The sequence below is a fragment of the Streptomyces pseudoechinosporeus genome, from assembly GCF_054783935.1.
This window is the reverse complement of sequence record NZ_BAAGPS010000001.1, coordinates 63391-121061: the sequence shown is the minus strand read 5'-3', so window position 1 is coordinate 121061 and position 57671 is coordinate 63391. Positions and strand designations below refer to the sequence as shown.

50 protein-coding genes, 2 pseudogenes and 1 riboswitch (1 of these 53 running past the window's edge) are annotated in these 57671 nt (G+C 70.2%); of the genes and pseudogenes, 43 read left to right on the top strand and 9 right to left on the bottom strand.

Features of this window, described 5'->3' with window-relative positions; translation table 11 throughout:
* The 11 genes from ACYVO6_RS00500 to ACYVO6_RS00450 all read left to right on the top strand — a co-directional run.
* Positions 1–472, top strand: the 3' portion of a protein-coding gene (locus tag ACYVO6_RS00500; RefSeq protein WP_461056381.1) for a PH-like domain-containing protein. It extends 107 nt beyond the left edge of the window; the window shows 472 of its 579 coding nt (coding positions 108–579); the start codon falls outside the window, past its left edge; its stop codon occupies positions 470–472.
* Entirely contained in the window at positions 469–1620 is a 1152-nt protein-coding gene (gene carA / locus ACYVO6_RS00495) for a glutamine-hydrolyzing carbamoyl-phosphate synthase small subunit (RefSeq protein WP_461056380.1), read from the top strand. Before ACYVO6_RS00500 ends, carA begins: the two co-directional genes overlap by 4 nt.
* Positions 1613–4921, top strand: coding sequence for a carbamoyl-phosphate synthase large subunit (gene carB, locus ACYVO6_RS00490; protein WP_461056379.1), 3309 nt, complete (start codon positions 1613–1615; stop codon positions 4919–4921). Before carA ends, carB begins: the two co-directional genes overlap by 8 nt.
* A gap of 4 nt (positions 4922–4925) precedes the next feature.
* Complete coding sequence (locus ACYVO6_RS00485; protein WP_461056378.1) at positions 4926–6032, top strand: quinone-dependent dihydroorotate dehydrogenase; 1107 nt, start codon at positions 4926–4928, stop codon at positions 6030–6032.
* 17 nt (positions 6033–6049) lie between these two features.
* Entirely contained in the window at positions 6050–6880 is an 831-nt protein-coding gene (pyrF, locus tag ACYVO6_RS00480) for an orotidine-5'-phosphate decarboxylase (protein WP_461056707.1), read from the top strand.
* A gap of 289 nt (positions 6881–7169) precedes the next feature.
* Positions 7170–7493, top strand: a complete 324-nt coding sequence (locus tag ACYVO6_RS00475) for an integration host factor (RefSeq protein WP_005319887.1) — start codon at positions 7170–7172, stop codon at positions 7491–7493.
* A 38-nt stretch (positions 7494–7531) separates the two neighbouring features.
* Positions 7532–8125, top strand: a complete 594-nt coding sequence (gene gmk, locus ACYVO6_RS00470) for a guanylate kinase (protein ID WP_461056377.1) — start codon at positions 7532–7534, stop codon at positions 8123–8125.
* Between the two features lie 38 nt (positions 8126–8163).
* The gene (gene rpoZ / locus ACYVO6_RS00465; RefSeq protein WP_033321800.1) at positions 8164–8436 is read left to right on the top strand and encodes a DNA-directed RNA polymerase subunit omega; all 273 of its coding nucleotides are present in this window, start codon (positions 8164–8166) and stop codon (positions 8434–8436) included.
* Positions 8437–8558: 122 nt separating this feature from the next.
* Positions 8559–9761 carry a bifunctional phosphopantothenoylcysteine decarboxylase/phosphopantothenate--cysteine ligase CoaBC gene (coaBC, locus tag ACYVO6_RS00460; protein WP_461056376.1) on the top strand — a complete coding sequence of 401 codons (1203 nt, stop codon included), beginning with the start codon at positions 8559–8561 and terminating at the stop codon, positions 9759–9761.
* 318 nt (positions 9762–10079) lie between these two features.
* Positions 10080–11288, top strand: a complete 1209-nt coding sequence (gene metK / locus ACYVO6_RS00455; RefSeq protein WP_461056375.1) for a methionine adenosyltransferase — start codon at positions 10080–10082, stop codon at positions 11286–11288.
* Between the two features lie 120 nt (positions 11289–11408).
* Positions 11409–13553, top strand: a complete 2145-nt coding sequence (locus ACYVO6_RS00450) for a primosomal protein N' (protein ID WP_461056374.1) — start codon at positions 11409–11411, stop codon at positions 13551–13553.
* 115 nt (positions 13554–13668) lie between these two features.
* Here ACYVO6_RS00450 and ACYVO6_RS00445 read toward each other — a convergent pair whose 3' ends face one another.
* Positions 13669–14208, bottom strand: coding sequence for a hypothetical protein (locus ACYVO6_RS00445; RefSeq protein WP_461056373.1), 540 nt, complete (start codon positions 14206–14208; stop codon positions 13669–13671).
* 249 nt (positions 14209–14457) lie between these two features.
* Here ACYVO6_RS00445 and ACYVO6_RS00440 point away from each other — a divergent pair, with 249 nt between their 5' ends.
* The 5 genes from ACYVO6_RS00440 to ACYVO6_RS00420 all read left to right on the top strand — a co-directional run bounded on the left by ACYVO6_RS00440 (position 14458) and on the right by ACYVO6_RS00420 (position 19382).
* Positions 14458–15180: a VOC family protein gene (locus ACYVO6_RS00440; RefSeq protein ID WP_461056372.1), complete on the top strand. Its 723-nt coding sequence runs from the start codon at positions 14458–14460 to the stop codon at positions 15178–15180.
* Between the two features lie 23 nt (positions 15181–15203).
* Positions 15204–15746 carry a TOPRIM nucleotidyl transferase/hydrolase domain-containing protein gene (locus ACYVO6_RS00435; protein WP_461056371.1) on the top strand — a complete coding sequence of 181 codons (543 nt, stop codon included), beginning with the start codon at positions 15204–15206 and terminating at the stop codon, positions 15744–15746.
* Positions 15747–15881: 135 nt separating this feature from the next.
* The gene (fmt, locus tag ACYVO6_RS00430; RefSeq protein ID WP_461056370.1) at positions 15882–16814 is read left to right on the top strand and encodes a methionyl-tRNA formyltransferase; all 933 of its coding nucleotides are present in this window, start codon (positions 15882–15884) and stop codon (positions 16812–16814) included.
* Positions 16815–17044: 230 nt separating this feature from the next.
* On the top strand, positions 17045–18475 hold the full coding sequence (locus tag ACYVO6_RS00425) for an RsmB/NOP family class I SAM-dependent RNA methyltransferase (protein WP_461056369.1): 1431 nt from the start codon (positions 17045–17047) through the stop codon (positions 18473–18475).
* A gap of 73 nt (positions 18476–18548) precedes the next feature.
* On the top strand, positions 18549–19382 hold the full coding sequence (locus ACYVO6_RS00420; RefSeq protein WP_461056368.1) for a TylF/MycF/NovP-related O-methyltransferase: 834 nt from the start codon (positions 18549–18551) through the stop codon (positions 19380–19382).
* A gap of 31 nt (positions 19383–19413) precedes the next feature.
* Here the strand turns inward: ACYVO6_RS00420 and ACYVO6_RS00415 are convergent, their stop codons facing one another.
* Complete coding sequence (locus tag ACYVO6_RS00415; protein WP_461056367.1) at positions 19414–21618, bottom strand: MMPL family transporter; 2205 nt, start codon at positions 21616–21618, stop codon at positions 19414–19416.
* Positions 21619–21752: 134 nt separating this feature from the next.
* Here ACYVO6_RS00415 and rpe point away from each other — a divergent pair, with 134 nt between their 5' ends.
* The 8 genes and pseudogenes from rpe to ACYVO6_RS00375 all read left to right on the top strand — a co-directional run.
* Positions 21753–22439, top strand: a complete 687-nt coding sequence (gene rpe / locus ACYVO6_RS00410) for a ribulose-phosphate 3-epimerase (protein WP_461056366.1) — start codon at positions 21753–21755, stop codon at positions 22437–22439.
* Between the two features lie 89 nt (positions 22440–22528).
* Positions 22529–23572 carry a sugar-binding transcriptional regulator gene (locus tag ACYVO6_RS00405; RefSeq protein WP_461056365.1) on the top strand — a complete coding sequence of 348 codons (1044 nt, stop codon included), beginning with the start codon at positions 22529–22531 and terminating at the stop codon, positions 23570–23572.
* Positions 23573–23675: 103 nt separating this feature from the next.
* Positions 23676–24029 (top strand): barstar family protein, encoded by a 354-nt coding sequence (locus tag ACYVO6_RS00400; protein ID WP_461056364.1) that lies wholly within the window; start codon positions 23676–23678, stop codon positions 24027–24029.
* Between the two features lie 107 nt (positions 24030–24136).
* Positions 24137–25579, top strand: coding sequence for a GuaB1 family IMP dehydrogenase-related protein (locus ACYVO6_RS00395; RefSeq protein ID WP_461056363.1), 1443 nt, complete (start codon positions 24137–24139; stop codon positions 25577–25579).
* Positions 25580–25799: 220 nt separating this feature from the next.
* Positions 25800–26120 (top strand): annotated as a pseudogene (locus tag ACYVO6_RS00390) (Lrp/AsnC ligand binding domain-containing protein); the annotation flags it as partial.
* 196 nt (positions 26121–26316) lie between these two features.
* Complete coding sequence (locus tag ACYVO6_RS00385; RefSeq protein ID WP_461056362.1) at positions 26317–27519, top strand: MFS transporter; 1203 nt, start codon at positions 26317–26319, stop codon at positions 27517–27519.
* A 158-nt stretch (positions 27520–27677) separates the two neighbouring features.
* Positions 27678–28529 carry a carbon-nitrogen hydrolase family protein gene (locus ACYVO6_RS00380; RefSeq protein ID WP_461056361.1) on the top strand — a complete coding sequence of 284 codons (852 nt, stop codon included), beginning with the start codon at positions 27678–27680 and terminating at the stop codon, positions 28527–28529.
* A gap of 338 nt (positions 28530–28867) precedes the next feature.
* A pseudogene (locus tag ACYVO6_RS00375) lies at positions 28868–30175 on the top strand (flavin monoamine oxidase family protein); the annotation flags it as partial.
* Between the two features lie 30 nt (positions 30176–30205).
* On the opposite strand, the gene ACYVO6_RS00370 reads toward ACYVO6_RS00375, so the two are convergent.
* On the bottom strand, positions 30206–31138 hold the full coding sequence (locus tag ACYVO6_RS00370; RefSeq protein WP_461056360.1) for an LLM class F420-dependent oxidoreductase: 933 nt from the start codon (positions 31136–31138) through the stop codon (positions 30206–30208).
* 97 nt (positions 31139–31235) lie between these two features.
* A complete protein-coding gene (locus ACYVO6_RS00365; RefSeq protein WP_461056359.1) occupies positions 31236–31922 on the bottom strand; it encodes a DUF5995 family protein in 687 nt (228 codons plus the stop codon).
* A gap of 172 nt (positions 31923–32094) precedes the next feature.
* Here ACYVO6_RS00365 and ACYVO6_RS00360 point away from each other — a divergent pair, with 172 nt between their 5' ends.
* A complete protein-coding gene (locus ACYVO6_RS00360) occupies positions 32095–33222 on the top strand; it encodes a glycoside hydrolase family 6 protein (protein WP_461056706.1) in 1128 nt (375 codons plus the stop codon).
* On the opposite strand, the gene ACYVO6_RS00355 is transcribed toward ACYVO6_RS00360, so the two are convergent.
* Positions 33204–34424, bottom strand: a complete 1221-nt coding sequence (locus ACYVO6_RS00355) for an MFS transporter (RefSeq protein ID WP_461056358.1) — start codon at positions 34422–34424, stop codon at positions 33204–33206. The two genes, ACYVO6_RS00360 and ACYVO6_RS00355, sit on opposite strands and share 19 nt — an antisense overlap.
* A gap of 139 nt (positions 34425–34563) precedes the next feature.
* Between ACYVO6_RS00355 and ACYVO6_RS00350 the strand changes: the two genes are divergently transcribed.
* The 10 genes from ACYVO6_RS00350 to ACYVO6_RS00305 all read left to right on the top strand — a co-directional run bounded on the left by ACYVO6_RS00350 (position 34564) and on the right by ACYVO6_RS00305 (position 43675).
* A complete protein-coding gene (locus tag ACYVO6_RS00350) occupies positions 34564–35730 on the top strand; it encodes an ROK family transcriptional regulator (protein WP_461056357.1) in 1167 nt (388 codons plus the stop codon).
* Between the two features lie 278 nt (positions 35731–36008).
* Positions 36009–36139, top strand: a riboswitch (FMN riboswitch).
* A gap of 151 nt (positions 36140–36290) precedes the next feature.
* Positions 36291–36893, top strand: coding sequence for a riboflavin synthase (locus ACYVO6_RS00345; protein ID WP_461056356.1), 603 nt, complete (start codon positions 36291–36293; stop codon positions 36891–36893).
* Entirely contained in the window at positions 36890–37534 is a 645-nt protein-coding gene (locus ACYVO6_RS00340) for a nicotinamide mononucleotide transporter family protein (RefSeq protein WP_461056355.1), read from the top strand. The genes ACYVO6_RS00345 and ACYVO6_RS00340 overlap by 4 nt, the downstream gene beginning before the upstream one ends.
* A complete protein-coding gene (locus tag ACYVO6_RS00335) occupies positions 37531–38820 on the top strand; it encodes a bifunctional 3,4-dihydroxy-2-butanone-4-phosphate synthase/GTP cyclohydrolase II (protein ID WP_461056354.1) in 1290 nt (429 codons plus the stop codon). The genes ACYVO6_RS00340 and ACYVO6_RS00335 overlap by 4 nt, the downstream gene beginning before the upstream one ends.
* 28 nt (positions 38821–38848) lie before the next feature.
* Complete coding sequence (ribH, locus tag ACYVO6_RS00330) at positions 38849–39334, top strand: 6,7-dimethyl-8-ribityllumazine synthase (RefSeq protein WP_033321827.1); 486 nt, start codon at positions 38849–38851, stop codon at positions 39332–39334.
* 34 nt (positions 39335–39368) lie between these two features.
* A complete protein-coding gene (locus tag ACYVO6_RS00325) occupies positions 39369–39641 on the top strand; it encodes a phosphoribosyl-ATP diphosphatase (protein ID WP_031486114.1) in 273 nt (90 codons plus the stop codon).
* Between the two features lie 55 nt (positions 39642–39696).
* The gene (hisG, locus tag ACYVO6_RS00320) at positions 39697–40545 is read left to right on the top strand and encodes an ATP phosphoribosyltransferase (RefSeq protein ID WP_461056353.1); all 849 of its coding nucleotides are present in this window, start codon (positions 39697–39699) and stop codon (positions 40543–40545) included.
* A gap of 20 nt (positions 40546–40565) precedes the next feature.
* On the top strand, positions 40566–41045 hold the full coding sequence (locus tag ACYVO6_RS00315) for a PH domain-containing protein (RefSeq protein WP_461056352.1): 480 nt from the start codon (positions 40566–40568) through the stop codon (positions 41043–41045).
* A gap of 198 nt (positions 41046–41243) precedes the next feature.
* Positions 41244–42572 (top strand): hemolysin family protein, encoded by a 1329-nt coding sequence (locus ACYVO6_RS00310; RefSeq protein ID WP_461056350.1) that lies wholly within the window; start codon positions 41244–41246, stop codon positions 42570–42572.
* A complete protein-coding gene (locus ACYVO6_RS00305; RefSeq protein WP_461056348.1) occupies positions 42569–43675 on the top strand; it encodes a hemolysin family protein in 1107 nt (368 codons plus the stop codon). The genes ACYVO6_RS00310 and ACYVO6_RS00305 overlap by 4 nt, the downstream gene beginning before the upstream one ends.
* A gap of 88 nt (positions 43676–43763) precedes the next feature.
* Here the strand turns inward: ACYVO6_RS00305 and ACYVO6_RS00300 are convergent, their stop codons facing one another.
* Both ACYVO6_RS00300 and ACYVO6_RS00295 read right to left on the bottom strand, forming a co-directional pair.
* Complete coding sequence (locus ACYVO6_RS00300; protein ID WP_461056346.1) at positions 43764–45629, bottom strand: AAA family ATPase; 1866 nt, start codon at positions 45627–45629, stop codon at positions 43764–43766.
* A gap of 437 nt (positions 45630–46066) precedes the next feature.
* Entirely contained in the window at positions 46067–46699 is a 633-nt protein-coding gene (locus ACYVO6_RS00295; protein WP_461056344.1) for a uridine kinase family protein, read from the bottom strand.
* A gap of 161 nt (positions 46700–46860) precedes the next feature.
* On the opposite strand from ACYVO6_RS00295, the gene ACYVO6_RS00290 reads away from it, so the two are divergent.
* The 3 genes from ACYVO6_RS00290 to ACYVO6_RS00280 all read left to right on the top strand — a co-directional run bounded on the left by ACYVO6_RS00290 (position 46861) and on the right by ACYVO6_RS00280 (position 49287).
* Positions 46861–48228: a peptidase C39 family protein gene (locus ACYVO6_RS00290; RefSeq protein WP_461056342.1), complete on the top strand. Its 1368-nt coding sequence runs from the start codon at positions 46861–46863 to the stop codon at positions 48226–48228.
* A 145-nt stretch (positions 48229–48373) separates the two neighbouring features.
* Positions 48374–48520: an SCO1431 family membrane protein gene (locus tag ACYVO6_RS00285; RefSeq protein ID WP_461056340.1), complete on the top strand. Its 147-nt coding sequence runs from the start codon at positions 48374–48376 to the stop codon at positions 48518–48520.
* Between the two features lie 113 nt (positions 48521–48633).
* Positions 48634–49287 (top strand): TetR/AcrR family transcriptional regulator, encoded by a 654-nt coding sequence (locus ACYVO6_RS00280; RefSeq protein ID WP_461056338.1) that lies wholly within the window; start codon positions 48634–48636, stop codon positions 49285–49287.
* A 51-nt stretch (positions 49288–49338) separates the two neighbouring features.
* Here ACYVO6_RS00280 and ACYVO6_RS00275 read toward each other — a convergent pair whose 3' ends face one another.
* Positions 49339–50592: a glycoside hydrolase family 18 protein gene (locus ACYVO6_RS00275; RefSeq protein ID WP_461056336.1), complete on the bottom strand. Its 1254-nt coding sequence runs from the start codon at positions 50590–50592 to the stop codon at positions 49339–49341.
* A gap of 349 nt (positions 50593–50941) precedes the next feature.
* Between ACYVO6_RS00275 and ACYVO6_RS00270 the strand changes: the two genes are divergently transcribed.
* Complete coding sequence (locus tag ACYVO6_RS00270) at positions 50942–52114, top strand: acyl-CoA dehydrogenase family protein (protein WP_461056334.1); 1173 nt, start codon at positions 50942–50944, stop codon at positions 52112–52114.
* A 574-nt stretch (positions 52115–52688) separates the two neighbouring features.
* On the opposite strand, the gene ACYVO6_RS00265 is transcribed toward ACYVO6_RS00270, so the two are convergent.
* Positions 52689–53117, bottom strand: a complete 429-nt coding sequence (locus tag ACYVO6_RS00265; protein ID WP_461056332.1) for a hypothetical protein — start codon at positions 53115–53117, stop codon at positions 52689–52691.
* A gap of 265 nt (positions 53118–53382) precedes the next feature.
* Between ACYVO6_RS00265 and ACYVO6_RS00260 the strand changes: the two genes are divergently transcribed.
* The 4 genes from ACYVO6_RS00260 to fxsA all read left to right on the top strand — a co-directional run bounded on the left by ACYVO6_RS00260 (position 53383) and on the right by fxsA (position 57424).
* Entirely contained in the window at positions 53383–53823 is a 441-nt protein-coding gene (locus ACYVO6_RS00260) for an Lrp/AsnC family transcriptional regulator (RefSeq protein WP_033321839.1), read from the top strand.
* 57 nt (positions 53824–53880) lie between these two features.
* Entirely contained in the window at positions 53881–55497 is a 1617-nt protein-coding gene (locus tag ACYVO6_RS00255) for an amidohydrolase (protein ID WP_461056329.1), read from the top strand.
* Between the two features lie 505 nt (positions 55498–56002).
* Complete coding sequence (locus tag ACYVO6_RS00250; protein ID WP_461056327.1) at positions 56003–56770, top strand: polyprenol monophosphomannose synthase; 768 nt, start codon at positions 56003–56005, stop codon at positions 56768–56770.
* 72 nt (positions 56771–56842) lie between these two features.
* The gene (gene fxsA, locus ACYVO6_RS00245; RefSeq protein ID WP_461056325.1) at positions 56843–57424 is read left to right on the top strand and encodes an FxsA family membrane protein; all 582 of its coding nucleotides are present in this window, start codon (positions 56843–56845) and stop codon (positions 57422–57424) included.
* Positions 57425–57671: the final 247 nt, after the last annotated feature.

The window sequence follows — 57671 nt, the reverse complement described above, 5'->3', positions numbered from 1 at the left end:
CCTCGTCTACTGGCTGATGCGCGAGGGCTGGAAGTGGCGCGGCACGCTCCAGGGTGATCTGCCCGAGCTGCCCGAAGCGCCGGACGAGCCCGGGCCGGTGAAGCTGACGATGAGCGGCCGCTATCACGGCTCGACGACCGCCGGTCAGTGGCTCGACCGCATCGTGGCGCACGGTCTGGGCACCCGCAGCCGGGTCGAACTCACGCTGACGGACGCGGGCCTCGATGTCGTACGCCCCGGAGCGGCCGACTTCTTCGTACCTCTTGAGGCCTTGCGGGAGGCCCGGCTCGACAAGGGCATCGCGGGCAAGGTCCTCACCGAGGGCGGTCTGCTGGTCCTCACCTGGGAGCACGGCGACAGGCTGCTCGACTCCGGGTTCCGCTCCGACCACGCGGCCGAGCACAACGAGTGGGTCGAGACCCTGAACCAGATGATCAACAAGGACAGCAACAAGACGGAAGGCGCACGATGACCACCTCCACCCGGGGAGCCTCCAGAACTCCCGCCGTACTCGTCCTGGAGGACGGCCGGATCTTCCGCGGCCGCGCCTACGGGGCCGTGGGGGTGACCTTCGGAGAGGCCGTCTTCTCCACCGGGATGACCGGCTACCAGGAGACCCTCACCGACCCCTCGTACCACCGCCAGGTCGTCGTGATGACAGCTCCGCACGTCGGCAACACCGGCGTCAACGACGAGGACCCCGAGTCGAAGCAGATCTGGGTCGCCGGCTATGTCGTACGCGACCCCGCGCGCGTGCCCTCCAACTGGCGCTCCCGCCGCTCGCTCGACGAGGAGCTCGCCCGGCAGGACGTCGTCGGGATCTCCGGCGTCGACACCCGGGCGCTCACCCGCCACCTGCGCGAGCGCGGCGCCATGCGCGTCGGGATCTTCTCCGGGAACGCGCTGCCCGACGAGGGCACGATGCTCGCCGAGGTGCGCCAGGCCCCCGAGATGAAGGGCGCCAGCCTCTACGAGGAGGTCGCCACGACTGAGGCGTACGTCGTCCCCGCCATCGGCGAGAAGAAGTTCACCGTCGCCGCCGTGGACCTCGGCATCAAGGGCATGACCCCGCACCGCATGGCCGAGCGCGGCATCGAGGTGCATGTGCTGCCCGCCACCGCGACCGCCGAGGACATCTACGCGGTCGGACCCGACGGCGTGTTCTTCTCCAACGGACCCGGCGACCCGGAGAAGGCCGAGCACCCGGTCTCCGTGATGCGCTCCGTTCTCGAGCGCAAGACCCCGCTCTTCGGCATCTGCTTCGGCAACCAGATCCTGGGCCGCGCCCTCGGCTTCGGCACGTACAAGCTGAAGTACGGCCACCGGGGCATCAACCAGCCCGTACAGGACCGTACGACCGGCAAGGTCGAGGTCACCGCGCACAACCACGGTTTCGCCGTCGACGCGCCGCTCGACCGCGTCAGCGACACCCCCTACGGGCGTGCCGAGGTCTCGCACGTCTGCCTGAACGACCAGGTCGTCGAAGGGCTCCAGCTGCTCGACCAGCCGGCGTTCAGCGTCCAGTACCACCCCGAGGCGGCAGCGGGCCCGCACGACGCGGCCTACCTGTTCGACCGCTTCGTAGAGCTCATGGCAGAAAAGGGAGCCCAGCGTGCCTAAGCGCACCGATATCCAGTCCGTCCTGGTCATCGGCTCCGGCCCGATCGTCATCGGCCAGGCCGCCGAGTTCGACTACTCCGGCACCCAGGCCTGCCGTGTCCTCAAGGCCGAGGGCCTCAGGGTCATCCTCGTCAACTCCAACCCCGCGACGATCATGACCGACCCGGAGATCGCCGACGCGACGTACGTCGAGCCGATCACCCCGGAGTTCGTCGAGAAGATCATCGCCAAAGAGCGGCCGGACGCGCTGCTGCCCACCCTGGGCGGTCAGACGGCCCTCAACACGGCCATCTCGCTGCACGAGGCGGGAACGCTCGACGAGTACGGCGTCGAGCTGATCGGCGCCAATGTCGAGGCGATCAACAAGGGCGAGGACCGCGATCTCTTCAAGGAGGTCGTGGACGCGGTGAAGGGGAAGATCGGGCACGGCGAGTCCGCACGGTCGGTGATCTGCCACTCCATGGACGACGTCCTCAAGGGCGTCGAGACGCTCGGCGGTTACCCCGTCGTGGTCAGGCCCTCCTTCACCATGGGCGGCGCCGGTTCGGGCTTCGCGCACAACGAGGACGAGCTGCGCCGCATCGCCGGCCAGGGGCTCACCCTCTCACCGACCACCGAGGTGCTCCTGGAGGAGTCGATCCTCGGCTGGAAGGAGTACGAGCTGGAGCTGATGCGCGACAAGCACGACAACGTCGTGGTCGTCTGCTCCATCGAGAACTTCGACCCGATGGGCGTGCACACCGGCGACTCGATCACCGTCGCCCCGGCGATGACGCTCACCGACCGCGAATACCAGATCCTGCGCGACATCGGCATCGCCGTCATCCGCGAGGTCGGCGTCGACACCGGCGGCTGCAACATCCAGTTCGCGGTGAACCCCGAGGACGGCCGGGTCATCGTCATCGAGATGAATCCGCGCGTGTCCCGGTCCTCGGCGCTCGCCTCCAAGGCGACCGGCTTCCCGATCGCCAAGATCGCCGCGAAGCTCGCCGTCGGCTACACCCTGGACGAGATCCCGAACGACATCACCGAGCAGACCCCGGCGTCCTTCGAGCCGACGCTCGACTACGTCGTCGTGAAGGCGCCTCGCTTCGCCTTCGAGAAGTTCCCGCAGGCCGACTCGACCCTGACGACGACCATGAAGTCGGTCGGCGAGGCCATGGCCATCGGCCGCAACTTCACCGAGGCGCTGCAGAAGGCGTTGCGGTCGCTGGAGAAGAAGGGCTCGCAGTTCACGTTCGTCGGGGAGCCCGGCGACAAGAAGGCCCTCCTGGAGGAGGCGATCCGGCCGACCGACGGGCGGATCAACTGCGTCATGCAGGCCATCCGCGCGGGCGCGACCCAGGAGGAGGTCTTCGAGTCGACGAAGATCGACCCGTGGTTCGTCGACCAGCTGTTCCTCATCAAGGAGCTCGCGGACGAGCTGGCGGCCGCCGACAAGCTGGACCCGTCGCTGCTGGCGGAGGCCAAGCGCCACGGCTTCTCCGACGCCCAGATCGCCGAGATCCGCGGTCTGCGCGAGGACGTCGTGCGCGAGGTCCGGCACGCGCTCGGCGTGCGCCCGGTCTACAAGACGGTCGACACCTGCGCCGCCGAGTTCGCGGCGAAGACGCCGTACTTCTACTCCTCGTACGACGAGGAGAACGAGGTCGCACCCCGTGAGAAGCCCGCCGTCATCATCCTGGGCTCCGGGCCCAACCGCATCGGCCAGGGCATCGAGTTCGACTACTCCTGCGTCCACGCCTCCTTCGCGCTCAGCGACGCGGGCTACGAAACCGTGATGGTCAACTGCAACCCGGAGACCGTCTCCACGGACTACGACACCTCCGACCGGCTGTACTTCGAGCCGCTCACGCTGGAAGACGTGCTGGAGATCGTCCACGCGGAGTCCCTGGCCGGGCCGATCGCTGGTGTGATCGTGCAGCTCGGCGGCCAGACTCCGCTCGGTCTGTCGCAGGCGCTGAAGGACAACGGCGTCCCGGTGGTGGGCACACCGCCCGAGGCGATTCACGCCGCCGAGGACCGTGGCGCCTTCGGCCAGGTGCTCGCCGAGGCCGGACTCCCGGCGCCGAAGCACGGCACCGCGACGACCTTCGCGGGCGCCAAGGCCATCGCGGACGAGATCGGCTACCCCGTCCTCGTACGGCCCTCGTACGTGCTCGGCGGGCGCGGCATGGAGATCGTGTACGACGAGACGCGACTGGAGGCGTACATCGCCGAGTCGACCGAGATCTCCCCGTCGCGCCCGGTCCTGGTCGACCGCTTCCTCGACGACGCGATCGAGATCGACGTGGACGCGCTGTACGACGGCCACGAGCTGTACCTCGGCGGCGTCATGGAGCACATCGAGGAGGCCGGGATCCACTCCGGCGACTCGGCGTGCGCGCTGCCGCCGATCACGCTGGGCGGCTTCGACATCAAGCGGCTGCGGGCCTCAACCGAGGCCATCGCGAAGGGGGTTGGCGTCCGCGGACTGATCAACATCCAGTTCGCGATGGCGGGGGACATCCTGTACGTCCTCGAAGCCAACCCGCGTGCCTCGCGCACCGTCCCCTTCACCTCCAAGGCGACCGCGGTGCCGCTCGCCAAGGCCGCCGCCCGGATCTCGCTGGGCGCGACCATCGCCGAACTGCGAGCCGAGGGAATGCTCCCGGCGAGCGGTGACGGCGGCACGCTGCCGCTCGACGCGCCGATCTCCGTCAAGGAGGCCGTCATGCCGTGGTCGCGCTTCCGCGACATCCACGGGCGCGGCGTCGACACCATCCTCGGCCCGGAGATGCGCTCCACCGGTGAGGTCATGGGCATCGACTCGGTGTTCGGCACGGCGTACGCCAAGTCGCAGGCGGGCGCGTACGGTCCGCTGCCGACCAAGGGCCGCGCCTTCATCTCCGTCGCCAACCGCGACAAGCGCTCGATGATCTTCCCGGCGCGTGAACTGGTCGCCCACGGCTTCGAGTTGCTCGCCACGTCCGGCACGGCCGAGGTGCTCAAGCGCAACGGCATCAACGCCACCGTCGTACGCAAGCAGAGCGAGGGCACCGGCCCGAACGGCGAGCGGACGATCGTCCAGCTCATCCACGAGGGCGAGGTCGACCTGATCGTCAACACGCCGTACGGCACCGGTGGCCGCCTCGACGGCTACGACATCCGTACGGCCGCCGTGGCCCGCTCCGTGCCCTGCCTGACGACCGTGCAGGCGCTTGCCGCCGCCGTGCAGGGCATCGACGCGCTCAACCACGGGGACGTGGGTGTCCGTTCGCTCCAGGAACACGCGGAGCATCTGACGGCGGCGCGGGACTGACGCCATGTACCGGCTGTTCTTCAGTTTGCTTTTCAAACGCATGGATCCGGAGCGGGCCCACCACCTGGCCGTCGGCTGGATCCGACTCGCCGCCCGTGTCCCCGTGCTGCGTACGTTCATCGCGGCGGCTCTCGCCCCGCGCCACAAGGAGCTGCGCTCCGAGGCTTTCGGGCTGCGGATGCACGGGCCGTTCGGGCTCGCGGCCGGCTTCGACAAGAACGCCATCGCGGTCGACGGGATGTCGATGCTCGGCTTCGACCACGTCGAGATCGGCACGGTCACGGGGGAGCCGCAGCCGGGCAATCCCCGCAAGCGGTTGTTCCGGCTGGTGCCCGACCGGGCGCTGATCAACCGCATGGGGTTCAACAACGAGGGCTCGGCGGCCGTGGCGGAGCGTCTGGCGGGTCGCGAGGCGGTCTTCAGGACCGTCGTGGGCGTCAACATCGGCAAGACCAAGGTCGTGCCGGAGGCCGAGGCCGTCGGCGACTACGTGAAGTCCACGGAGCGGCTTGCCCCGTACGCCGACTACCTGGTGGTCAATGTCTCTTCACCGAACACGCCCGGCCTGCGGAATCTGCAGGCGGTGGATCATCTGCGACCGCTGCTGAGCGCCGTCCGCGAGGCCGCCGACCAGGCCGTGCCCGAGCGCCGCGTCCCACTCCTGGTGAAGATCGCGCCCGATCTCGCCGACGAGGACATCGACGCCGTCGCCGACCTCGCCGTGGAGCTCGGCCTGGACGGGATCATCGCCACGAACACGACCATCGCGCGCGAGGGGCTCGGTTTGACATCCGAACCTTCCCTCGTGAAGGAGACCGGCGGCCTCTCCGGTGCGCCGCTGAAATCGCGCTCCCTGGAGGTGCTGCGTCGCCTCTACGCGCGCGTGGGCGACGACGTCACGCTTGTGGGCGTCGGCGGCATCGAGAACGCCGAGGACGTCTGGCAGCGCATCCTGGCCGGTGCCACCCTGGTCCAGGGCTACAGCGCCTTCATCTACGAGGGCCCCTTCTGGAGCCGCGCGATCCACAAGGGACTCGCCGCCCGCCTCCGTACGAGTCCGTACGCCACCCTCGCCGACGCGGTCGGCGCCGACGTGAAGGAGACCGCGTGAGCCTGGAACCATTCGGTATGCGCCTTCGCCGGGCCATGGACGAGCGCGGCCCGCTCTGCGTCGGCATCGACCCGCATGCCTCGCTGCTCACCGACTGGGGCCTGAACGACGACATCGCGGGCCTGGAGCGCTTCAGCCGCACCGTCGTCGAGGCGCTGGCCGACCGGGTCGCCGTACTGAAGCCGCAGAGCGCGTTCTTCGAGCGCTTCGGGTCGCGCGGCATCGCCGTACTGGAGAAGTCGGTCGAGGAGGCACGGGCCGCCAGGGCGCTCGTCGTCATGGACGCCAAGCGCGGCGACATCGGCTCGACCATGGCCGCGTACGCCTCCGCCTTCCTGGAGAAGGGTTCGCCGCTGTTCTCGGACGCGCTGACCGTTTCCCCGTACCTCGGCTACGGATCGCTGAAGCCGGCCGTCGAGCTCGCGCGGGAGAGCGGTGCCGGGCTGTTCGTGCTCGCGCTCACCTCCAACCCGGAGGGCGGCGAGGTGCAGCACGCGGTACGGCCCGACGACGCGGCCCGCCGGAACGTCGGCGCCACGATGCTCGCGCACCTCGCCGAGGAGAACGCGGGCCAGACGCCCATGGGCTCCTTCGGCGCGGTCGTGGGCGCCACGCTGGGCGATCTGTCCTCGTACGACCTCGAGATCAATGGGCCGCTCCTCGCGCCCGGCATCGGCGCCCAGGGCGCGACCCCGGCCGATCTTCCGGGCGTCTTCGGGGCGGCGGTGCGCCGTGTGGTGCCGAACGTCAGCCGGGGTGTTCTGCGTCACGGACCCGATGTCGGCGCGCTACGCGCGTCCGCGGACCGGTTCGCGGAGGACATCAGGGCGGCCGTGGCGGCGGCCTAGCGTCTTCGGCGAGGTCCTCGTGGACGTCCCACGTCTGAATACATCCTCAAATCCGGAGGATTATGTCCCGAATGTCGGGTTCAATGGAGGCTGACCAGGACTTTTCCGCTGTTCTCGCTGACTCCGGCGGACTTGGCCGCTAGTCTCCGACGAGTGGGGGCACCTCCCACACTTTTAAGGCAGTGGGGGAGGACGGGCAAGAAGCGTTGCTCGTTGCTCCCCAGGTGTGGGGCGACTAGGTTCCTCACCGGTCCGTATCCGACAGTTCGACATCCGAGGTGACGTAGGCGTGGCTCTTCCGCCCCTTACCCCTGAACAGCGCGCAGCCGCGCTCGAAAAGGCCGCCGCGGCTCGCCGGGAGCGGGCCGAGGTCAAGAATCGACTCAAGCACTCCGGCGCCTCCCTCCACGAGGTCATCAAGCAGGGCCAGGAGAACGACGTCATCGGCAAGATGAAGGTCTCCGCTCTCCTGGAGTCCCTGCCTGGCGTGGGCAAGGTCCGCGCCAAGCAGATCATGGAGCGACTCGGGATCTCCGAGAGCCGTCGCGTGCGTGGCCTCGGCTCCAACCAGATCGCGTCTCTTGAGCGCGAGTTCGGCGGCGGTGCCGCCTGACGTTCTCGGGCACTCCTGAGAACCTGGATAATCGCTGCATGGCTGCAACATCCCGGGGGACGACCCCCGTACCCCCGGAATCACGTCCGCGGCTGACCGTGCTCTCCGGCCCCTCCGGGGTCGGCAAGAGCACGGTCGTCGCTCATATGCGCAAGGAACACCCCGAGGTCTGGCTCTCGGTGTCGGCGACGACCCGGGGGCCGCGCCCCGGTGAGCAGCACGGTGTCCAGTACTTCTTCGTCAGCGACGAGGAAATGGACAAGCTGATCGCCAACGGCGAGCTGCTCGAGTGGGCTGAGTTCGCCGGCAACCGCTACGGCACCCCGCGGGGCGCCGTGATGGAACGGCTGGAGGCCGGCGAGCCCGTCCTGCTGGAGATCGACCTCCAGGGCGCGCGTCTGGTCCGCGAGTCGATGCCCGAGGCCCAGCTGGTGTTCCTGGCTCCTCCCTCCTGGGAGGAGCTGGTGCGCAGACTCACCGGGCGGGGCACCGAGCCGCCCGAGGTGATCGAGCGCCGACTGGCCGCTGCGAAGATCGAGCTGGTGGCCGAGTCGGAGTTCGACGTCACCCTGGTCAACACCTCCGTCGAGGACGTGGCGCGTGAGCTGCTAGCCTTGATGGACGTAGTGTGATCGTTTTCGATCTCATCCCATCTTTCGGAAGGTAGAGCGTGTCCTCTTCCATTGCCGCGCCCGAGGGCATCATCAACCCGCCGATCGACGAGCTCCTCGAGGCCACCGACTCGAAGTACAGCCTCGTGATCTACGCGGCCAAGCGGGCCCGTCAGATCAACGCGTACTACTCGCAGCTCGGCGAAGGTCTCCTCGAGTACGTCGGTCCGCTCGTGGACACGCATGTCCACGAGAAGCCGCTCTCGATCGCCCTGCGCGAGATCAACGCGGGTCTGCTGACGTCCGAGGCCGTTGAGGGCCCGGCGCAGTAAGTAATATCTGCAGATTGCAGCAGGCTTTTCCACAGGCCCGGCAGCCCGGCTGTCGGGCCTGTGGTGTGTCATGAGTACGTACACGTTCGCAGGTGCAGGTGAGACGAGCCCGGGGAGAGACGGTGGACAAGCCGAAGGTCGTGCTGGGAGTCAGCGGCGGCATCGCCGCGTACAAGGCGTGCGAGCTGCTGCGCCGGCTGACCGAATCGGGGCATGACGTACGTGTCGTACCGACCGAGTCGGCGCTCCACTTCGTCGGCGCCGCGACCTGGTCCGCGCTCTCCGGCCACCCCGTCTCGACCGAGGTCTGGTCCGATGTGCATGAGGTCCCGCACGTCCGTATCGGCCAGGAAGCCGATCTGGTGGTCGTGGCGCCCGCCACCGCGGACATGCTGGCGAAGGCGGCCCACGGCCTGGCCGACGATCTGCTGACCAACACCCTGCTCACCGCCCGCTGCCCCGTCGTCTTCGCCCCCGCCATGCACACCGAGATGTGGGAGCACCCGGCCACGCAGGAGAACGTGGCGACGCTGCGCCGCCGCGGTGTCGTTGTCATCGAGCCCGCCGTCGGCCGTCTGACGGGCGTCGACACGGGCAAGGGCCGGCTGCCGGAGCCCGGCGAGATCTTCGAGATCTGTCGCCGGGTGCTGGCGCGCGGGGCCGTCGTTCCCGATCTGGCGGGCCGCCATGTCGTGGTCAGCGCCGGCGGTACGCGCGAGCCGCTCGACCCGGTCCGCTTCCTCGGCAACCGCTCCTCCGGCAAGCAGGGGTACGCCCTCGCGCGTACCGCCGCGGCCCGGGGTGCCCGGGTCACGCTGATCGCCGCGAACACCGGGATGCCGGACCCGGCGGGCGTGGACGTCGTGCCGGTCGAGACGGCCGTCCAGCTGCGCGAAGCGGTGCTGAAGGCCGCTGCGGACGCCGACGCGGTGGTGATGGCGGCGGCCGTCGCGGACTTCCGGCCGGCGGCGTACGCGGCCGGAAAGATCAAGAAGAAGGACGGCCAGGACCCGGATCCGATCACCCTGGTCCGTAATCCCGACATCCTCGCCGAGATATCCGCCGAGCGCGCCCGCTCCGGCCAGGTGATCGTCGGCTTCGCCGCCGAGACGGACGACGTCCTGGCCAATGGGCGGACGAAGCTGGAGCGCAAGGGGTGCGATCTCCTCGTCGTGAACGAGGTGGGGGAGCGCAAGACCTTCGGCTCCGAGGAGAACGAAGCGGTCGTGCTCGGCGCCGACGGCAGCGAGACCCCCGTGCCGTACGGGCCCAAGGAAGCTCTGGCCGAGACGGTGTGGGATCTTGTGGCGCGACGCCTGGAGTGAATGCCCCGTCTTCCCGGAGTGCGTTCCGGAGCCCTCGAGCGTTCCGGAACGCGTTCCGGAACGAATGCCTGATTCGTTCCGTCGAAAGTGGTCCATCGGGCTTCCAAAACCGGCGAATTCGGGCCTGGGAGCCTGGCGGAGACCTGGTGTCGTTGGGCAGAATGCCCGTGCCGCAGGTCACAGGTCTTCCGAGTCGCGAGACGGGGTGGACCCGCGGTCGAGCGTGACCGATAAACTGACCCCCGGACGACAGCGGGCGCAGCCCCCGATCCGTCCACCAATGATCAGCCAGCAGCCGCTGCAACCCCAGGGAGCGTTGTGTCCCGTCGTCTGTTCACCTCGGAGTCTGTGACCGAGGGTCACCCCGACAAGATCGCTGACCAGATCAGCGACACCATTCTCGACGCGCTTCTGCGCGAGGACCCGAAGTCCCGGGTCGCCGTCGAGACGCTGATCACGACCGGCCTCGTGCACGTGGCGGGCGAGGTCACGACCAAGGCGTACGCGCCGATCGCGCAGCTGGTGCGCGACAAGATCCTCGAGATCGGTTACGACTCCTCGAAGAAGGGCTTCGACGGCGCCTCCTGCGGCGTGTCGGTGTCGATCGGCGCGCAGTCCCCGGACATCGCGCAGGGCGTCGACACGGCGTACGAGACGCGTGTCGAGGGCGACGAGGACGAGCTGGACAAGCAGGGCGCGGGCGACCAGGGCCTGATGTTCGGTTACGCGACCGACGAGACGCCCGAATTGATGCCGCTGCCGATCCACCTGGCGCACCGCCTGTCGAAGCGACTCTCCGAGGTCCGCAAGAACGGGACGATCCCCTACCTGCGCCCCGACGGCAAGACCCAGGTCACCATCGAGTACGACGGCGACAAGGCCGTCCGCCTCGACACGGTGGTCGTCTCCTCGCAGCACGCCCAGGACATCGACCTGGACTCGCTCCTGGCCCCCGACATCCGCGAGTTCGTGGTCGAGCCGGAGCTCAAGGCCCTCCTGGACGACGGCATCAAGCTGGACACCGAGGGCTACCGCCTGCTGGTGAACCCCACCGGCCGCTTCGAGATCGGCGGCCCGATGGGCGACGCCGGCCTCACCGGCCGCAAGATCATCATCGACACGTACGGCGGCATGGCCCGCCACGGCGGCGGTGCCTTCTCCGGCAAGGACCCGTCCAAGGTGGACCGCTCGGCGGCGTACGCGATGCGCTGGGTCGCCAAGAACGTCGTGGCGGCAGGCCTCGCCACCCGCTGCGAGGTCCAGGTCGCCTACGCCATCGGCAAGGCCGAGCCCGTCGGCCTCTTCGTCGAGACCTTCGGCACCGCCAAGATCGACGCCGAGAAGATCGAAAAGGCGATCAGCGAGGTCTTCGACCTGCGCCCCGCCGCGATCATCCGCGACCTCGACCTGCTGCGCCCGATCTACTCCCAGACCGCGGCGTACGGCCACTTCGGGCGTGCACTGGACGACTTCACGTGGGAGAAGACGGACCGAGTGGAGGCGCTGCGGAGGGCGGCTGGGCTGTAGTTCCCGGCTCCTGCTGTAGTTTCCGGCTCTTTCCGAGGCCCGGTGTCCCTGAGGGGCGCCGGGCCTCGGTGCGTCGGCCGGCTCGTCTCGCTGTCAGTGGCGTCTGGTACCAATGCTGGTGTGAGCAGCGAGAACGGGCAGGGCGACGGGGCGGGGGGTGTGCCGCCCGAACAGCTTGCGCTTATTCGGGAGAGCGTGCGGAAGGCCAAGGCGCCGCGAGCCAAGCCGCGAACGTGGCGGGGGGCCGCAGTCGCCAAAGAGTTGCCCGTTGCTCGTGTGCTCGTCGACAAGGGTGTGCTGCATCTTGATCGGTACTTCGACTATGCGGTTCCGGAGGAGTTGGACGCCGATGCCCAGCCCGGGGTGCGGGTGCGGGTGCGGTTCGGGGCCGGGCGGCATCGGGTGCGGGAAGGGCGGCGTGAGGGTGGGGGGCTGATCGACGGGTTTCTCATCGAGCGGCTTGCCGAGTCCGATTACTCGGGGCCACTTGCCGCGCTGGCCCAAGTCGTCTCGCCCGAGCCCGTGTTGAGTGAGGAGCTGCTGGGGCTCGCGCGGGCCGTGGCCGATCGGTACGTGGGGAGTGTGGCCGATGTGCTGCAACTGGCCGTGCCGCCGCGGAACGCGCGTGCGGAAAGCAAGCCGTCGCCGTCGCCGCTGCCGGTGCCCGAGATACCTGACGCCAGGTCATGGGCGCGGTACGGGCGCGGGGATGTCTTCGTACGCTCGCTCGCGGCGGGCGGGGCACCGCGAGCCGTGTGGAACGCGCTGCCCGGGCCCGAGTGGGCCGACGAACTCGCGCGGGCCGTCGGGGCGACGCTCGCTTCGGGGCGTGGCGCGCTGGTCGTCGTGCCGGATGGGCGCGCCGTCGCCCGGGTGGACGCCGCGCTGACCTCGCTGCTGGGGGAGGGGCGGCATGCGGTGCTGACGGCCGAGGCCGGGCCTGAGAAGCGGTACCGGCAGTGGCTCGCGGTGCGGCGGGGGTCCGTACGGGCTGTGGTGGGGACCCGGGCCGCCATGTTCGCGCCCGTACGGGATCTGGGACTCGTGGCCATCTGGGACGACGGGGACGACAGCCACAGCGAGCCGCACGCGCCGCAGCCGCATGCGCGGGAAGTGCTGCTGTTGCGGGCCGCCCATGACAAGTGCGCGTTCCTGCTGGGGAGTTGGAGCTGCACCGTCGAGGCCGCGCAGCTCGTCGAGAGCGGCTGGGCGGCGCCGCTCGTCGCCGAGCGCGAGCAGGTGCGGGCGGCGGCTCCCCTCGTACGGACCGTGAGTGACGGGGACCTCGCGCGGGACGAGGCGGCCCGGGCGGCGCGGCTGCCCACGCTCGCCTGGCAGGTCGTACGAGAAGGGCTGCGGCACGGTCCCGTACTGGTGCAGGTGCCCCGGCGTGGCTACGTACCCCGGATGGCGTGTGCACAGTGCCGGGCGCCCGCGCGGTGCCGGCACTGTGCCGGACCCTTGGAGGGGCAGGACGCCGGGGGCCTGAGATGTGGGTGGTGCGGACGCGGTGAGGAGGCCTGGCACTGTCCCGAATGTGGTGGGTTCCGGTTGCGGGCGCAGGTTGTGGGGGCGCGGCGGACCGCCGAGGAGCTGGGGCGCGCGTTTCCCGCCGTGCCTGTGCGGACCTCGGGGCGCGAGCAGGTGCTGGACACGGTGCCGGGGGCGCCCGCGCTCGTCGTGAGCACCCCGGGGGCGGAGCCCGTCGCCGAGGGTGGTTATGCGGCGGCGTTGCTGCTCGACGGCTGGGCGATGCTGGGGCGGCCCGATCTACGGGCGGGCGAGGACGCCCTGCGGCGGTGGATCGGGGCGGCTTCGCTGGTACGACCGCAGGAGGCCGGAGGGAAAGTGGTGGTCGTCGCCGAGCCGACGCTGCGGCCCGTGCAGGCGCTGGTGCGCTGGGATCCCGTAGGGCATGCGGTCCGTGAGCTGGCCGAACGGGCCGAGCTGGGGTTCCCGCCGGTGTCGCGGATGGCTGCCGTGTCCGGAACGCCGGAGGCACTCGCCGGGTTCCTGGCCGCGGTCGAACTGCCCGGCGACGCCGAGGTGTTGGGGCCGGTGCCGTTGCCCGTCACAGAAGCGGGGCGACCACGGCGTATGGGGGCGTCGCCGGTCGGGGAGCGTTGGGAGCGGGCGTTGATCCGGGTGCCGCCGGGCAGCGGGGCGGCGCTGGCTTCCGCGCTGAAGTTCGCGCAGGCGGCTCGAATGGCCCAAGGGGGGAGTGACGTCGTACGGGTTCGGATTGATCCGCCGGACATTGGGTGAGCGGGCGGCAAGGAAGTCGATGCTCGTCCGCCTGCCAACGCTCGCCTGCCCCCCGACGCGCGTCTGCCTCCCGACGGACCGTCGGGAGGCAGACGAAGGGGGCGGTGGCTGGGGGTCAGCCGCTGCGCGGGCCCGGGAAGGCGCTTGGCCGCGCCTCGTCGCGGAGGGTGGGGCTGCCGGCCGTCGGCTGGGTGGGCAGCGGCGTGGAGCGGGCCGCGGGGACCGTGGGCATGCCGGCGTTGACGGGGACCGTGCGGGAGCCCGACGGTTCCGTGGCGCGCTCGGCCTCGGCGGCGGCCTGGGCGGCGGCGCGGCGTGCGCCGTAGCGGCGGTGCACCGCCTGTTTTGTGACTCCGAGTGCGGAGCCCACCGCGTCCCACGAGAAACCCAGTGAGCGATCGAAGTCCACGGCGGCCGTGACCAGGGTCTCGACACTGTCCCGCAGCTCCTGGGCGAGGCGGACGGTCGGGGCGGGGGCGCGTCCGTAGACGACGAAGCCTGTGGACGGGCCGGAGCGGCGCGGGCGGTAGACGTTGCCCAACTGGGCGGTGAGCGTGCGCAGTGCGTCCACCTGCCGGCGGACCCGCTCGATGTCCCGCACCAGCAAGTGCAGGCTGGCCCGAGCCTGGGCGTCGTGGGTTGCGTGGTCGGCCATGAACAAGCCTCTCGAACCGGCGTTGAAAAGGATCGGGCCGCTGGTGCGGCCCGTTGTGGTCAACTCTTTCTTGACCAACGCGTGTGCACTCCGCTGGTCACGGTGTGGGGGCGTGTGGGCATTTGCGTGCGCTCCTGGGGGTGGGGTGCGCTGTCGGCTCGGCGTCGGCGAGGATCCTGTGACCTGCGGCCGTCGCCGGTCGGTCTAAATTGCGTTGCGGGGCAGTTCCCGAGCGTTCTAGCGTCAGGGGTGACTTCTCACCTTCACGCTCTCTGCTTCGATGCGAACGACCCGCCCCGTCTCGCGCGCTTCTGGGCCGGCTTCCTGGGCTGGAAGGTGTCCGACGACTTCTCCGAGGGCATCGTGCTTCTGCCGAGCGATGACACCGGGTTCCGGATGCGTTTTCTTCCGAGCCAGGCGAAGAAGACCGGCCAGAACCAGCTGCACTTCGATCTGACGAGCACATCCCTTGATGACCAGCAGGAGACGGTGGCGAGGGCGCTTGAGCTGGGCGCCCGGCACATCGACGTCGGTCAGAGCCCGGAGGAGGGCCATGTGGTGCTCGCCGATCCCGAGGGCAATGAGTTCTGCGTCATCGAGCCGGGCAACAACTTCCTCGCCGACTGCGGATTCATCGGAGCGCTCGCGTGCGACGGTTCGCAGGACGTCGGGTACTTCTGGAGCCGGGCGCTGGGCTGGCCGTTGGTCTGGGACCAGGACCAGGAGACCGCGATCCGCTCGCCGCACGGCGGCCCGAAGATCACGTGGGGCGGTCCGCCACTGATGCCGAAGACCGGGAAGAACCGGCTGCATTTCGACCTCGCGCCACCCGCCCACGGTGATCAGCAAGCGGAGGTCGACCGTCTTGTCTCGCTGGGGGCGACTCGAATCGACATCGGCCAGGGCGAGGTCGGCTGGGTGGTGATGGCCGATCCCGACGGCCATGAGTTCTGTGTGCTGAGCTCCCGATGACCGGCGTTCGCGATACTGGTTCCATGCAGGCGACTACGGTGCTGGTGGAGGGCGAGAGTGACCGGGTGGCGGTCGAGACGCTGGCCGGTCGCGTTGGCCATGATCTGACAGCCCGGCGGGTGACGGTCGTGCCGATGGGAGGCGCGACCAGCATCGTCCACTTCCTCGACCGCTACGGCCCGGGCGGCGCAGGCCACCGGTTGCTCGGCCTGTGTGACGCGGGGGAGTCGGGCGGCGTCGCCACCGCGCTCGCCCGGGCAGGTATCGGGTCCGGTTCGCTGGACGAACTCGGGTTCCACGTCTGTCACGCCGACCTGGAGGACGAACTCATCCGCTGCCTCGGGGCCGACGCCGTGCTCGACGTCATCGAGGCTCAGGGCCAGCTCGCCTCGTTCCGGATCCTCCAACGCCAGCCGGCACAGCGAGAGCGGCCGATAACGGCGCAGTTGCGCCGGTTCTTCGGGGGACGCAGCGGTCACAAGGTCCGCTACGCGCGGCTGCTCGTGGACGCGTTGCCGGCCGGGCAGGCGCCCCCGCCGCTCGCCCGGCTCGTCGCATCCTTCTGATGTGCTCGACGGCCACGTAGCCCTTGCTGTCGTCGGCGGCATTCCCGCCGCGGTCGTGGGATCTTTCGCGTCCTGCCGCCATAGACTTGTGCGTTGCCCGCGTCCAACCCTCGCCCGAGAGGCCCGAACCACCCCATGAAGCTCGTCTTCGCCGGTACACCCGAGGTCGCCGTTCCCGCTCTGGATGCCCTGATCGCCTCCGGGCGGCATGAGGTGGCCGCCGTCGTCACCCGGCCCGACGCACCGGCCGGGCGCGGGCGGAGGCTGGTCGCGAGCCCGGTCGCCGAGCGGGCCGAGGAGGCCGGGATCGAGGTGCTGAAGCCCACTAAGCCGCGGGACCCGGAGTTCCTCGAGCGGCTGCGGGAGATCGGGCCCGACTGCTGCCCCGTCGTCGCGTACGGGGCGCTGCTGCCCCGGGTGGCACTCGACATCCCCGCCCACGGCTGGGTCAATCTGCACTTCTCGCTGCTGCCCGCCTGGCGCGGGGCGGCGCCCGTGCAGCACGCGGTGATGGCGGGGGACGAGATCACGGGTGCGTCCACGTTCCTGATCGAGGAGGGGCTCGACTCCGGGCCCGTGTACGGGACCGTCACCGAAGAGGTACGGCCCACCGACACCAGCGGAGATCTCCTGACCCGGCTCGCCTTCGCGGGCGCCGGGCTGCTCGTCGCGACGATGGACGGGATCGAGGACGGCACGCTCAAGGCCGTACCGCAGCCGGCGGAGGGCGTCACGATCGCCCCGAAGATCACCGTCGAGGATGCGGAGATCGACTGGGCCGCGCCCGCGTTGCGCGTCGACCGGGTGGTGCGTGGGTGCACCCCGGCACCCGGCGCCTGGACCGTCTTCCGTGGCGAGCGGCTCAAGCTCATCCAGGTCGCGCTCGTGCCCGAGCGCGCGGACCTCGCCCCGGGCGAGCTGTCCGTCGCCAAGAACAACGTGTACGTCGGCACCGGCTCGCACGCCGTCGAACTCCTGTGGGTCCAGGCCCAGGGCAAGAAGCCGATGCGCGCGGCGGACTGGGCACGCGGGGTACGGATCGCCTCCGACGAGCGGGTCGGGGTCTAAGCGGCCTCGGGGATGGGGAGCACGCCCCCACGCCGCCCGGCACGGCACCTCACCGCACTGCCGAAACGGCCGAGTAGGCCCACTACGAGGCCGTTCCGGCAGCACGCCGATGCACCGCACCGAACGACGCGGGAACGCACCCCCCATCCCCGAGGCCGCTTAGGAGGGGCCCAGGAGGGGGCGACGTACGCTGGACTGGTATCCCTTCCAAGATCCGGAGCACCTTTTACGTGAACGAGCAGGACCGTCGTCGTCGCCCGCAGGGCAAGCCTCACCGTCGTCCGAAGAAGGACCCCGTGCGGATGCTCGCCTTCGAGGCCTTGCGGGCCGTGGACGAGCGGGACGCGTACGCCAATCTCGTCCTGCCACCGCTGTTGCGGAAGGCGCGGCAGAAGGGGGACTTCGACGGGCGGGACGCGGCGCTGGCAACGGAGTTGGTGTACGGGACGCTGCGTCGGCAGGGGACGTACGACGCCGTCATCGCGGCCTGTGTGGACCGGCCGCTCAGTGAGGTCGACCCTCCCGTGCTCGATGTGCTGAGCCTTGGTGTGCATCAGTTGCTCGGTACGCGCATTCCCAGCCATGCCGCCGTGTCCGCCTCCGTCGAGCTCGCCCGGGTCGTACTCGGTGACGGGCGGGCCAAGTTCGTCAACGCCGTTCTGCGGAAGGTCGCGCAGCACGACCTCGACGGGTGGCTGGAGCGGGTGGCGCCGCCGTACGACGACGACCCCGAGGACCATCTCGCCGTCGTGCACTCGCACCCTCGGTGGATCGTCTCCGCGCTGTGGGACTCCCTCGGGGGCGGGCGCGACGGGATCGAGGACCTCCTCACGGCCGACAACGAGCGGCCCGAGGTGACCCTCGTCGCCCGGCCCGGACGCGCCACGGCCGGGGAACTTCGCGACGCGCTCGGTGACGAGGCCGCGTTGCCCGGGCGCTGGTCGCCGTACGCCGTGCGGCTCTCCGAGGGCGGCGAACCGGGCGCCATCGAAGCCGTACGCGAGGGCCGGGCCGGCGTCCAGGACGAGGGCAGCCAGCTGGTGGCGCTCGCCCTCGCGGGCGCGCCCCTCGAGGGGCCCGACAAGGCGTGGCTCGACGGCTGTGCGGGGCCGGGCGGCAAGGCGGCGCTGCTCGCCGGGCTCGCCGCCGAGCGCGGGGCCGTACTGCTCGCCGCCGAGAAGCAGCCGCACCGGGCCGGGCTCGTGGCCAGGGCGCTCGCCGGGAACCCGGGGCCGTACCAGGTCATCGCGGCCGACGGTACACGTCCGCCGTGGCGGCCCGGCTCCTTCGACCGCGTCCTGATGGACGTACCGTGCACGGGACTCGGCGCCCTGCGCCGCCGCCCAGAGGCCCGCTGGCGGCGCCGCCCCGACGACCTGGACGCCTTCGCTCCGCTGCAGCGCGGGCTGCTGCGCACGGCGCTCGCGTCGGTACGGGTCGGCGGGGTCGTCGCCTACGTCACCTGCTCGCCGCACCTCGCCGAGACCCGCGCGGTCGTCGACGACGCCCTGAAGCAGTACGACGGCTCCGCCGAACTGCTCGACGCCCGGCCGCAGTTGCCCGGCGTACCGGCACTGGGCGACGGCCCCGACGTACAACTGTGGCCGCATCTGCACGGGACGGACGCTATGTATCTGGCGCTGATCCGCCGGACCGGCTGACGAGATGCCGTGGCGTTAATGCCGTGGTGCTGGTGAAGCTGCCGGTTTCTGGTTCGGGACGTACGTTGCCTTTATGACGTGGCGTAAGAATGTCAACGGGACCCTGAGGCGGCTCACCGGCTACGAAATCCGTCGTCCGAGGCCGGCGAAGTCCTCACCGATGTCCGCATCAACGTCCCCACGGACTTCCCCGCGGAATTCCCCGCAAAGGTCGGAGACGGCTCCCGGCCCCACATTCCCCGCCGACTACGACGACACAGCCAAGGACATCATCCGGGCCGTGTCTCCCTACACGATGACCTCGCCCGAACGGCTCAATGCCCTGATTCTGGCCACCCGTTACGTCAGTCGGCACAACATCGCCGGCGACATCGTCGAGTGCGGAGTGTGGCGGGGCGGCAGTATGCAGGCGGCCGCCCGCACCCTGCTGAGCCTGCATGACACCGGGCGGCACCTGTACCTCTTCGATACGTTCGAGGGCATGCCGGCGCCGACCGACAAGGACCTTCGCCGGGACGGTGAATTCGCCGGGGATCTGCTCGCCAGACAGGACAGGAGCCGCCCCATCTGGGCGGTCGCCACGCTGGAGGACGTCAAAGAGGGCTTCGAAAGGATTCCGTACCCCGCGGATCGCGTGCATTTCGTCCAGGGGCTTGTGGAGGACACCATTCCCGCCGCGGCCCCCGAGCGGATTTCGATCCTGCGGCTCGACACCGACTGGTACGCATCGACGCGCCATGAACTCGAGTATCTCTACCCGCGGTTGGTCAGCGGCGGCGTTCTCCTCATCGACGACTATGGCTGGTGGCAGGGATCGAAATGCGCGGTGGACGAATTCCTGGAGAAGACCGGAGCCCGGCTCCTCCTGCTCCGCATGGATGAGGGCCGTATCGCGGTCAAGCCATAGGGCCGGCAGGCGGGGCCCGACAGGAAGGGCTCTACTCCGACGGGCCGCCCGGCCGCGACGCCGGTTCCGGGGTGGTGCCCTTGACCGCTGTCGGCGGGGCCGCCCCGCTGTTCTCCCGGGCCAGTCGGTGCGGCCACCACACCTTCGGGCCGACGTCCAGGAACAGGGACGTGACCAGGATCGAGCGGACGATGAACGTGTCGAGGAGGACGCCGAGGGCCACGGCGAAGCCGATCTCCGCGAAGGCCACCATGGGGAGAGTGCCGAGGGCGGCGAAGGTGCCGGCCAGGACCAGGCCCGCCGAGGTGATGACGGCTCCGGTCGCGGCCAGGCCCGTCACCACGCCGGGGCGGGTGCCCTGCCGGGCCGCCTCCTCGCGGATGCGGGTGGTCAGGAAGATGTTGTAGTCGATGCCCAGCGCCACCAGGAACACGAAGACGAAGAGCGGGAAGTCCGTCGACTCGCCCGCGTAGTCGAAGAGGTACCGGAACGCGAGCGCACTGATCCCCAGCGCGGCGGCGAACGACAGCACCACCGTGCCGATCAGCAGAAGCGGTGCGATCAGGGCGCGCAGCAGCGCACCGAGGATCAGCAGCACGACCACCAGTACGAGCGGGATGATCAGTATGTTGTCGTGGGTCGTCGCCTCGTCCATGTCCAGCAGAGCCGCCGTACCGCCGCCCACCTGGGCGTCCGCTTCGGGCACCGCGTGCACGGCGTCCCGTACCCGCTCCACCGTCTCCTTCGCGGCCTCGCTGTCCGCGGGCGCGGTCATCGTGGCCTCGAAGAGGACCCTGCCCTCGAACTGCGGTTTCGCGCCCGGTGGCGGGCCCAGGGACTCCGGTACGACACCGGACGTGCCGGCGACCGCCTGGCCCACCTCTTCGGCCTGCGCCTGGTTGCTGATGACGACCAGCGGATCGCCGCTGCCCGCCGGGAAGTAGCGCGCGGACACCTCCTGACCGACGATCGAGTCGGGTTTGTCGGTGAAGGCGTCGGCGTTGCTGAGTCCCTCCGCCCGCATCTGGAGCAGGCCGAGCGACAGCAGCGCGAGCGCCGCCGCCGTGACGCCCCAGATCATGCGCGGGCGGCGGGCGATACGGCGGCCCATGCGGGCCCAGAGGCCGCGTTCGGTCGGGTCGGGCGCACCGAAGTGCGGGATCACCGGCCAGAAGATCCAGCGACCGAAGATCACGAGCAGTGCGGGGAACAGGGTGAGCATCGCGATCAGCGCCACCGCGACACCGATGGCGGCGACCGGGCCGAGGCCCCTCGTCGAGTTCATCTCGGCGGCGAGCAGGACCAGCATGCTCAGGACGACCGTGGCGCCGGACGCGATCACCGCCGGGCCCGCCCGGTGCAGGGCCAGCGCCATGGCCTCGTGGCGGTCCTCGTGGCGGCGCAGCTCCTCCCGGTAGCGGGCGACCAGGAGCAGGGCGTAGTCCGTCCCGGCGCCGAACACCAGGACCGTGAGGATGCCCGCGCTCTGGCCGTTGACGGTCAGACCCGCGTTCTCCGCCAGGAAGTAGATCAGCGCCTGCGAGGTGAACAGCGCGACGATCACCCCGAGCAGCGGGACGAGGAGCAGCGTCGGGCTGCGATAGGTGAGCAGCAGCATCACGATGACGACGGCCATCGCCGAGAACAGCAGCGTCGAGTCGATGCCCTCGAAGGCCTCGGAGAAGTCCGCGGACGTACCGCCCGGGCCCGTGATGTGCACGGCCAGTCCGTCGCCGCCCTCGCCGACGTCCGCACGGATCGAGTCGACCGCGGGCGCGATCCGCTCCCAGCCCTTCTCGTCCATCGTGATCGGCACGAAGACCTGGGCCGCCCGCGGATCGGCGTCCCGGTCGAACGTCGGCCCCCGGGTCTCCGCTCCGCGGATGCCGTGGTCGCGCAGCTCCTTGAGCTGGCCTACGTCCTCGGAGATCTGCGCCCGGTCCTGTGCCGTGAGGCCGCTCTCACGGGCGTACACGACGATCGCGGGGATCTGCTCCGGCCTGAAGTCCTCGGAGGCCTCCAGGACTTGGGTCGACTCCGCGGATCCGGGCAGCCAGGACGCCGCGTCATTGTCCTGTGCGTCGGTGAGCTTCTGAGCGAACGGCGCCGTGAGCACCAGCACCACCAGCCACAGCGCCACCACCAGCCACTTGGCGCGCCGCCCGCACACCAGGTGCGCGATGCCTCGCTTCGGCCGGTCTCGTACGTCCTTCTGCTGGTCTCGTACGTCCGTCATGGCCACCCCCGTAGCCGTACGTGGAGCCCGTGGGCGGCCCAGAATGGCACGCCCTCACGGGAAGCCGCATACGCAGAACGGACTAGATCCGGACCGAGGGGAACAACCCCCGGAGGGCATGGCACGCTTAGAGCATGGCCGTGCAGATCAACCCCAGCATTTTGTCCGCCGACTTCGCTCGCCTCGCCGAGGAGGCAGAGGCGGTCGAGGGGGCCGACTGGCTCCATGTGGATGTGATGGACAACCATTTCGTCCCGAACCTCACGCTCGGTGTGCCGGTCGTAGAGTCCCTGGCGCGTGCTACGGACACGCCGCTGGACTGCCATCTGATGATCGAGGACGCCGATCGCTGGGCGCCGCAGTACGTAGAAGCGGGCGCCGGTTCCGTCACCTTTCATGTGGAGGCTGCCGCCGCTCCGGTGCGGCTCGCCCGTGAGATCCGGGCCAAGGGCGCCCGTGCCTCCATGGCCCTCAAGCCCGCGACGCCGATCGAGCCGTACGAGGATCTCCTCGCCGAACTCGACATGCTGCTGATCATGACCGTCGAGCCGGGCTTCGGAGGCCAGGCCTTCCTCGACATCATGCTCCCGAAGATCCGCCGGACCCGCGAGTTGATCTCCAAGCACGGCCTCGAGCTCTGGCTCCAGGTCGACGGCGGAGTCTCGGCCGAGACCATCGAGCGCTGCGCCGAGGCCGGGGCCGATGTCTTCGTGGCGGGTTCGGCGGTGTACGGGGCATCGGACCCGGCCGAGGCTGTACGTGCATTGCGCAGCCAGGCGGAGGCGGTGATGGCCCAGGCGGCCTGGGCGTGCGGCCACTGAGCCACCGCCAGGCCAAGGGAACGTGAACGCCGCCCATCAGGGCTGATCAAGGACGCCGGATCTGCAAGGATGAACGGCGAATCCAGAGTGTGAACAGCAGTGAGGAGATCGCCGTGTCGGGTATGTCGGCGGGCCGGTCAGCCATGCGGATGGGGCCCGCTGAGCTGGTGCAGGCGGCGGCCATGGCCCGCCGCTTCTACCTCGAGGGCAAGTCCAAGATCCAGATCGCCGAGGAGTTCGGCGTCAGCCGCTTCAAGGTGGCCCGGGTCCTGGAGACCGCTCTCGAACGGGATCTGGTGAGGATCGAGATCCGTGTCCCCGCAGAGTTGGACGCGGAGCGCTCCGACGCGCTGCGCGCCCGCTACGGCCTCAGGCACGCCGTCGTGGTGGAGTCCCCGGCCGACGCCGAGGAGTCGCCCGACCCGGAGAACCTCGGCGAAGTGGCCGCCGACCTGCTCGGCGAGCTGGTCACCGAGGGCGATGTGCTCGGCCTCGCATGGGGCCGGTCCACCATCCACATGGCGGCGGCCCTCGACCGGCTGCCGCCGTGCACGGTGGTGCAGCTGACGGGTGTGTACGACGCCGGGACGGCCGAGCGCGGCTCGGTCGAGGCCGTACGCCGGGCCGCCCAGGTCTCGGGTGGCGACGCCCACCCCATCTACGCGCCGATGCTGCTGCCGGACGTGGCCACCGCCGCCGCGCTGCGCAACCAGACGGGGATCGCCCGCGCCTTCGAGTACTTCGACAAGGTGACGGTCGCCTGTGTGTCGATCGGTTCCTGGGAGGCGGGCATCTCAACGGTCCACGACATGCTCACCGACGAGGAGCGCTCGCACTACGCCTCGCTCGGTGTCGCCGCCGAGATGTCCGCGCACCTCTTCGACGCCGAGGGCCGTCGCGTGGGGCGGGACCTGGGGGAGCGGTGCATCACGGTCGAGGCCGACCGGCTGCGGCGTATCCCCGAAGTCGTCGCGATAGCGGGAGGTCAGCGCAAGGCGGCCGCCATCGACGCGGTGCTCCGCTCCGGCCTGGTCACCAGCCTGGTGACCGACACATCGGCTGCGGACTACCTGATGACGACGGGGCCGACGCCGCGTCCGGCCCTGAACCGGGCCGATCCCGACGGGCCCTGATCCCTCGCGGCCCGTCGGCGGCTCGACCGCTTACGGGCCGCGCTCTCTTGCACACACGAGTGGTACGAGTCTTACAGGTCTTTTGAGGCAGGGCGGTACCGAGATGACGGACGACGTGGCGGACCGCCTCGTGGTCACGCTGGACCTCGCCGGGGTCGCGGACAAGGCGGGCTTCATGGAGCGCTGCGTACGCGCCCTGGAGCTGCCCGACTGGTTCGGCCGCAACTGGGACGCCCTGGCCGACAGCCTCACCGACCGCTCCGTGTGGCCCGCGGGCGCCGACGAGCGCGGCTTGCTGATCGTCGTCACGGGCTGGCGTACGTACGCCAAGGCCCGGCCGGACGAGTGGGAGATCGCGCAGGACGTGTTCGCCGAGGCCGCGGACCGACTGCCCGGGCTCTCCGTGCTGCTCGTGCTGGGAGGATCCCACCAGAGGCCCTCCGACCAGCCTGGATGATCCGCCCGGGCAGGTCGTAGCCACCGTCATGGGACAATGAGGTACGTGCTCTTCCCTCGCGCTGACCTGCTCGGGGGCCACCTCTGATCGACTGGGATGTGCAGCACGTGCGTTTCCTCAATGACGTCCAGCCCGCATACGACCTGACGTACGACGACGTCTTCATGGTGCCGAACCGTTCCGCGGTCGGCTCGCGGCAGGACGTCGATCTGTCGTCGCCGGACGGCACCGGCACCACGATTCCGCTGGTGGTCGCCAACATGACGGCGATCGCGGGCCGCCGGATGGCCGAGACCGTGGCCCGTCGCGGTGGGCTCGTCGTCATTCCGCAGGACATCCCGATCGACGTCGTCACCGAGGTCATCTCCTGGGTCAAGGGCCGCCATCTGGTGCTCGACACCCCGATCATCCTCGCGCCCCACCAGACCGTCGCCGACGCGCTGGCGCTGCTGCCCAAGCGGGCGCACAACGCGGGCGTCGTCGTCGATGAGGACGGCAAGCCCGTCGGCGTGGTCACCGACGCCGACCTGAGCGGGGTCGACCGCTTCACACAGCTGGCCGAGGTCATGTCCCGGGACCTGCTGCTGCTCGACGCGGACATCGAGCCGCGCGAGGCCTTCAACACGCTCGACGGCGCCAACCGTCGTTACGCCCCAGCCGTGCACAAGGATGGCAGCCTCGCCGGAATCCTGACCCGCAAGGGCGCCCTGCGCGCGACCCTCTACACACCGGCCACCGACGCGAAGGGCAGGCTGCGCATCGCCGCCGCCCTCGGTATCAACGGCGATGTGGCGGGCAAGGCCAAGCAGCTGCTCGACGCAGGCGTGGACACGCTCGTCATCGACACGGCGCACGGCCACCAGGAGTCGATGGTCACCGCGATCAAGCTGGTACGCGCCCTCGACCCGCGGGTCCCGATCGTCGCGGGCAACGTCGTCGCCGCGGCCGGAGTGCGGGACCTGATCGAGGCGGGCGCCGACATCGTCAAGGTGGGCGTGGGCCCCGGCGCCATGTGCACCACGCGCATGATGACCGGCGTCGGTCGGCCGCAGTTCTCGGCCGTCCTGGAGTGCGCCGCCGAGGCGAAGAAGTACGGCAAGCATGTGTGGGCCGACGGCGGAGTCCGTCACCCGCGCGACGTGGCGATGGCGCTCGCGGCCGGTGCGTCGAACGTGATGATCGGCTCCTGGTTCGCCGGTACGTACGAGTCGCCGGGCGACCTGCACCAGGACGCCGACGGGCGCCCGTACAAGGAGTCGTACGGCATGGCCTCGGCCCGCGCCGTCAGGAACCGCACCAGTGAGGAGTCGGCGTACGACCGGGCCCGCAAGGGCCTGTTCGAGGAGGGCATCTCCACCTCCCGCATGTTCCTCGACCCGGCCCGCCCGGGCGTCGAGGACCTGATCGACGCGATCACCGCGGGCGTCCGCTCCTCCTGCACCTACGCCGGCGCGAGCTCCCTGGAGGAGTTCACCGAAAAGGCGGTCATCGGCATCCAGAGCGCCGCCGGCTACGCGGAGGGCATGCCGCTGCATGCCAGCTGGAACTGACGCGGAGTGCGGATCGCCGAGTGCGGGTCGGCCGACGTTCGCGCTGCTCGGCTGGGCGGCCGGCCACGACGGACCCGCAGATTCGAACTGCCTTCAAGTGGAGCACCGACGCATCACTCCGTAATGCATCGGGTACGCTCAGTGCATTGTCGGGGGCGACAACCAAGTCCCCAGCAACCCGAGTGAGTCCCGTACTTGCTCCTGCGGCCGGAAGGGTCGTCGCTGGACAGGTCTGACCTGTCCAACTCCCCGGAGCGATCCAGGGGAGAGTCTCCCGGATTCATCCGGGAGAGAACTTCAATGCCGCAGCAACACGTCTCCCGAGGCCATCCAACGTGGTCTCGAGCGCTATCAGGAGGTCGTGGCCGCGTCCGCCGTCACCGGTGAGGCGGACGCGGTGGTTCAGGTCTTCGCCTCCGACATGCGGCACTTCGAACGGGTGCTGGAGCGGATCGCGGGGGAGCCGTTCGTGGAGCGGACGAAGTCGGTGCTGGTGCTGTCGCCTCTGCTGCGGAGGTTCTCGTCGGGGGCGCCCGGCTGAGAACTCGGGCCGTGAGGTTGTTGGCCGGCTGCGGGTTCGTCGTGGTTGATCGCGCAATAACCACTTACGGGTCACGGCGCGCCCCGTCTACTATCGGTGCCATGACCTGGCGACATTGATTCACCAGCCGTGCCTCCCGAGGGCCGCCTCGGGCGCCGTATCCCCGGCGTCCGAACCAGCCCTGCGGGAAGGCCTCATGACAATCTCACCCACACGCGTGCCCAGCACCGATGCCCGACGGCTGACGGCCACGCTGTACGGCTACGCGTTCCTCGACGACTTCGTCCTGCTCTACCCGGTGTACGCGCTGCTGTTCGCCGACACCGGACTCTCGGTCTGGCAGATCTCCTCCCTCTTCGCCCTGTGGTCGCTGACCGGCGTCCTGGTCGAGATCCCGTCCGGCGCCTGGGCCGACGCCGTCTCCCGGCGGCTGTTGCTGTGGCTCGGGCCGCTGCTCAGCGCCGCCGGATTCGCCCTGTGGCTGTTGGTCCCGTCCTACTGGGCGTTCGCCGTCGGCTTTGTGCTCTGGGGCATCAAGGGAGCCCTCGGCTCCGGCGCGCTGGAGGCGCTGGTGTACGAGGAACTCGACCGGCTCGGGGCGGCCGACCGGTACGCACGCGTCATGGGCCGCGCCCAGGCGGCCGGCCTCGTCGGCGTCATGGCGGCGATGGGCCTGGCCGGACCGGTGCTCGCGATCGGCGGATACCCGGCGGTGGGGCTGGCCAGTGTGCTGGCCTGCCTGCTGACCGCGGCCGTCGCGGTCCGGTTCCCGGAGCACCGCGACCCGAACTCGACCACCGGTGGCGACAGTTGGACCGCGGCGCTGCGTGCCGGACTCGCCGAGGCGCGCGACGACCGGTCCGTACGCGGTGCGCTGCTGCTCGTCCCGGCCGTCTCCGCCGTGTGGGGCGCGCTCGATGAGTACACGCCGCTGCTGGTGCGCGACACCGGGGTGTCGGACACCGCTGTTCCATGGTTACTTCTGCTGATCTGGGCCGGAGCCACGGCCGGCGGCCTGCTGGCCGGAGCGGGGGAGCGCCTGGGCGCTACCGGACTGGCCGGGCTGCTCGCCGGCTCGGCCCTGGCTCTGGCCGCGGGCGCGGTGGCGGGGACAGCGGCCGCCATCGCGTTGGTGGCCCTCGCCTTCGGCGGCTTCCAGCTGGCGAGCGTCCTGGCCGACGCCCGACTGCAGGACCGCATCAGCGGAACCGGTCGCGCCACGCTCACCTCGGTCGCCGGAGTGGGCACCGAGCTGACCACCGTCACCGTGTACGGCGCGTACGCGGTGATCGGCTCGACAGTCGAACACGGCTCCGTCTTCGCCCTGTTCGCGGTGCCGTACCTGGTGACGGCACTGATCCTTCTGGCCAGATCGTCGGCGGCCAAGGCACGACCGTGAACCCCCGCCGCCGGTCCGCGCAACGAATCGCCGCCCCGCCCACGACATACGCAACGATTCGCCCTCAAACGCGCAACAGCTCCGCCTTGTCCGCCCGAAGCCGCCGACCGTACCGTCTATCTGGCCCCCACCCCCTCCGCCCCCGGTGAGGAACACCCATGCGCACCGCCCTGCTCCAGAGCTCCGGACGCCCCGGCTCCGTCGCCGCGAACCTCAAGGTTCTCGACGAGGCGGCTGGGCGTGCCGCTGCCGCGGGCGCCGGGCTGCTGGTGGCGCCGGAGATGTTCCTCACCGGGTACGCGATAGGGGCGGACGTGCGCCGGCTCGCCGAGCCCGCCGACGGGGACTGGGCCGACGCGGTCGCGGAGATCGCCGGGCGGCACGGACTCGCGATCGTGTACGGCTACCCGGAGCGCGACGGCGAGACCGTCTTCAACGCCGCCCAGCTGATCGCCGCCGACGGCCACCGTCTCGCCAACTACCGCAAGACCCACCTCTTCGGCTGCTTCGAGCGCGACCACTTCACGCCGGGCGCCAAGCCGGTGGTCCAGGCCGAGCTCGACGGCCTCCGCATCGGCCTGATGATCTGCTACGACGTGGAGTTCCCGGAGAACGTCCGCGCCCACGCCCTGGCCGGCACCGACCTCCTCGTGGTCCCCACGGCCCAGATGCACCCGTTCCAGTTCGTCGCCGAGTCCGTCGTACCGGTGCGCGCCTTCGAGAACCAGATGTACGTCGCGTACGTCAACCGGGTCGGCGCGGAAGGGGAGTTCGAGCTCGTCGGACTCTCCACGCTGGCCGGTCCTGATGGGGTGGCCCGGGCCCGCGCGGGCCCGGGCGAAGTGCGAGATCGGCGGCCAGCTGCGGGCGGTGGCTCCGACGGGTGCGGTCCCTCCCTCACCGCCGAGCTGGGCGCGATGCGCTTCCCGCCTCTTCCACGGCGCTCCAGCACTACATCGACCTGGTGGGCCTTGAGACCCGGCCGTTCCCCAACCGCTCCTGAAGACTGAGCAGGAGTGAGCCCGATCAGCCGCACGCCCCGAACGGTCTTGGGCGCACTGGTCCCCGGCGTACTCAACCCCAAGTCGGCGACACGCATCCTGTGCGTGGTCCGATCCCGGGAGGCCAGTTCCTTGCGCGACCTGGCCAGCTGGGTGCGGCCAGCGGCGACGGGGAGGCCCCGAACCATCCTCTGGTGGAGCGGGGGCCCCGCACACTGGCGCCGTACCCGGCGTCCCAGATCGCACGATCACGTTAACCCGGTCGGCCCACGGTGCCGCAAGCCCGCGAGCCGACCATCACACGATCGAGCTAACTCGACCTCGTGCACGCTCTCCTGCGAGCAGCTGCCAGCCCCCTTGCCGAGGTGACGCCTTCGACGGTCGTCGACCTCAAGGGCGAGTCCCACTACGCCCGCACCATCGACGACTTGCCGGAGGTCTACCGCCAGGTCGCGACGGCCTGGAACGCCTGCCTCGAAGACGGCGCCGACTTCTCCGACATGAACCAGGCCATGCGCGAGCGCGACGTCCCGCGGATCCGCGAGATCTGGGCCAGGCTCGTCGAGAAGCTCGACAACCAGACGTTCTACGGCTTCCTCTGCGACTCGGAGGCCTTCAGATCCTTTCGGCACCGCGAGATCTTCGGCCAGGTCGGCTTCGGCACGGGCGGCTGGGACACCGACTTCCCCAACTCGATCCTCGAGATCCTGCGCGTCGTCTACACCGAGGCCGACGACCACCACCGCGGCATCGTCGGCGGCAGCCGGCAACTCCCGCTCCGGCTCTGGGAACGCGAGCCGGAGAAGATCGTCCACTGGCCGTACGGGACATCGCTCGCGAAACTGCACGACGGAAGTCCGAAGCCCGCCGTGACCCGCCTGAACCGCACGGCCGGCAACCGGATCACCGTGACCGACGCGAACGGCGATATCCGTACGTACCAGGCGGCGATCTTCACCGCCCAGTCCTGGATGCTGCTCTCCAAGGTCGACTGCGACGACTCGCTCTTCCCGATCGACCACCGGACCGCCATCGAGCGCACCCACTACATGGAGTCGAGCAAGCTCTTCGTGCCCGTCGACCGGCCCTTCTGGCTGGACACGGACGAAGAAACCGGGCGGGACGTCATGTCGATGACCCTCACCGACCGTATGACGCGCGGCACCTACCTCCTCGACAACGGTCCGGACCGTCCCGCCGTCATCTGCCTCTCCTACACCTGGTGCGACGACAGTCTGAAGTGGCTGCCGCTGTCCGCGAACGAGCGCATGGAGGTCATGCTGAAGTCGCTCGGTGAGATCTATCCGAAGGTCGACATCCGGAAGTACATCATCGGCAGCCCGGTGACCGTGTCCTGGGAGAACGAGCCCTGTTTCATGGGCGCGTTCAAGGCCAACCTGCCCGGCCACTACCGCTACCAGCGGCGCCTGTTCACACACTTCATGCAGGACCGGCTCCCCGAGGACAAACGCGGCATCTTCCTCGCGGGTGACGACATCTCCTGGACGGCGGGCTGGGCCGAGGGCGCCGTCCAGACCGCGCTGAACGCCGTATGGGGCGTCATGCACCACCTCGGCGGCCAGACCGACCCGGCCAACCCCGGACCCGGCGACGTCTACGAAGAGATCGCACCGGTGGAACTGCCCGAGGACTGAGACCGGGTCGGCCAGCAGTTGCCGAGAGCCTCAGACCCCGGCCGCCCGCGCCGCCGTGTACACCTCGGCGGCCACGTCCTTGAGCTCCTGGGCGTCCCGCGTCGAGGACTGGATGTCCAGGAAGAACTCGTCGAGGCCGATCTCCGCGTGGGCCTTGAGGTCCGTCACGATCTGCTCGACGTTGCCCTGGAACGGGGCTCGGTCGGCGCCGTCGTATGCCTTCGCCGTGTACTGCACGTTGTTCACCCGCGCCACGGTCTCGATCGGCTTCGTACGGCCGCGCTCGGCTGCCAGGTCCTGCACCTGCCGCCATTGTGCGGCGAGTTGCTCGGCCCCCATGGCGACCGGCAGCCAGCCGTCGGCGCGGTCGACGAGCCGGGTCAGTGCCTTCTTGCTGTTGGCGGGCAGCAGGATCGGGATCGGCCGGGCGGGCTTGGGCCCGACCACGGCCGACGCGATCTTGGTGATGCGGCCCTCGTACACCACCGGGTCCGGGCCCCACACCGCCTGGCACACGTCGAGGACCTCGTCCAGGACCTTGCCGCGCTCCTCGAACGGTGCGACGCCCGCGGCCGCGTACTCATCCAGCGACCAGCCCGTGCCGAAGCCCGCCACCACCCGGCCGCCACTCGCCGCGTCCAGCGTGCCGAGCGTCTTGGCCAGCTGGAAGGGGCCGTGCAGCGGGGCGACCAGGACACCCGTGCCGAGCCGGACCCGCTCGGTGGCCGTGACCGCCAGGGTCAGCGTGACCAGGGGGTCGGGGACGCTTCGGTAGTGCTCGGGCCAGGGCAGGCCCGGGACACCGTACAGGCCCTGCGTCGCGGGCTCCGGGAACAGGGCGCGCTCGTACACCCACAAGCTCTCGTAGCCGATCTGCTCGGCGGTGCGCGCCACATCGGGTACGTCCCGTCCGATGTCGTACTGCCGCGCTTGGGGAAGACAGAGCCCCAACCTAGTGGCCATGCGTACGCTCCTTTGCGTCGGTTCGCGTCAGGCTGTTCAACGGTCAACCTAACGCGCGCGTACCCCGATTCAACGGTGACGAGCCGGTGTGGCCGGATCAATCCGGCAGGGGGGTGAGCAGCATCCGGCTCGCCAGACCAACGGCCGCATCCAGGCGTCGGGCGAACTCGTCGGCGAGGTCGGGCAGTGCGCGCAGGGCCCACAGCGCGCGGGCCGCCGACCATGCTCCGTCCCGCGCCCGCTCCAGGCTCCACGAGCCGATCAGATGGGTGAGCGGATCGGCGATCTGGAGGACGTCGGGGCCCGGCATCAGATCTTCGCGGATGCGCTCCTCCAGCGTGCTGAGGATGTCGCCCACGTGGTCGAACTCGTCCTCCAGGTCGACGGGGTCGCAGTCGAGCGTACGACAGGCGTCCACTACGGCGAGCGCCAGGTCGTGCCCGATGTGCGCATTGATGCCCGCCAGCGCGAACTGCAAGGGGCGTACGCCGGGATGGCGCCGGAACTGGAACAGCGGACGCCAGCAGGCGGGCGGACGGCGTTCTTCGGCGACCGCATCGACGGCCGCGAGGTAGCGCTCGGCGAACCGTACGTCCAGCGTGATCGCGGTCTGCGCGTCGGGGAATTGACCGGCGTCCACGTGCCGGTCGACCTCCTCCGTGACGGCGAGGTAGACGCGGTTGAAGACCGCGACACCGTCCCGCGCCGGCCAAGTCGCGCTCAGCGTGCGCAAACGAGATACGACCTTGTCCACGGGTGTCGCGAAATGTTCCAACTGGACCATGGATGCAGCGTCCCACCCTTAGGGTGGCTAATGGTCCGACGGGCCGAACGCTTCCCCAGAACGGGGGAACGCGCTCGATCGGGAAGAGGGGGAGCACCGAGTGTCAGGCAAACGTGCCCGGCGCCTTGCCGAACGTAGGGTCGAGCGCAGGCGCGCCGCCCGGCGTGGCGCAATGGTGTCGGTGGCCTCCGCCGTGGTGGCGGTCGGCACCGCGACGGGGATGATGTCCGCACTCGACGACGGACGCGGCGACGAGGCCCGCCCGGAGGTGACCAGCTCCCCGTTCCTGGACCCCGGTCCGGCCGTGCCGACCTCCTCGCCCACGAAGACGTCTCCCTCACCGTCCCCCTCGCCGTCCAAGTCCTCGGCCAAGCCGAGCCCCAAGCCGTCGAAAGCCCCGAAGCCCGAGGTGAAGAAGCCGAAGGCCGTCGAGGTGTCCACGAATCTGTACCGCTACCCCGATTCCAATGTGCTCGAGTGGGTCGCCGCGAACCGCAACGACCCGCGTGCCGCGCTCATAGAGTCCCGGATAGCGGACCGTCCGCAGGCAGTGTGGTTCGCGGAGTTCGCTCCGGACACCATCACCTCGCGGGTCCGCGCGGTCACGTCCGCCGCCGCAGCCAAGGGGAGCGTCCCGGTCGTGGTGCCGTACGCGATTCCGCAGCGCGACTGCGGCGGGCCCTCCCAGGGTGGGGCGGGCAACCTCGGCGAGTACGACGCGTGGATCGACAAGTTCGCGGCGGGCCTCGGCTCCGGCGAGGTCGTCGTGATCCTGGAGCCCGACGCCATCGCCCTGTCCGACTGCCTTTCCGAAGGTGCACGGGCCGACCGCTTCGCCTCGTTGGCCCGCGCCGGCCGCGTCCTCAAGGCCGCGAACCCGAACGCCCGGGTGTACTACGACGCCGGCCACTCCAGCTGGCGTCCCGCCTCGACAATGGCCGGGCTGCTGCGCCAGGCGGGCGCCGCCTCGGCCGCCGGCTCGGACGGCATCTTCAGCAACGTCGCCAACTTCAACGGTACGAGCGGCGAGATCGCGTACGTCCGGCAGACCCTGGACGCGCTCGGCGGCCCCGCGAGCCTCGGCGCCGTCATCGACACCAGCCGCAACGGCAACGGCGCCCCGCCCCCCGGCGAGTGGTGCGATCCGGTGGGCCGCAAACTGGGCCAGGCACCGACCCTGAGCACCGGCGAGGCCCGGATCGACGGCTACCTGTGGATCAAGCTGCCGGGCGAGTCCGACGGCTGCCTGGCCGCGCCGGGGACGTTCGCACCGGACTACGCCTACGACTTGGCGCGCTGAACCGGCTCCTGTGAAGGGAGCGCGCCGCCGGTCTGCCGGCCGCCTGCCCGCAGCACGCCCGCGAACGCGACGAGCCCGAAGGCCAGGGCAGTCACCAGGCCGAAGGACACCATCAGGCTCGTCGCGTCCGCGATCGTGCCGATCGCGGAGGGGGCGATCAGGCCCGAGGTGTACGTGATGGTGGCGACGCCCGCGATGGCCTGGGCGGGGTTGGGGCCGCTGCGTCCGGCCGCCGCGAAGCAGAGCGGGACGACGACGGCGATGCCGAGGCCCAGCAGCGCGAAGCCGCTCATCGCCACCGCTGTGGTTCCGACGTGTCCGGCTACCACGACGAGCAGCCCGCCGAGGGTCGCGAGGAAGCCGCCGACGCGTACGGTGCGGACCGGCCCGAAGCGGTCGATCACCCTGTCGCCGGCGATGCGCGCGAGCGCCATGGTGAGCGTGAAGCCGGTCGTGGACGCCGCCGCGACGCCGGCCGAGCTGTCGAGCACGTCCCGCAGATAGACCGCCGACCAGTCCAGGCTGGCCCCTTCCGCGAACACCGCGCAGAACCCGACCGCACCGATGAGCAGCGCCGACCTGGGCGGCAGCGCGAACCGCGGCGGCGCCTCCTCGTCCTCCGTGGGCCGCAGATCCAGTACGCCCTGACAGGCGGCCACACCGATCAGCGTGAGTGCCACGGCCGCCAGCGCGTGGTGGAGGCGGGCGTCCGAGCCCAGGTGGGCGGCGAGGGTGCCGGCCGCCGAGCCGATCAGGGCGCCCGCGCTCCACCAGCCGTGCAGGCCGGACATGATCGACTTGTCGAGACGGGTCTCGACCTCGACGCCCAGCGCGTTCATCACCACGTCGGACATGCCCGCGGTGGCGCCGTACACGAACAGGGCCACGCACAGGGTGAGCAGGTTCGGCGCGAGCGAGGGGAGCACCAGGGCCAGCGTCCACAGCGCGAGCAGGCCGCGCAGGGCCGCACGGGCACCGAAGCGGTGGCTGATGCCGCTGGCCAGCGGCATCGCCACGGAGGCGCCGATCGCGGGGAACGCGAGCGCCACGCCCAGCTGGCCCGCGCTCACCGAGGCGTGATCCTGGATCCACGGGACACGGGTCGCGAACGAGCCCGTCACGGCGCCGTGCACGGCGAAAACCGTCGCCACGGCGTACCGGGCGCGCCTCAACTCGCGTTTGTCGTAGACCACTTCACTCACGTCTTTGGGCTCTCCCTCGCGCCTGTCCCGCACTGCCGACGTAAACTATCAGGGACCCTGCCTGATAGATAGTCGATAGATGGGCCGTCGTCCATTGGGCCCTCGCCGCCCTGGCCCTCCAATCTGGAAGGATCCCGGCATGCCCGCATCTCCGAGTACTGCCCGGGCCATCAACGACCGGCTCGCCCTGCGGCTGCTGCAGCAGGAAGGTCCTTTGACGGCAGGGCAGTTGAAGCAGCTCACCGGACTGTCCCGGCCCACGGTCGCCGACCTCGTGGAACGGCTGACGGCCGCCGGGCTGATCGCGGTCGTGGGGGAGGCGGGCGAGCAGCGCCGTGGTCCGAACGCCCGGCTGTACGGGATCGTCGCCGACCTCGCGCAGCTGGCCGCGCTGGACGTACGCACCGAAGGCGTGTCCGTGGTCGTCACGGATCTGCTGGGTACGGTGCTGGCCGAGGCGTCGGTGCCGATCGGGGACGAGACGGGCACCGGCTCCGCCGTCGAGCAGGCGGTCACGCTGGTCGAGCGTACGGCCAAGGAGGCCGGGGCCGACCGGCTGCACACGGTGGGGATCGGTGCGCCCGGCCTGATCGGCCCCGCCACCGGCGAACTCCGCGACTCCTCCGGACTGCCCGAGTGGCACCGGCGCCTCGTCGCCGCCCTCGACGACCGGCTCGCGGCCCGCGTCCTCGTCGAGAACGAGACGAACCTCGCGGCCCTGGCGGAGCAGCGGGCCGGCGCCGCCCGCGACCGGGACACCTTCGTCCTCCTCTGGCTCGGCCACGGCATCGGCGCCGCCGTGGTCCTCGACGGCACCCTGCGCCGGGGCGCCTCCGGCGGCACCGGCGAGATCGGCTTCCTCCCGGTCCCGGGAACCGCGGGGCTGCCGTCGGCGACGGCCTGCGACGGCGGCTTCCACTCACTCGCGGGGGCTGCGGCGATCGTCGAACTCGCCAGGCGATACGGGGTGGTGGCGCCCCCGTCGCCTCATGAGCCGCAGGCGGCGGCCTTGGTGCGGGCGGCGGTTGGCGGTGCGGCGGACCAGTTCCTCGACGCGCTCGCCGATCGAGTGGCCATCGGAGCCGCGTCCGTGATCGCTGTGCTGGACCCCGGGTGTGTGGTGCTCGCGGGGGAGATCGGGCAGGCCGGCGGCGAGGCGCTGGCGGGGCGCGTCCAGGAGCGGCTCACCCGGATGTCACCGCTGCCCACCGAGGTGCGGGCCAGTTCGCTGGGAGGCGGAGCGGTGCTTCGGGGGGCGTTGCTGATGGCGCGGGAGGGGGCGCAGGACGAGTTGTTCGGGCGGTGACCATGCGGCAGAAGCCGGGCAGGAGACCCGGCGGCGGGGCAAGGGCCTCCGTCACCGCCGCCGGGTCGCTCTTGGGGGCGGGTCGGTGAACGCAGACCCTAAGAGGACTGAATCAGTGCGTCAATAGGTATGGACCAATGGTAAGGCGCCGTGCTCATACGGAAGTTGGGCCGTCATGAGTGTCCCGTGAAGTCCATCGAGTTGCGCTGTGAGCCAGCACACAGGCATGGGGCCCGTAGGCATCGATCGGGCGTGGCACACTGGCCCTGTACCAGAAGCAGCGCACTCCGGGGTCGGTGAAACTCCGAACCGGCGGTTAAAGTCCGCGACCCGGTCGCTTCCAGCGGCCGGTTGACCAGGTGAAATTCCTGGACCGACGGTTAAAGTCCGGATGGGAGGCAGTGCGCGGCGGGCGGGCATACGTGCGCGTCGCCGTCTGTTTCGACGTGTCCCAGGGACACGTCTCATTCGGCATCGCTCCCGGTGTCGTCGTCCGTTCATATCTGTCGTCATCGACAGGCCCCGGAGTCCGTGCCCGAAGAGGCAGGAGGACCCGGGAAGTGTTCACCGGAATCGTCGAAGAGCTGGGCGAGGTCACCGCCGTCGAGAACCTCGACGACGCCTCACGTTTCCGGCTTCGTGGCCCCGTAGTCACCGAAGGCGCGCGGCATGGCGACTCCATCGCCGTCAACGGCGTATGTCTCACGGTCGTCGACCACGAAGGCGACGAGTTCACCGCCGACGTGATGGCCGAGACCCTGAACCGCTCCAGCCTCGGTGCCCTCGCCGTCGGCTCCCGCGTCAACCTCGAGCGCCCCATGGCCGTCGGCGACCGCCTCGGCGGGCACATCGTGCAGGGCCATGTGGACGGCACGGGCGAGATCATCGAGCGCAAGCCGTCCGACAACTGGGAGATCGTGAAGATCTCGCTCCCCGAGGACCTCAGGCGCTACGTCGTCGAGAAGGGCTCCATCACCGTCGACGGCATCAGCCTGACCGTCGTCGACGCGGGCCCCGACTACTTCACCATCAGCCTCATCCCCACGACCCTCGCCCTGACCACGCTCGGCCTCAAGCAGCCCGGCGACCCGGTCAACCTCGAGGTCGACGTCATCGCCAAGTACGTCGAGCGACTGCTCGGCAGCCAGGGGGCCGCACGGTGAACTGGCTGAACTCCGAGGTCTTCACGGTCTTCGGACAGCACATCAAGTGGGCGGACATGATGGGCAACACCATCGGTCTGATCGCCCTCGCCCTCGGCTGGCGGCGCTCTCTGTGGACCTGGCCCGCCCAGTTCCTCTCCGGCGTCATCCTCCTCACGGCCTTCGCGACCGCCCACCTCTCCGGCAGCGCCGGCAAGCAGGTGGTCGTCATGGCCGTCGCCGCCTGGGGCTTCTGGCAGTGGAACCGCGGCGAGCGGAAGGCGCAGGACGGCTCGGTCGCCGTACGGTTCGCCACCTGGCGGGAGCGGGCCTGTCTGGTCGGCGCCGCCGCGCTCGGCACCCTCGCGGTCGGCGGTCTGTTCACCGCGTACCCGACCCTCTCGTGGGACCCCTGGCCGGACGCGTACATCTTCGTCGGCACGATCGTCGCCATGTACGCCCAGGCGCGCGGCATGGTCGAGTTCTGGTTCGCCTGGCTTCTCGTCGACCTCGTGGGCGTGCCACTCAACTTCGCCAACGGCTTCGCCTTCTCCGGCTTCGTCTACATCATCTACGGCGCACTCGTCCTGTGGGGCATGCGCGACTGGTGGCTGCGCTCCCGTGAGTCCGCGCGGCCCGTCCTGGAAGGAGCCCCCGCATGAGTGCGGCACCCATCCTGTACAGCACTGACGGCTTCGAGGACCTCACCCTCGACCCCGTCGAGCAGGCCATCGCCGACATCGCGGCCGGCCGCCCGGTCGTGGTCGTCGACGACGAGGACCGGGAGAACGAGGGCGACCTCGTCATCGCCGCCGAGAAGGCGACCCCCGAGATCATCGCCTTCATGATGAGCGAGTGCCGGGGCATGATCTGCGCGCCGATGGAGGGCGACGAGCTCGACCGGCTCGAACTGCCGCAGATGGTGCAGCACAACACCGAGTCGATGCGCACCGCCTTCACGGTCACCGTCGACGCCACACCCGCGCACGGCGTCACCACGGGCATCTCCGCCTCCGACCGCGCCACCACACTCCAGCTGCTGGCGAGCGGTACGGCGCAGGCCGGTGACTTCGTCCGCCCCGGCCACATCTTCCCGCTGCGCGCCAGGTCCGGCGGGGTGCTGGTGCGCAACGGCCACACCGAGGCCGCCGTCGACCTCGCCCGGCTCGCCGGACTGCGCCCGGCCGGCGCGATCGTCGAGATCGCCGGTGAGGACGGCCGCATGCTGCGGCTGCCCCAGCTGATCCCGTTCGCCCGCAAGCACGGCCTGTCGATCATCTCCATCGAGGACCTCATCGCCTACCGCCGTACCTCCGAGCCCACCGTCCACCGCGAAGCCCAGACCCAACTCCCCACCGCCTACGGCGAGTTCACGGCATACGGCTACCGCTCCACCGTCGACGGCATCGAGCACGTCGCCCTCGTCCACGGCGAGATCGGCGACGGCGAGGACGTCCTCGTCCGCGTCCACTCCGAGTGCCTCACCGGCGACATCTTCCACTCGCTGCGCTGCGACTGCGGCCCCCAGCTGGAGGCCTCCCTGGAGCGCATCCACGCCGAGGGCAGGGGAGTGGTGGTGTATCTGCGCGGCCATGAGGGGCGCGGCATCGGGCTGCTGTCCAAGCTGCGTGCGTACGAACTCCAGGAACGCGGTCGCGACACCCTCGACGCCAACCTGGAGCTGGGCCTGCCCGCCGACGCCCGGGACTACGGCGCGGGCGCCCAGATCCTCGAGGACCTCGGCGTACGCAGCCTGCGCCTGATGACCAACAACCCCGACAAGACCGACGCACTCGTCCGCCACGGCCTCAAGGTCACCGACCGCGAGCCGATGCCCGTGAAGGCGGGCGAGCACAACCTCCACTACCTGCGCACCAAGCGGGACCGGATGGGGCACGACCTGCCCTGGCTGGACACGACCACTGTGTCCCCCTGCGGCAACCAGTAAGAGCACGAAAAGAACGCTGAGGAGACACGTGAGCGGCAAGGGTGCACCTGAACTGTCCGTACGCAACTGCGGCGACCTGCGCGTCGCGGTGATCGCGGCACAGTGGCACGAAAAGGTGATGGAAGGCCTCGTCGACGGCGCCCTGCGCGCCCTGCGCGAGTTGGGCATCGACGAGCCGACCGTCCTGCGCGTCCCCGGCAGCTTCGAGCTCCCGGTCGTCGCCAAGGTCCTCGCGGGCCGCGGCTACGACGCGATCGTCGCCCTCGGCGTCGTCATCCGCGGCGGCACACCCCACTTCGAGTACGTGTGCCAGGGCGTCACCCAGGGTCTCACCCAGGTCTGTGTGGACACTGGCGTCCCTATCGGCTTCGGCGTGCTGACCTGCGACACCGAGGAACAGGCCCTTGACCGCGCGGGCATCGCGGGCTCCAGCGAGGACAAGGGACACGAGGCGGTGACGGCCGCCGTGGCGACCGCGGCCACACTGCGCTCAGTATCCGAACCCTGGCGCTGAGGAACGGGCGGCTGCGCGTAAAGTGGGCGCCACCATGTCCAAGAAGACGTTCGAGGAGCTCTTCACCGAGCTCCAGCACAAGGCAGCCAACGGCGACCCCGCCACCTCTCGCACCGCCGAGCTGGTCGGCAAGGGGGTTCATGCCATCGGCAAGAAGGTCGTCGAAGAGGCCGCCGAGGTCTGGATGGCCGCCGAGTACGAGGGCAAGGAAGCGGCCGCCGAGGAGATCTCGCAGCTGCTCTACCACGTCCAGGTGATGATGGTCGCCCGCGGCATCTCCCTGGACGACGTGTACGCCCATCTCTGAGCCGCAACGCCAACTCCCGCACGCACCGTACGCACGAACAAAGGAAGCCGACCTCATGCTGCGCATCGCCGTCCCCAACAAGGGTTCCCTGTCAGGCCCTGCGGCGGAGATGCTGCATGAGGCCGGCTACCAGCAGCGCCGGGAGTCCAAGGAGCTCAGGATCGTCGACCCGGAGAACGACGTCGAGTTCTTCTATCTCCGCCCCCGCGACATCGCGATCTACGTGTCCTCCGGGCAGCTCGACATCGGCATCACCGGACGCGACCTGCTCATCGACTCGGGCGCCAATGCCGAGGAGATCCTGCCGCTCGGCTTCGCCCGCTCCACGTTCCGCTACGCCACCAAGGCCGGCACGGCGAACGGCGTCGCGGACCTGAACGGCATGACGGTCGCCACCTCGTACGAGGGCATCGTCGCCAAGCACCTCGCCGACAACGGCATCGACGCCTCCGTCGTCCACCTCGACGGCGCCGTCGAGACCGCGATCGAGCTGGGCGTCGCGGAGGTCATCGCGGACGTCGTCGAGACCGGTACCTCGCTGCGCAACGCGGGCCTCGCGGTCATCGGCGAGCCCATCATGAAGTCCGAGGCCGTCGTCATCCGCCGTACGGGGGTGGACGGCGAGGAGCCGAAGGTGCAGCAGTTCCTGCGCCGCCTTCAGGGCGTCCTGGTGGCGCGGACGTACGTGATGATGGACTACGACTGCCGCGTCGAGCAGCTGGAGAAGGCCGTGGCCCTCACGCCGGGGCTGGAGTCGCCGACGGTCTCGCCGCTGCACAACGAGGGCTGGGTCGCCGTCCGGGCGATGGTTCCGGCCAAGGAAGCCCAGCGGATCATGGACGACCTGTACGACATCGGCGCCCGGGCCATCCTGACCACGGCCATCCACGCCTGCCGTCTCTGACCGGGATCCGGAGCATGCTCATGTCGGATCTGCCCTCTCTGCCCGTCACTTTCAGGCCGGGACGTACCCGTGCCGTTCTGTTGACCGCCGGTGTCGCGATCTTCGTGGTCATCACGACGGTCGCGATGCTGCTGGAGAACCTCAGCCCGGGGGAGCGCCTCAGCTTCGTCTTCACCGGAGCGCTGCTCTTCGGGGTGCTCGTGCTGCTCTCGCGGCCGAAAGTCGTCGCTGACGAGTCCGGGGTCACCGTCGTCAACATCGCCAGCCGCCGGCACCTTGCCTGGGCGGAGATCCTGCAGGTCAACCTGCGTCCCGGCGACCCGTGGGTGTTCCTGAACCTCAGCGACGGCACCAGCCTGCCCGCGCTCGGCATCCAGCCGGGGATCGCGAAGCAGCAGGCGATCAGGGACGCCCGTACGCTGCGGGCGCTGGCCGAGGCCCGAGCGATCGGCGATGCCGAAGGACAGCACGACGGCCCGCACGACGAAGGTCACGGCTGATCTGAGGAATTCACCCTGCCGTTTTTCCGGGTGTCTTGATTAATCTGGTGCCGGAGGCGTTTTCGTTGCGCCTCCGCCCCTGATGTTCCGCCCCGGAAGTCAGGGGCTCCTGCTACTCGAGGAGTGACTCCCTCCAGCGATGGACGGATCGTCCTGTAGTACCTGCGCCGCCCCCTCCCGGCATATCGAGGCGGCGGCATGACCATCCCCCTGCTGCTCCTCGGGGCGGCGTTCCTGTTGATTCTCGCCAACGGCTTCTTCGTGGCGGCCGAGTTCGGCCTCGTCACGGTGGAGCGCCCCGACGCCGAGAAGGCCGCGGCCGAGGGCGACCGACGGGCCCACCGGGTCGTCGAGTCGCTCAAGGAGCTGTCCTTCCAGCTCTCCGGCACCCAGCTCGGCATCACCATCACCTCCCTCGTCGTCGGCATGCTCGCCGAGCCGGCGCTCGCCGAGCTGCTGCACGGCCCGTTCACCTCGATCGGCATCCCCGAAGGCGCCGTCCCCGGTGTCTCCGTGATCGTCGGCATGCTGCTGGCCTCGGCCGTGCAGATGGTGATCGGCGAGCTCGTGCCCAAGAACTGGGCGGTGTCCAAGCCGATGCAGGTCGCGCGCTTCGTCGCGGGACCCCAGCACCTCTTCTCCAGTCTGTTCAGGCCGGTGATCGCCGGCCTGAACGCCGTCGCCAACCGGCTCGTCCGCGTCTTCGGCGTCGAGCCCGCCGCGGAGCTGGCCTCCGCCCGTACCCCCGGCGAACTCGTCTCCCTGGCCCGGCACTCCGCCCGGGCCGGCACCCTGGAACAGGACACCGCCGACCTCTTCGTCCGCACCCTCTCCCTGGCCGACCTCACCGCGCAGCACGTCATGACGCCGCGCGTGAGGGTCAGCGCCCTGCAGTCCTCCGCGACCGCCGAGGATGTCGTCAACCTCACCCGCGCCACCGGCCTGTCCCGTTTCCCCGTCTACCGGGAGCGCATCGACGAAATCGTCGGCATGGTGCACCTCAAGGACGCCCTCGCGGTGCCCACACACGAACGGCTGCGCACGCCCGTCAGCCGGATCGCGCAAGCCCCGCTGCTCGTCCCGGAGACCCTGCCGGTGAAGCCCCTCCTGGAGCGGCTGCGCAGCGAGCAGCCCATCGCGGTCGTCGTCGACGAGTACGGCGGCACGGCCGGCGTCGTCACCCTGGAGGACATCGTCGAGGAACTCGTCGGCGAGGTCCGCGACGAGCACGACGGACACGACCTGCCCGAACTCGCCGTGGCCCCGCCCGAGGACGGCCGCCCCGCCTGGGACGCCGACGGCAGCTGCCGCGTCGACGTCCTCCAGCGCATCGGCCTCGACGTGCCCGAGGGTCCGTACGAGACGGTCGCCGGCCTCGTCGCCGATCTGCTCGGCCGGATCCCGGCACCCGGTGACAAGGCCGAACTCCCGGGCTGGCGCCTGTCGGTGCGGCAGGTCGGGCACTACCGGGCCGAGCGGGTACGTCTGGTCAAGGCCGCGGACGCCATGGTGGAGGCCGTCCGATGAGTCTGCTCCAACTCCTGTTCGCCGCCCTGCTCGTACTCGCCAACGGATTCTTCGTCGGTGCCGAGTTCGCGCTCGTCTCCGTACGCCGCAGCCAGATCGAACCGCTCGGCACCACACGGGCCCGGCAGGTCATGTACGGCCTGGAGAACCTGCCGCAGATGATGGCCGCCGCCCAGTTCGGCATCACCGTCTGCTCGTTGACGCTCGGCGCCGTCGCCGAGCCCACCGTGGCCCGCCTCCTGGAGCCCGTCTTCCACGCGGTGCACCTGCCCGAAGGCATGATCCATCCGCTCGGGTACGTCATCGCTCTCGCCGCGGTCGTCTTCCTCCACCTCGTCGTCGGCGAGATGCTGCCGAAGAACCTGGCGATGGCCGCGCCGGAGAAGACCGCGCTGTGGCTCAGCCCCGGCCTGGTCGCCTTCGCCCGGCTGTGCAAGCCGGTCACCGCGGGTCTGGGAGCCTGCTCCCGCCTGATCCTGAAGCTCTTCCACGTCGAGCCGAAGGACGAGGTCGAGGCGGTCTTCACCAGCGAGCAGCTCAACCGCCTTGTGGAGGACGCGGGCCAGGCCGGGTTCCTCGACCCCGAGGAGCAGGAGCGCCTGGAGGACGCGCTGGAGCTGGGCTCCCGCCCGGTCACGGATGTGCTCCTGGACCGCGAGTCACTGGTGACGGTCGGCCCCTCGGTCACCCCGGGCCAGGTCGTCGCACTCACCGCCCGCACCGGCTACTCCCGGTTCCCGGTGTGCGCGGAGAACGGCGCCTTCATGGGCTATCTGCATGTGAAGGACGTACTCGATCTGGAGGAGTCGGAGCGGGCCGTGCCGCAGCAGATCTGGCGCCCCATGACGACGCTGCGCTCCGAGCTCCCGCTGGACGACGCCCTGACCGTGATGCGCCGCGCCGCGACGCACCTCGCCCAGGTCGCCGACGCCTCGGGCCGCGTACTCGGCCTGGTCGCCTTGGAGGACGTATTGGAACTCCTGGTCGGCGAGGTGCGCGACCCGGCACACCGGGCCGCTCCGCAGACCCAGCACGCTCAACAGGTGAAGACGCTGGCGGAGCCCGTCCCGAGCGGTGCTCCGGAGGAGGCCCTGGCGAGCTGAGGGGCAAGGGGGTAGGGCGCGAAAGTGTGACACTTTCACATGAAAGTGTCACACTTTCGCGCTCGCCCCGGCCCCCGGGGACGCCCGGTCACAACGCCGACGGATCCTGGGGCCCCCGGCCCGACAGGACCTCGCCGTACGCCTGCATCAGATCCGGCAGGCGCAGGGTGGACAGGTCGTCGCGGGTCAGCTCACCCGTGTAGCCGGACAGCCGTAGATCGCGATAGGCGCAGCTCTTCTCGTACAGAGTGCGCAGGAAGCGGCCGTTGCCGAGCTCGTCGATCCAGCCCTGGTCGACGACATGCCCGCTGATGGAGCGCAGCTCGTCGAGCGCCTCCTCGTCCCATACGTCGCCGTTCTCGGCGGCCAGCACCTCGCCGATCGAGGTGAGTTCGAGGGGGCGGTACGAGGGGAAGTCGACGCGGGTCGTGAAACGGGACGAAAGCCCGGGGTTGGCGGCGAGCAGGCGGTCCATGCCCTCGGGGTAGCCGGCGAGGATCACGACGAGATGGTCGCGGTTGTCCTCGGCGCGCTTGAGCAGCACCTGAAGCGCCTCGTCGCCGTATGCGTCGCCCTTGCTGTAGCCGGAGTTGGACAGCGAGTAGGCCTCGTCGACGAAGAGGACGCCGCCGATCGCGGAGTCGATCAGTTCGTTGGCCTTCACGGCGGTCTGGCCGAGGTACTCGCCCACCAGGTCGGCGCGCTGGGCCTCCACGAGGTGATCGCCGCCGAGCAGCCCGAGCGCGTAGAAGACGCGGCCCAGGATGCGGGCCACCGTCGTCTTGCCGGTGCCGGAGGGTCCGGAGAAGACGAAGTGCCGCTTCGGCGGCTGCACGGGAAGGCCCTGCCCGGCGCGCAGCCGGGCCATGTTCAACTGCGCGGACAGCGCCTTCACCTGCCGCTTCACCGGCTCCAGACCGACCATCCGCTCCAACTCGGCGAGCGCCTCCTCGAGCAACGTGGGGTCGGTGGGGCCGGTCGGCAGCTGCGGAGGCTGGACCGGCACTATGGCCTTCTCGCGGACCGTGTCGGTCTCGGACGGCAGTCCGCCCGACGGCGGCAGATCGGGCTCCGAGAGCTTGAGGTCCCGGCCTTCCGGGCCGAACAGCGCGTCGACGCCGTCCGGTCCGTCGATCATGTCCTGGACGCCGGTGAGCGTGATCGCCGCGAGGTCCGCCGCGTCGTCGTACCCGTCGCCCTCGGAGATCGCCGCGAGCCGCGCCGAGGTGTCCATGAAGGCGGGGTCGACCCGGTGCACCGCCCGGTACAGGGGCAGCGCCGCCGCCGACCGTCCCGTGCCCTCGTGCGCCCGCGCCAGCCAGTACCGCAGCTCCTTGCGCTGCGGCTGCTCGCTGCGACAGCGCATCAGCGCAGCCGACAGCAGCGGCTCGGCCTGCCCGTACATCTCCAGGCGTACGCGCGCCATGCCGCCGAACAGCCCGGCCTCGATGCCCAGCATCGGATCGTCGATCAGCGGATCGGTGTGCCGGACCAACTGCTCCCAGTCCTTGACCAGATAGGCCCGGCAGGCGTGCAGAAACCGCACCTGCGGATCGGCGTCCACCGGCGGCAGTCCGGCGAGCGCCCGATCCAGCTCCGGGACATGGCGTCCGTCGAGCCAGTGCGAAGCGTGCGCGAGCAGCAGATCGCGTGGGCTCTCCAGCACGGGCTGCACCCACCAGCCCAGCCAATACCAGGAGTTGAGGGTGCGCCGGTGGCGGGCGCGCTGTTCCCCGAAGCGCTCCCGGTGCCGGAACATCCGCAGCAGCGCGGTGGTCGTGTCGATGCGCAGCGCGTGCAGCCCGAGCCAGCCGTCGGCCATCCCCGGATCGGTCCGGACCGCCGCGCGGAACTCCTCCTCCGCCTGCGGATAGGCCCCCATCGTGTAGGCGTCCACACCTCGCAGCCAGGCGAGGTCGGCCGGGGCCTCGGGGCCCTGCGTGCCGAAGTCCATCACGTCCCCCACATACCGTGCCCCCGTTGAGTGCCGGGCGGGCCGGTGCCCGTCGGCAGCCTTCGTCGAACCGCTGTGCTGTGGACGGGAGTTGCGCGTTCGGTGCGGAGAGCAGCCGTCCGAAGGTCGCACCGAGAGGCATCGTACCCGCGGGGCGGTACCGGGCCGAAGAGTGCCCGCACGACGGGTTCTTCGAGGTGGGAGCACATGGGGCGCACTCAGCTCGGTGACCGAGGGTGAGCGAATCATGGCGCCCGGCGTCCGGAATCCGGAATGAGGACAGAACGAAGCCCCCGATCACGGGGGAACAACCGGGGGCTTCGCGTCTGTCGGCGACTTCGAAAAGCCGCACATTGAGAACGTAAGACCTGTACGGCCCCTCGGTCAAGCCGAGTTGAAGCACTTGGGGCACTTCTCGGACACCCCTCTTCACAGGTTCAGCACACAGGCGACGGCCCGTCACGCTGCGTGATGATCTGGTCCGGTCCAGGGGTCCCAGCAGGTCCCGGAAACACCTCAAATCCCTCCGAAAACCCCCGCACCAAGAGATCGGCAAAGGGCCGAGAAGGGTCCTCGGCGAAGTGGCGGCGCTCGGCGAGAACCCAGCCTGCCCAGAAGTCGCTCTGTTCCGAACCGTCGCGCTTCTGACCTCGCGCCCAGGCGTGCTCGGGCGGCAACTCCATCCACAGCAGGCACGCCAGAAACGGCCGCAACGCACGGCGTCCCGCGCCCACACCCTCGACGAGCACCACGGGCGCCGGCGGCAGTTCGCGGACCGGCCCGAAGCGGCGCGCCTGCCAGTCGTACGGCCGGTAGTGCGCACGCTCGCCGCGGCTCAGCGGCTCGACGACGTCCCGGAGCAGCCGACCCGTCCACGCGAACAGTTCCTCGTGCGTGGCGATGTCGTCCAGGTGCAGTACGGGTGCGCCGCCCAGCGCCTCGGCCAGCCGCCCCGCGAACGTCGTCTTTCCGGAGCCCGCGTGCCCGTCGATGCCGACGAGGCGGACTGGGCCGCAGGAGGGCGGCAGTTGGTGGAGGCGGGAGGCGAGGGTGTCTGGCGAGGTGTGCACATTGCCAGGGTATTTCCCGAACGTAGTGCCAATGGTTGTGACCAATATTGATCGGTGCTACGGCCTCTGAGGTGCTGGCAGGAGACAGCACGGGCATCCATAGTTGGCGCACACCCACACTTTGGACTCGCCCGTTCCGGAAACCTGGGGGTCACCCGCACATGACCAGAGCCGAACAGCCCTCCCGCAGAAGCCTCTTGGCCGTGGCGGTGGCCGCGACAGTGGCGGGTGCCGCCAGCCCGGCGGCCGCCGCCGGCTCCTCCGCCCGCACCGCGCACGCCCCGTCGAAAGCGCCGTCCGGCCAGGTCGACAACCGTGCCTGGACCTCGTACACCGACTGGCGCGGCGGCACCGCGGAGGGCACCCGCGCCGTCTCCGGGAAGCGTCCGGGCCTGGCGATCGCGACCCCCGCCGGCCGCATCGACTACGCGGACCCGCACACCGGCAGGACGGCCACCTGGGAGTACGCGCGCTGGACCTCGCCCGTCCACCGCCTCGCCGTCCCCTCGACCGAGGTCATCGCCTCCTGGAACGCGCACACTCCGGCGGGGACCTGGCTCCAGATCGAGCTGGCGGGCACGTACTCCGACGGAACGGACACCCCCTGGTATGTGATGGGCCGCTGGGCGGCCGGTGACCAGGGCATCAGGCGTACCTCGGTGGACGACCAGAGCGACGGCAAGAGCAGCGTCTGGACGGACGCCTTCTCCATCGACGACGCGGCCTCCGGTCTGCGTCTCGTCTCGTACCGGCTGCGGCTGACGCTGTACCGCAAGCCCGGGGCGAAGATCACGCCCACCGTGTGGCGGCTGGGCGCGATGGGTTCTGACATCCCGGACCGCTTCACCGTCCCGGCCTCGAAGCCCTCGCTCGCCAAGGAGCTGACGGTCCCGCGGTACTCGCAGGAGACCCACATCGGCCAGTACCCGGAGTACGACAACGGCGGCGAGGCCTGGTGCAGCCCCACCTCCTCGCAGATGATCATCGAATACTGGGGGCGGAAGCCCACCGCCGAGGACCTGGCGTGGGTCGATCCCGACTTCGCGGATCCGCAGGTGTGCCATGCCGCCCGGTTCACCTACGACTACCAGTACGAAGGCTGCGGCAACTGGCCCTTCAACGCCGCGTACGCCGCCACGTACAAGGACCTCCAGGGCGTGGTGACGCGACTCGGTTCGCTCACCGATCTGGAGACACTGATCGCGGCGGGCATCCCGGCCATCACGTCCCAGTCGTTCCTCGAGTCCGAGCTGCCCGGAGCGGGTTACGGCACCGCGGGCCATCTGATGACCGTCATCGGATTCACGGCCGACGGCGACGTGATCGCCAACGACCCGAACTCACCGAGCAACGAGGCGGTGCGGCGGGTCTACCAGCGGCGCGCCTGGGAGAACATCTGGCTCCGTACCAAGAGGTACAACGCCTCCGGGAACGTGGTCTCCGGGACCGGCGGGGTCTGTTACCTCTACTTCCCGGCGCATTCCACGGCGCGCCAGCGGAACGCACTGGCGGCGGTCGGCATCCGCTGACAGGAGTGCTGACCTGGGCATACGGGACGTGACCAAGGTCTCTCCCGCAAAGGCCGATTCGGGTGGCAAGGTGGACAAACCCTGGGGCCGAGGGACCTATGGACCCGGGGAGTCCACCGATCGAAGCCAATGCGAGCGAGCTGCCATGACCGCGACCTCTGTCACCGCCGGACGCCTTCAGACCCGTACCGGCGGCCCCAAGGACGACGACCCGAAGATCCTTGAGCACCTTGCCGGCTGGACCTTCGTGGTGGTGCTCGCGATGCTCGTCACACAGCTCGGCATGATCTGACGGCTGGCCTGCGGGGCAGCGGAAGCAGTCGAAGAGAGTCGAACGGGCCGGTGGCGGGGGTCTGCCATACTGCGTGCGAAAGTTTCGGAGGCAGTTGAAGACCAGGGCTGGAATTGAACCATAGTCAACGGCACGACGACCGCCCACGGGCACGCGGCACCGACCGCTCCTTGGCGCGTCGTGCCGAACTCATCGCCATCGGGCGGAAGTTATTCGCCGACACGTCCTACGACACACTGTCGATGGACGACATCGCCAAGCACGCACACGTCGCCAAGGGCTTGATCTACTACTACTTCAAGTCCAAGCGCGGTTACTACCTGGCCATCATCGAGGACTCGGTGGCCGACCTGATCTCCCGCGCGGCCGGCGGCCTCGAACTGCCGCCCTATGAACGAGTGCACCGCACCATCGACGGCTATCTGCGCTACGCCGAGCACCACCAGGCCGCGTACCGCGCGATCATCACCGGCGGCGTCGGCTTCGACGCCGAGGTGCTCGCCATCCGCGACGGCGTGCGCGAAGCCATCCTCGAGACCATCGCCGAGGGAGCGTACGGCCGGCGCAAGGTCGCCCCGCTGCCCCGCATGGCGCTGCTCGGCTGGCTGTGCAGCGTCGAAGGCACCACCCTCGACTGGATCGACCGCCAGGCGCTCCCGCGCGACGTGATGCGCGAACTGCTGGTGAAGATGCTCGGCGGCGCCCTGCGGGCGATCGAGGACCTCGACCCCTCGTACCCGGCGCCGGAAGCCGCCCGCAACGCCTGAGCGAAGAGCGGGGGTCCGCCGACCCCCGCCCCAAGTGACGTACGGAACAAGCTAGTTGATCGACCGGATCAGCTCGCCGTCCGAGGTGTCACCGCTCAGTTCCCAGAAGAAGGTGCCTCCCAGGCCCTGCTGGTTCTTGTAGGCCACCTTCCCGGCGATGGTCGACGGGGTGTCGTAGCTCCACCAGTCGCTGCCGCACTTGGCATACGCCGTGCCGCCGACCGTGCCCGTCGCCGGGCACTTTGTCTTGAGCACCTTGTAGTCGTCGATGCCCTGCTCGTACGTCCCCGCCGCCGGACCGGTGGCGGTGCCGCCGGGCGCTGCCTGGGTGACACCGGTCCAGCCACGCCCGTAGAAGCCGATGCCGAACAGCAGCTTCGAGGCCGGGATACCGAGGCCCCTGAGCTTGGTGATCGTCGCGGAGGTGTGGAACTCCGCCTTCGGAATCCCGGAGTACGAGGTCAGCGGCGAGTGCGGAGCCGTCGGACCGGTCGCGTCCCAGGCGCCGAAGAAGTCGTACGTCATCGGGTTGTACCAGTCGACGTACTGAGCGGCGCCCGCGTAGTCCGCCGCGTCGATCTTGCCGCCGCTGGTGGCGTCGGCCGGGATCGCCGCCGTGACCAGCGCGGAGCCGCCGAACTTCGCGCGCACCGCCGACATCAGCTTCCCGTACGCCTCCCTGCCGCTGGTGTCGCAGGTCAGGCCGCAGGCATTGGGGTACTCCCAGTCGATGTCGATCCCGTCGAAGACGTCCGCCCACTTGGAGTTCTCGACCAGGTCGTAGCAGGACTGGGCGAAGGCAGTCGGGTTCCCGGCGGCCTCGGCGAAGCCGCCGGACCAGGTCCAGCCCCCGAAGGACCAGAGGACCTTGAGGTTCGGGTGCTTCTTCTTCAGCTCGCGCAGCTGGTTGAAGGTGCCGCGCAAGGGCTGGTCCCAGGTGTCGGCGGCGCCGTCGACGGACTCGGCCGCGGTGTACGTCCGTTCCGTCGCCGCGTAGGAGTCGCCCATGGCGCACTTGCCGCCGGTGACGTTGCCGAAGGCGTAGTTGATGTGGGTGAGCTTGGCCGCCGAGCCGGACGTGTCGATGTTCTTGACGAGGTAATTGCGGGCGTAGGTGCCCCACTCGGTGAAGTAGCCGACGACCTTCGAGCCGGCGGCGGCTTTCCTTGCCGGGCCGGAGGCCGTGGCGTCTTGCGACGCAGTGGCGGGGCCCGCACCGGCGAGCAGTCCCGCACCGAGGACGGTGCAGCACACGGCGGAAATGAGTGTCCGGAAGCGGGCGGGGGGACGTTGCGGTCTGAGCATCGGGTCACCTCGTGGGGAGGGGAGCGTGGGGGAGTGGTGCCGGCCCTGCCGGGTGGCGCTCGGGCAGGACGGTACCGCTTGGCATGAACGCGTTCGACGCTGGGGGGAACAGTAGAAGGACTAGACCAGTGCGTCAATGGTTCGGACCAATCCGAATGTGTTCTAATTAACGAGCGTTAACCGGTGACGCGCTGCTGCGGACCGGGCATACTCACAGCGCACAGCCGCTGGTCAGCTCCCTCCGTGACCCGGACGGACAGCATCGGCTGGGCACTGTGAGACCCGGTGGAGCCCCCTAAAACCAAGGCGGGCGCTCGCCGAAGTGCCCGACAGGGAGGAGAGCGTCGCCATGCCCGACCGCGCCCCGCAGCCGGTGGACCGTCAACTGCCCACGGACGAGGCCCGGGATCTGATCTCGCTCGTCCGCGACATCGCGCAGCGCGAGATCGCCCCGAAGGCGGCCGAGGAGGAGGACGCCGGGCGCTTCCCGCGCGACGTCTTCACGCTGCTCTCCGAGTCGGGACTGCTAGGTCTTCCGTACGACTCCGAGTACGGCGGCGGTGACCAGCCGTACGAGGTCTATCTCCAGGTCCTCGAAGAGCTCGCCGCGGCCCGGCTGACCGTCGGCCTCGGCGTCAGCGTGCACTCGCTGTCCTGCCACGCCCTCGCCCACTACGGCACGAAGGAACAGCAGGTCGAGCATCTGCCGGCCATGCTCGGCGGCGGCCTCCTCGGGGCGTACTGCCTCTCCGAGCCGTCCTCCGGATCCGATGCCGCCAGCATGCGAACCAAGGCCGTACGGGACGGGGATGACTGGCTGCTCACCGGCACCAAGGCCTGGATCACTCATGGGGGGATCGCCGACTTCTACACCGTGTTCGCGCGCAGCGGCGGTGAGGGGACGCGGGGCATCACGGCGTTCCTCGTTCCCGGTGACGCCGAGGGGCTGAGTGCGGCGGTGCCCGAGAAGAAGATGGGGCTGAAGGGCTCGCCCACGGCTCAGGTCCACCTCGACGGGGTGCGGATCTCCGACGGCCGGCGCATCGGCGACGAGGGCCAGGGCTTCGCGATCGCCCTGTCCGCGCTCGACTCCGGGCGGCTCGGCATCGCGGCCTGTGCGATCGGCGTGGCCCAGGCGGCGCTGGACGAGGCGGTCGCGTATGCCACCGGGCGCGAGCAGTTCGGCCGGCGGATCGCGGACTTCCAGGGCCTGCGCTTCATGCTTGCGGACATGGCGACCCAGATCGAGGCGGGCCGGGCGCTCTATCTCACGGCCGCCCGGCTGCGGGACGCGGGGCGGCCGTTCTCCAAGCAGGCGGCCATGGCGAAACTGCTGTGCACCGACGCCGCGATGAAGGTCACCACGGACGCCGTCCAGGTGCTCGGCGGGTACGGCTACACCGCGGACTTCCCCGTCGAGCGCTACATGCGTGAGGCGAAGGTGCTGCAGATCGTCGAGGGCACCAATCAGATCCAGCGGATGGTCATCGCTCGTCACCTAGCTGGTCCCGAGTCGCGGTGAACAGCCGCCCGTATCCGTACATGACCGAGGGCGCGACGAGCCGTACCCACTCGGGGTCGTGACGCCCCGGCAGAGTCCGGCCCCGTTTGGCCCAAGTGCGAAGCAGAGCACGGTAGATGGGCGGATCCTGGGGCTGCCGCAGCGCTTGGAGTGTTTGTGCCTTTGGCGTCTTTGCCTGTGGCTTTTCAGGCTGCTTCTGTGCGCTCGGCTGCTGCGCACTCTGGGGAGCCGGTTCCGCGGGTGCCGGAACGATAATCCTGCGGCGACGGCTCGTCTCTGCGTAGGTAGAGGTCATATCGGGGCCAACGCGTCGAGGCCGGACAAGTCACCGGCCACGGATTCGCCCGTCAGTTCACGGCGGGGCCCGTACGGGGTTCTGAACCCAGCCGGTCAGACTTGACGAAGTCCGGTGCGGCACCGCGCCCCTTCAGGGGCGCGGGGCTGTATCAACATGCGACTCCTCCCCCACTCTCGGCTTCGCTCGAGCGGGGGGACCCCCATCGTGGGCGCGACCAGCCACATACGGCCCGCAGTCAAAACCGGACCCGAATTCCGGCCGAACCCAGCGGAGCGCTTACGCCGCCTGGCGGCGCATCACCGGCACCCGGATGGGACGCGAGCCGGGGCCGCCGACGTGCGAGAAGGGTTGTGTGCGCCAGTCGAGTCCCTGAGGGAGCGTCAACAGCAGGGCGGTGTCCTGCTCCTGGGCCTCCATCGACTCGTCGGCGGGCCGGGCCTCGGCCGCCGCGCGGCCCGTACCGGCACAGACCGTGAGCCCGAACGGGTTCCACGGGGTGGCGCACAGCGCGTGCTCGGGCAGGACCTCCTCGTCCGCGAGGAGCGCGATGGGCTGCGCGCAGTCCGGGCAGATCACCCGGTACATCTCGAAGGTGTCGTACGCGTCGAGCTCGTCCTCAGCCGGTTCAACACCCTCCGGCGCGGGCTCGGCGACCGGCTGCTGCCGCTTGGGTGCGGTACGACCGGGGCGCTTCAGACTCTGCATATATTTTCTCCCCCTCGGGTGGGCCGACAAGGCGCTGCGGCCTCGACCACAGCAAGCACTTCCCGCCCCGTCTCGGCGGTAATCACGAGAACATCACGGAACCTGTGGCCACACTGTGGCGTTCGTCACATGCCGCTCGCAGGTGCCGGACGCGGTGGATTTGTCCCCGCACGGCTCGCCGGGTCCTCCCCATCAGATCACAAACCGGGTATGACCTGCGCCGCTGAGGTACCGGTGAGGATCAAGGGCCCTGTAGGTTCCTGCCATGGAGGAGCTCGACCGACAGATCGTGCAGCTGCTCGTCGAGGACGGGCGGATGAGCTACACCGACCTGGGCAAGGCCACCGGACTGTCCACGTCGGCCGTGCACCAGCGGGTGCGCCGGCTCGAGCAGCGCGGCGTCATCCGCGGCTATGCGGCGGTCGTCGACCCGGAGGCCGTCGGTCTGCCGCTGACGGCCTTCATCTCGGTGAAACCCTTCGACCCCAGCGCCCCGGACGACATCGCGGAACGACTGTCCGGCGTCCCCGAGATCGAGGCCTGCCACAGCGTCGCGGGCGACGAGAACTACATCCTCAAGGTCCGCGTCTCGACCCCCCACGAGCTGGAGGAACTGCTCGCGCGCCTCCGCTCGCTGGCCGGCGTGTCGACGCGTACGACGGTCGTCCTGTCGACGCCGTACGAGGCACGGCCGCCCAAGATCTGAACCCCTGGAAGAGCCCCGGAAGAGGGGTGCGGGCGTCGAGGGGCGAGACTGTTCTCCATGAGTGAGAGCACCGCCACCCCACGTACCGTGCTGCTGCGCGGCGGGGAAGTCCACAGCCCCGCCGACCCGTTCGCCACCGCGATGGTCGTGGAACGCGGGCAAGTCGCCTGGGTCGGCTCCGAGGGCGCGGCCGACGCGTTCGCGGACGGGGCCGACGAGGTGGTGGACCTCGAAGGCGCCCTGGTCACCCCGGCGTTCACCGACGCCCATGTGCACAGCACGGCCACCGGGCTCGCCCTCACCGGCCTCGATCTGTCCGACGTGCCCTCCCTGGCGGCGGCCCTCGATCTCGTACGGGACTTCGCCGCGGCCCGCCCCGGCGACCGGGTCCTCCTCGGCCACGGCTGGGACGCCGCCCGCTGGCCCGGGCGGCGCCCGCCCCGGCGGGACGAACTCGACGAAGCCACCGGCGGTCGCCCGCTCTACCTCAGCCGGATCGACGTGCACTCCGCCGTCGTGACCACGGCCCTGCTGGATCTGGCGCCAGGGGTGCGGGAGAAGGCGGGCTTCGAGGCCGGGCAACCGCTCACCCGGGACGCCCACCACGCCGTCCGCGCCGCGGCTCTGGGAGCCGTCACCCCGGCCCAGCGCACCGAGGCCCAGCGTGCCGCGCTGGCGCACGCCGCCTCGCTCGGCATCGGCTCCGTCCACGAGTGCGCGGGCCCGGAGATCTCCTCCGAGGACGACTTCACGGGGTTGCTGCGGCTCGCCGCGGAGGAGGCCGGGCCGAGGGTCGTCGGTTACTGGGCCGAGCAGGACGTCACGAAGGCCCGCTCCCTGGGCGCGATCGGCGCCGCGGGCGACCTCTTCGTCGACGGCGCGCTCGGCTCGCACACGGCCTGCCTGCACCGGCCGTACGCGGACGCCGACCACACCGGCACCTCCTACCTGGACGCCGCCGATGTCGCCGCCCATGTAGTGGCCTGTACGGAGGCGGGGCTGCAGGCCGGCTTCCACGCCATCGGGGACGCGGCCGTGACCGCTGTGGTCGAGGGAGTGCGCGTCGCCGCCGAGAAGGTCGGCCTGGCCCGGGTGCGTGCCGCCCGGCACCGTGTCGAGCACGCCGAGATGCTCACCCCCGAGACCATCGCGGGCTTCGCCGAACTCGGCCTCACCGCCTCCGTCCAGCCCGCCTTCGACGCGCTGTGGGGCGGCGAGGACGGCATGTACGCACAGCGCCTGGGCGCCGAACGGGCCCGTACGCTCAACCCGTTCGCGGCCCTCCTGCGTACCGGCGTACCGCTCGCCTTCGGCTCCGACAGCCCCGTCACCCCGCTCGACCCGTGGGGCACCGTCCGCGCCGCGGCCTTCCACCGCACGCCGGAGCACCGGATCTCCGTACGCGCCGCCTTCACGGCCCATACGCGGGGCGGCTGGCGGGCGATCGGCCGGGACGAGGCGGGCGTCCTGGTGCCGGGCGCACCCGCCGACTACGTCGTGTGGCGCGCCGATGAACTGGTCGTCCAGGCACCGGACGACCGGGTCGCCCGATGGTCGACCGACCCCCGCTCCGGCACCCCCGGACTGCCCGACCTGACGCCCGGGACGCGCCTTCCCGTCTGTCTGCGGACCGTCGTGGGGGGCCGCACCGTGTTCGTACGGCCGGAGGGGTGATGTGCTGGGGCGGCTCGGCGCCGGTCATCACCGGGCGCTTCGTCATGCGACCTGCGTGTCCTCCGCGCTGACCAGGCGATTGAGTGAAAGTCCGCAGCTCGAACGGCTGTTGACAGAAAGCGGCGGGTGGCCGGTAGGTTCGGCCGGGTCCACCACCGGACGTCCGACCGCGGAGGTTCCGAGCAGCCCTCGAAGCGCCGCTGCGTCAGGGGTGGTGTGCCGGACCGGCGCACCACAACTGGGAGCCAGGCCCAGCGCTCGCGCCACGAGGGCGGGGGAACGTACCGCAGGTCGGCAGGTGTGACCCGGGTGGGGCCCGGCGCTCAGTAGACAACGGCTCTAGGTCGATCCGCAGCCAGCGGGTCCCAGGTCGGCCCGAAGGGCGCCGGGCCCCGATCCGCTGTATCTTCCCCTTCTCAGGTCTCCCGGGCCGCCGTCCCTGCCTGCGCCGAAGCGGGCGCTCGCTATGGTGGAGCCCCTCGCACGGATGTCTTAAGGGGAAGCTGTGAACGACGGCGGTGGGCGGCAGTTCGGTCCGCTCGGCACCACCTTGGTGATCATCCCCACCTACAACGAGGTGGAGAACATCAGGGCGATCGTCGGCCGGGTGCGGGCCGCTGTGCCCGCGGCGCACGTCCTGGTCGCCGACGACAACAGTCCCGACGGCACCGGCAAGCACGCCGACGAGTTGTCCGCCGAGGACGACCACGTCCACGTACTGCACCGCAGGGGCAAGGAGGGCCTCGGCGCCGCCTACCTCGCGGGCTTCCGGTGGGGGCTCGAGCACGGTTACGGCGTACTGGTCGAGATGGACGCCGACGGTTCGCACCAGCCCGAGGAACTGCCCCGGCTGCTCACCGCACTCAAGGGCGCCGACCTGGTCCTCGGCTCCAGGTGGGTGCCGGGCGGGCGGGTCGTGAACTGGCCCAAGTCCCGGGAGTTCATCTCGCGCGGCGGCAGCCTGTACTCCCGCGTCCTGCTCGACGTACCGCTCCGCGATGTCACCGGCGGCTACCGCGCGTTCCGCCGGGAGACCCTCGAAGGTCTCGGCCTCGGCGACGTCGCCTCCCAGGGCTACTGCTTCCAGGTCGACCTGGCACGCCGTGCCGTCAAGGCCGGCTACCACGTCGTCGAGGTGCCCATCACCTTTGTCGAGCGGGAACTCGGCGACTCCAAGATGAGCCGCGACATCCTCGTGGAGGCGTTGTGGCGGGTCACGACGTGGGGTGTGGGGGAGCGGGCGGGGCGGATCTTAGGGCGTAAGTCGCCTTGATCCGTGGGGCCTTGGGCAGAATTGATCGCCCCCCTTATCCCGTCCTGAGCCGGGTCCAGGCACACTGGACGCATGACGACTGGCGCTCCGACTCCGACGTACCCCGCGCGACCGCGGCGGTCCCGGCTGCGTACGTTCCTGCCGCTCGGCATCGCCGCATGGCTGGTCCTGGAGATCTGGCTGTTGACCGTGGTGGCGGGCACGGCGGGTGGCTGGGCCGTCTTTCTGCTGCTCGTGGCCGGGTTCGTGCTGGGTTCCGTGGTCATCAAGCGGGCCGGACGCCGGGCCTTCCGGGCCCTGAGCGAGGCGCTGCAACAGCAGCAGGGCGGCGTGCTGCCGCAGGGTGAGCGGGACAGCGAAGGCAATGGCCTGATGATGCTGGGCGGCCTGCTCCTGATGCTGCCGGGCCTGATCTCCGACGCGTTCGGTCTCGTCCTGCTGATCCCGCCGGTCCAGAAGTCCCTGAGCCGCTACGCGGAGCGCACCTTCGAACGCAAGCTGCGTGAAGCCACTCCCGGCACCCTGGGCGATGCCTTCCAACAGGCCCGCATGCACCGCCCCGACGGCAAGGTCGTACCGGGCGAGGTCATCCGCGAGGACGAGGGCCGGGGGCCCGAGGGGGAGCCGGGGCCGCGTCCGCCGCTGATCAGCTGAGTCCCGCACCCCGTAGCCCCGTAAGGGGCGCGGGGCTGTATCAATTTGCGGCTCCGCCGCGATGGGGGTCCCCCCGCTCGAGCGAAGCCGAGAGTGGGGGAGCGACCAGCCACGACGATCCCGCAGCGCAGGCACGACCCGTCACACCCCCTTGCGGGGGCCTGGGGCGAGCCCGGGGCGCAGCCCCAGGAACGTGGATCACCCACCCGAGCTCAGCGGCGTGTCAGCGCACAACAGAACCGCGGGT

Excerpts from the sequence above, each read along its gene's own strand:
- ACYVO6_RS00260 (WP_033321839.1), top strand. The coding sequence starts at position 53,383 with ATGGAGGAGCTCGACCGACAGATCGTGCAGCTGCTCGTCGAGGACGGG.
- ACYVO6_RS00335 (WP_461056354.1), top strand. The coding sequence starts at position 37,531 with ATGAGTGCGGCACCCATCCTGTACAGCACTGACGGCTTCGAGGACCTC.
- ACYVO6_RS00420 (WP_461056368.1), top strand. The coding sequence starts at position 18,549 with ATGACGTGGCGTAAGAATGTCAACGGGACCCTGAGGCGGCTCACCGGC.
- gmk (WP_461056377.1), top strand. The coding sequence starts at position 7,532 with ATGGCTGCAACATCCCGGGGGACGACCCCCGTACCCCCGGAATCACGT.
- pyrF (WP_461056707.1), top strand. The coding sequence starts at position 6,050 with ATGCGCCTTCGCCGGGCCATGGACGAGCGCGGCCCGCTCTGCGTCGGC.
- ACYVO6_RS00285 (WP_461056340.1), top strand. The coding sequence starts at position 48,374 with ATGACCGCGACCTCTGTCACCGCCGGACGCCTTCAGACCCGTACCGGC.
- fmt (WP_461056370.1), top strand. The coding sequence starts at position 15,882 with ATGAAGCTCGTCTTCGCCGGTACACCCGAGGTCGCCGTTCCCGCTCTG.
- ACYVO6_RS00325 (WP_031486114.1), top strand. The coding sequence starts at position 39,369 with ATGTCCAAGAAGACGTTCGAGGAGCTCTTCACCGAGCTCCAGCACAAG.
- ACYVO6_RS00310 (WP_461056350.1), top strand. The coding sequence starts at position 41,244 with ATGACCATCCCCCTGCTGCTCCTCGGGGCGGCGTTCCTGTTGATTCTC.
- ACYVO6_RS00435 (WP_461056371.1), top strand. The coding sequence starts at position 15,204 with ATGCAGGCGACTACGGTGCTGGTGGAGGGCGAGAGTGACCGGGTGGCG.
- ACYVO6_RS00445 (WP_461056373.1), bottom strand. The coding sequence starts at position 14,208 with ATGGCCGACCACGCAACCCACGACGCCCAGGCTCGGGCCAGCCTGCAC.
- ACYVO6_RS00360 (WP_461056706.1), top strand. The coding sequence starts at position 32,095 with ATGGTGTCGGTGGCCTCCGCCGTGGTGGCGGTCGGCACCGCGACGGGG.
- ACYVO6_RS00305 (WP_461056348.1), top strand. The coding sequence starts at position 42,569 with ATGAGTCTGCTCCAACTCCTGTTCGCCGCCCTGCTCGTACTCGCCAAC.
- rpe (WP_461056366.1), top strand. The coding sequence starts at position 21,753 with ATGGCCGTGCAGATCAACCCCAGCATTTTGTCCGCCGACTTCGCTCGC.
- ACYVO6_RS00270 (WP_461056334.1), top strand. The coding sequence starts at position 50,942 with ATGCCCGACCGCGCCCCGCAGCCGGTGGACCGTCAACTGCCCACGGAC.
- ACYVO6_RS00350 (WP_461056357.1), top strand. The coding sequence starts at position 34,564 with ATGCCCGCATCTCCGAGTACTGCCCGGGCCATCAACGACCGGCTCGCC.
- ACYVO6_RS00380 (WP_461056361.1), top strand. The coding sequence starts at position 27,678 with ATGCGCACCGCCCTGCTCCAGAGCTCCGGACGCCCCGGCTCCGTCGCC.
- ACYVO6_RS00255 (WP_461056329.1), top strand. The coding sequence starts at position 53,881 with ATGAGTGAGAGCACCGCCACCCCACGTACCGTGCTGCTGCGCGGCGGG.
- ACYVO6_RS00370 (WP_461056360.1), bottom strand. The coding sequence starts at position 31,138 with ATGGCCACTAGGTTGGGGCTCTGTCTTCCCCAAGCGCGGCAGTACGAC.
- ACYVO6_RS00315 (WP_461056352.1), top strand. The coding sequence starts at position 40,566 with ATGTCGGATCTGCCCTCTCTGCCCGTCACTTTCAGGCCGGGACGTACC.
- fxsA (WP_461056325.1), top strand. The coding sequence starts at position 56,843 with ATGACGACTGGCGCTCCGACTCCGACGTACCCCGCGCGACCGCGGCGG.
- ACYVO6_RS00400 (WP_461056364.1), top strand. The coding sequence starts at position 23,676 with ATGACGGACGACGTGGCGGACCGCCTCGTGGTCACGCTGGACCTCGCC.
- ACYVO6_RS00415 (WP_461056367.1), bottom strand. The coding sequence starts at position 21,618 with ATGACGGACGTACGAGACCAGCAGAAGGACGTACGAGACCGGCCGAAG.
- ACYVO6_RS00265 (WP_461056332.1), bottom strand. The coding sequence starts at position 53,117 with ATGCAGAGTCTGAAGCGCCCCGGTCGTACCGCACCCAAGCGGCAGCAG.
- carA (WP_461056380.1), top strand. The coding sequence starts at position 469 with ATGACCACCTCCACCCGGGGAGCCTCCAGAACTCCCGCCGTACTCGTC.
- hisG (WP_461056353.1), top strand. The coding sequence starts at position 39,697 with ATGCTGCGCATCGCCGTCCCCAACAAGGGTTCCCTGTCAGGCCCTGCG.
- ACYVO6_RS00485 (WP_461056378.1), top strand. The coding sequence starts at position 4,926 with ATGTACCGGCTGTTCTTCAGTTTGCTTTTCAAACGCATGGATCCGGAG.
- ACYVO6_RS00300 (WP_461056346.1), bottom strand. The coding sequence starts at position 45,629 with ATGGACTTCGGCACGCAGGGCCCCGAGGCCCCGGCCGACCTCGCCTGG.
- ACYVO6_RS00365 (WP_461056359.1), bottom strand. The coding sequence starts at position 31,922 with ATGGTCCAGTTGGAACATTTCGCGACACCCGTGGACAAGGTCGTATCT.
- ACYVO6_RS00275 (WP_461056336.1), bottom strand. The coding sequence starts at position 50,592 with ATGCTCAGACCGCAACGTCCCCCCGCCCGCTTCCGGACACTCATTTCC.
- ACYVO6_RS00385 (WP_461056362.1), top strand. The coding sequence starts at position 26,317 with ATGACAATCTCACCCACACGCGTGCCCAGCACCGATGCCCGACGGCTG.
- ACYVO6_RS00290 (WP_461056342.1), top strand. The coding sequence starts at position 46,861 with ATGACCAGAGCCGAACAGCCCTCCCGCAGAAGCCTCTTGGCCGTGGCG.